This window comes from Aquimarina algiphila (assembly GCF_007489275.1).
Taxonomy (GTDB): Bacteria; Bacteroidota; Bacteroidia; order Flavobacteriales; family Flavobacteriaceae; genus Aquimarina; species Aquimarina algiphila.
The window spans coordinates 57,672-115,342 of sequence record NZ_VLNR01000004.1 but is presented as its reverse complement, the minus strand read 5'-3'; the positions used below and the strand labels follow the sequence as shown (position 1 = coordinate 115,342).

The window sequence follows — 57,671 nt, the reverse complement described above, 5'->3', positions numbered from 1 at the left end:
AGAAGGATTGTATGTGCCAAATAATATGTCGGCAATTCCTAAACCACCCATTGTCCCCGGAAACCATGTCTCTAATATAGCATCAGTTAGTATATGTTCTTCAGAAAGATCTAAAGGTCTTCCATTCATTAGAATTAGAACAATTTGTTTGTTGGGGACTTCTTCAGTAATCTTTTTAATCAATGTTGTTTGTAATCCGGGCAATTTAATATTTGTTCGAGAGGCAGCTTCACCACTCATATGATAATGTTCTCCCATGACCATAACAATAATATCAGCCTTTTTTGCAGCATCTATTGCTTGATTAAATAGATTTTCATCATTCGATAAAATATCACAACCTTGTGCATAAAATATATTCTTTTCATCAACATACTCAAGGAGTCCTTCATAGATACTAACCGCTTTGCCATAGCGATCTCCTGCGGCTGCCCAATTACCAATAATACTTTCCTTATCTTTTGCTAATGGGCCTATAAGGGCGATTGTTTTGTTCTTAGTAATTGGTAGTGTCTTGTTATCATTTTTTAATAATACAGATGAAGCAGCCGCAGCATTTCGTGCGGCATCCAGAAATTCTTTTTTATAAATAACTTCTTTCTCCCGATCTTCATTACTGTATCGATAAGGATCATCAAAAAGTCCAAGTTTGAACTTAGTTTCTAATATTTTTCGACAAGCTTCTTCTACAGTTTCTTTTTTTACTTTATTCTCTTCTATTAATTTTTTTAGATATAATCTATTTACATTTCCCATCATATCCATATCTACACCAGCATTCATAGCTAAGCGAGCCCCATCTTTTTCGTTTTTAGCAAAACCATGGGGTATTAACTCATTAATAGCTGTATAATCAGAAACAACAAAACCCTTAAAATTCCATTGCTCTCGTAATATTTCTCTAAATAAAGATTGATTTCCGGAAGCGGGAATACCATTTAAGTCATTAAAGGCTGTCATAAATGTTTCTACACCAGAATCTACAGTTGCTTTAAACGGAGGTAAATAGGTATTCCATAGTTCTCCATCACTCATATCTACTGTATGATAATCTCTACCTGCTTGAGCAGCACCATATCCTGCAAAATGTTTGGCACAAGCAATAATAGTATTGTTTGCAGCAAGGTCATTTCCTTGAAAGCCTTTTACATAAGCCTTAGCAATCTGACTTCCCAGATAAGTATCCTCTCCAGCACCTTCAGATATGCGACCCCATCTAGGATCTCTTGCTATATCCACCATAGGAGCAAAGGTCCAGTGAATTCCTTCTGCAGAAGCTTCCTCTGCGGCGATTCTGGCACTATTTTCAATTTGTTTAAGATCCCAACTTGCTGCCAGACCTAAATTTATCGGAAAAATAGTTCTATGACCATGAATTACATCATATCCAAAAAGTAAAGGAATGCCTAAACGTGTTTCTTCTATGGCAATTTGTTGTAACTCTCTTGTTCCTTTAGCAGAATAGACATTAAGCATTGCGCCTACATTGCCTTCACGAATATGCTTTATATTATCATCGCTTACTTTAGGTCCTGTCTTATCCCAACCTCCACTGTACATCACTGTCTGGCCTATTTTTTCTTCTAAAGTCATAAGGTTCATTAAAGAATCTATTTGAGAAGTGTAGGGTGATTTTATTGTTTTAGAGTGTTTTTTTTGATCACTACAGGAATGAATTATAAAAGTGAGACCAATAATGAGTATTGTATTTATTTCGTGTCGGAAATTCATTCTTTATTCTTTTTTTTATTTGAAAATAGCCAATACAATAGTTCTGGTTCAGCAAAAGCAGTATCCCAACTGTTGTGATTTGCAAAATCGTATAGGCTGAATTTAGGAAAACCGCCAGCTTTTAGAATAGCTTCTACCATATCTACAGAAAAGGTAGGATCTACTACAGTATCTCTAGCACCATGAAAAATCCAAAGAGCAACTTTATTTACATATTCTGAAACTGAATTTGGATCACCACCTCCGCAAATTGGAAATGCGGCTGCAAACATATTTGGTCTTCTATATAGCATTTCAAATGTTCCCATACCACCCATTGACAATCCTCCAATATATACCTGATCATTCTTGGTGAAATTTTTATTAACCATTTGATCCATCAAATCAATTACTAATGCAAGTGTTGAATTTGGTATTTCTCCATATTTAAAACTGAATTTCTCTCTTCCTTTTTTAGTTCTATCAATACTTATATTGGACCAATAATCGTTTTTGGGGCACTGAGGAAAAATGACAATAGATGGATGTTTTTCCCTGAATTCTGAATCTAGAAATAATCTACTTCCATGTACCAATTGTTTTTGATTATCATTATCGCGTTCACCAGCTCCATGTAAGAATAGAACTACCGGATATTCTTTATCTTCAGTAAAATCAATAGGCCACAGAATACGATAACGAAGAGTATCTTTTCCTTTTATTAGTATTTCTTTTTCATAAGAATTACCACTTTGAGCAATTCCTATACTGACCAGAAATATTGAAAATAAATAACATACTATTTTTTTAGTTTCCATAGCTGAATCCCAATTTTTGAAGACCATTTTTGACATCGTTGTTTTTCATAAAGAGGTTCCATAACAATTGTGTCCTGTGATTCTCTATCATCACAGGTATAGGACCTTGATCAATAGCTAAATATCGTGGGACATACCAATCATGTTGTAAACTGAAAGCATCATAAGGGCCATATTTACCAATAAGGCTATCTTGCTTTTCATACATAAACCTCAAGAATTGCATACTCTCTTTTGGAGTATAAGGAAAAGAGGATAGAGCAGCAGTGGGAGATATCACTCCAAGGTCTCTACCAGGTCGATGACTAGAATATCCTTTCATCGAATAACTTGAAGTAAGTCCCCAGCAATCTTTGCCGTAACCCTCAAAATTATTAGGATTATCTAAAGCATAGTTATAATGGATTTTAGCATGATTTTTATTTAATTTCCAATAATCGGCATATTGATCTGTTAGTCCTTTTGGGTTTAATCCAAGATAAGAATAATGCGCCCAAAAAAGAGGACCAATAGGATCATTATCATGTTCATAATGATCTAACTCTGTATCTAAACCATAAAATACTGTTCCTTTTGCAATATCACCATTACGTGACCATCCTTTTTCATATACTTCTTTATCGATAGAGTGAGTGGGGGAGGAAGCAGCGAGAACATACATTATTAAGCATTCATTATATCCTCCAACAGGAAAATTCATTTCCCATTCATAATCAGGAGACCAGTGCCAATACAGTACTCTTTCTCCATTCTTGGTGTACCAATCCCATTCTACTTCTTTCCAAAGTTTATCTATTTTTTGAACTAATTCTTTTTCATTTTCATTGCCTTCTTTAAAATATTCTGAAACAGTTAACAAGCCTTGTATGAGAAAAGCTGTTTCTACGAGATCCCCACCATTATCTTTCTGACTAAAAGGCTTTACTTTACCGGTTTTTCCATTAATCCAATGTGGCCATGCACCATGAAACCGATCTGCCTTTTCTAAGAATTGAACTACTTTTTTAAAATGTAATACACCTTCATTCCTGGTAATATAATTTCGTTCAATACCTATCAAAATAGCCATTAGTCCAAACCCAGACCCTCCTGTTGTTATAATATCTTCATCATTTTGAGGATAAATATTATCCAAATGGATACGTTCTCTAGCCAATCCAGAATTAGGTTCTGCTCCTTCCCAGAAATAATTAAACGTTTGTTTTTGAATTTTGTCTAGAAGTTCTGTGTCTGTTAGTATCTCAATCGTTTCTTCTTGTTCAGGCGTTGATATTGTATCAGTTTGAGATGTTTTTTGATCATTACACCCAATACATATTATAGTGAAGAAGATCACGGTTATCATGATGATTCGCATAAATAAATTTTAATTAGTATAAATGTTTATAGTTTATTACCATCCCGGGTTTTGCATCATTTTTGGAGTTTGAATTAATTGATCATTTGGAATTGGAAAGAGTTCGTGTTTCCCAGTTTCAAAAGGCTTACCATGTGCAATCATAACCGCTGGTGCTTGACCTGTTCTTAATAAATCAAACCAGCGATCATGTTCCATGGCTAATTCTAATCTGCGTTCGTTCCAAATGATCTGTCTTAATTCAGACTGATTAGTAGTGGTAATATTCTCAAGGTTCACTCTATTGCGAACTCTATTAAGGTTAGTCAAAGCATCAGAAGAGAGGTTGAGCTCGTTTAGTGCTTCTGCGCGAATTAGTAAAACCTCGGCAAAACGAATAATACGAATATTTTTGTCACCATCTCCCTGACCTGCATTAGCACTTGAATACGCTTTTTCATTATATCTTGGATTTTCTACTCCAGCATCGATTACTCTTCCGTCAAACAATGTTTCACCAGCAAATATAATAGTAGCATCTCTTCTTATATCATCACCTTCTACATTGAAGGCATTTAATAAGTCTTCTGATGGCGTATTAAAACCCCATCCCCAACCACTAGGTCCCCTAGCACCTTGTGTAGTAGAATATTGTTGAATCCCATGTGCTACAATTTCGCCTCTTCCTTGTAATTCAAAGACAGACTCTAAACCATTTTCACCAGATACTCTCCATACTTTGGCATAATCAGGTTCTAAATCATACTCACCTGAGGTAATTACTGTATTAGCCATATCTGCAGATTCTTGCCATTTTTTTTGATATAAGTATACTTTTGCCAAAAGGGATTGTGCAGCTCCTTTGGTAACTCTTCCTAAATCTGAGGCTGCATATTCACTTTTAAAAGGTAAGGCAGGTATGGCTTCTAATAAATCTTGTTCTATATAAGCATAGACATCCGAGGTCGGAGCTCTGTTTATGATATCTATGTGTTGTAAAGGAATATCTCCAAAAGAACGAACTAACCAGAAATAATTTAAAGCTCTTAAGAACTTACATTCACCTATAAGGCGTTCTCTTAGTTCTTCGTTTGTCATCTCAAAAGTTTCTGTATATTCTATTGCTTGAGTTGCTCTTCCAATTGTTTTGTACCATTGAGTCCACATTGCTCTAATTGAAGGAGAAGATGTAGTATGCGTAAGACCATCCAGTAAATTTTTATCAGCCCCAGTATCTGTAGGAGCACTTCCTTTATCAGCATTATCCGAAATCATTTCGGTGATGCCAAGAAAAGAAAAGGCATATGCAAAATCGGTATGCCTGCCATACACTCCTGTTACGAATTGAATAGGCTCAAAAACTTCACCACTCTCTTCTGCTGTGGGAGCTACAACTTCTACTTCTTCAACAAAATCATCGCAACCTGTAAAGAAAGCTACAAACAGAAGCGCGAATACTATTAATTTTAGTTTAGCTTTCATAATATTTATTATTTGATTCATTTTAATTATAATTGTAGGTTAACACCAAAAATAAAAGACCGTGTCGTAGGATATGCAGATAATTCAATTCCTGTGGTTTGCGCAGGGTTACCATTTTGATTTAGTTCTGGTGTAAACCCTGAGTAATTGGTAAACATAAAAGGGTTTTGTGCTGTTACATAAAAACGAGCTTTATTTAGAAATCCGATCTTGTTGAACGTATACCCAAGCGTGATGTTATTGATTCTAAAGAAATCCCCATTTTCTAACCAATAAGAAGAGGCAAGTGCATCCCTGTCTGCTCCTGGTGCAGCATTGGTTGAGCCTTCACCTGTCCATCGACTATTAAAAGTCTCTTCTGTAATATTTTCTCCACCTAATCTGGTACTTGCTAAACCATTATATATCTCATTACCTCCAACTCCAAAACCATCTACACTAAAATCAAGTTGTTTGTATTGGATTCCGATTTTTATACCATAATTAAATGTAGGAACATAATTACCAAAAAACTTTTTATCTCTATCATCTATAACGCCATCTGCATTTTGATCTACATAACGTAAGTGTCCCGGAGCAGCATTACCAACAGAGGGATTGTTATCAATTTCATCCTGATTTTGCCATACTCCATCAGCTTCTAGTAACCACCATGCAAACAGTGGTTGACCTTCCTGTAATCTTTTCGTTATTTGTCCATTGTTTAAACTACCTCCAGTTTCTCCATCAAAACCAGGAACTACATTTTCTACTCGATTTTTGTTTGTAGAGAAGTTTACACCAATATTATAAGTCAAATCTTTACCTAAATTATCCTGCCAGTTTATTAAAACTTCGATACCAGTATTAGATACTTCGGCAGCATGAGCTAAAAAGTTACCTTCAGATTCTGAGTTTAAAATATTTTGAACATTGATTATAGCATTTGTATTTGTTCTATCATAATAAGCAACGGTTCCAGATAATTTTCTATTAAGAAATGCAAAATCTAATCCTAATTCCCATTCTTCAGTGATTTCCCATTGTAATGGTTCAACAGGACTACCAAAAGAAGCTCCGAAAATAAGACTTTGTGTAGGTCCGAAGACATAATTTTGATTACCACTATCTGGATCTGTGTCTATTTGTTGTACATTAAAAGGAACATTAGCATTTCCTAATCGTCCCCACCCTCCAAACACTTTTAAGTGATTTATAAAAGTACTCTCTTTTAGGAAGTTCTCATTAGAAATGTTCCATCCTAAACTAAATGCTGGAAAATTATCAAAGAAATTTTCTCCTGTTACAAAATCACTCGTACCATCTCTTCTCCATACTCCTCTTAAAAAATATTTGTCTGCAAAATCGTATTCTACACGTGCAAAGTAAGATTGTAGATTTGTAGACTGATTAAATTGTTGAACGACGGTGTTGTCAAAAAATGAAGAGGTTCTCCTGCTTAAATTACGAAGTCTTTTCTCTTCAAACACATCAAACCCCTGAGCTTCTACAAGTTCTCTTCCACCAAATTTTTCTCTACTTAATCCAACAGTAGTGGATAAGCTATGCTTATTAAAAGATTTGTTAAAGGTTAAAAAGCCTTCTAGATTCCATCTAAAAAATTCAACATCTTGTACATTCAATGAATTATTAGCAAACTCTGTAGAGATAGTACCATCTCCATCCTCATCGACTCTTCCTGCTTCGAATTCTGCAATCGTACGTCTTGGGTCAGCGTTTAACCATCTTTCTCTAATAGGATTGTATTCATTTCTTTTAGAATAAAATTGTGTAGCTCCAAATCTAGCAGTAAATGTAAGATCATTTGTGATATCTGTTTCTGTAGCAATTTGACCTTGTAGTGTGGTGGTGTTAATGTCAATATCTTGAAAAAGTACATCAGATACGGGATTTCCATGTGGCGTTAATCTACCTACTGATTCGCCATCTTCAGATTCAAATGTAACTATTCCAGTAGATTGGTTTACAAATGATTGTCCAAACCTTCCGTTAGAATAAAAAACTGGAACTAAAGGAGATTGACGATAAGCATTATTAAATGATCCGAATGGTTTTGGAGCTTCATTGGTATAGGTAATATTGATATTTTGAGTGATTCTAAATTTATTTTCAAATAAATGATATGTATTATTGTTTCTAATGGTTCCTCTACTATACTCATTATCTTTCAAGATTCCTTCCTCTTGATATAAATTATAACTAAAAAAATAATCTATAGTTTCTCCTCCTCCGGATACCGAAAAGTTATTACTATTTATATTTCCCAATTGTATCAACTCATCGTACCAATCAGTATTAAATTGTTGATTTTGCTGTAACTGAAAACCGTCTACAGCTGCGCTTTCTTCATTAAAATACTGAATGTATTGATCTGCGTTAGCCATCTCAACTTGATTAAGTACATTTCTAATACCATAAAAGGAGTCAAAACTAAAAATCGCCTTTCCCTTTTTTCCTTTTTTGGTAGTAACCAAAATAACTCCATTAGCAGCCCTTATCCCATAAATATTAGCATATGAAGCTCCTTTTAAAAATTCTATAGATTCTATATCAGAAGGATTTATGCTTCTTATATCTTGTGTAGGTTGACCATCTACAACATAAAAAGGCTCTCGTCCTGCCTGAGCTGTCCCCAAACCTCTTACAATAACAGTTGGTGTTGCTCCGGGTGCATCATTTGCAATTATGTTTACTCCGGCAACTTTTCCTTGTATTGATTGTAGAGCTGTTAATGCAGGTTGTTTTACAATATCTTCTGTACTTACCGAGACAACAGCTCCTGTAATAGCCGTCTTTTTTTGAGTACCATATCCAACAACAATAATTTCATTTAAAGAATCAGTATTAGGACTCATGGTTACCTCAAGAGTATTTTGATTTTGGATACTAATTTCTTGTGTTTCTAATCCTATATAGGAAAATATCAGAATATCACCTTTTATGGTTTCAATACTAAAATTTCCTTCAAAATCTGATTGTGTTCCTTTGTTAGTTCCCTTTATTAATATGTTTACACCTGGTAATGGTAACTCATCACTATCATTTACTTTTCCTGTAATGAGAACATTATCTTGTGCATATACTATAGTTTGTGTTAAAAAAACTATAATCAATAATAATGCACTTTTTATTTTCATGATTGTTTAATTATTAAGTTAAATTTTTATAAAATTAATAAAGTGATTACTGTTTAACCGTAAAGAAGAGGTACATAAAAACTACATCAATAGGATTTATAGGCTAGAAGCTACAGTTGATAACGGCTTTGAAGTAATAGGTATCTTAACGCAATGTTAAGTTTTAACATTGTGATGTAGTTATGATGTATTCGAAATTATATGAATTTTAAAAATATACCAGAAAGTATAACCCCATTTATTTACTTAAACGTAATCAAGAAGTTCGAAAGGTTTTTAGAACTATTAATTTTCAATTTTTTTCGAAGACGATATCGATGTATTTCTACTCCTCTTATTGTAATTGCCATTAATGGAGCAATTTCTTTGGAAGATAGATTCATTTTCAAGTATGCACAAAGTTTAAGATCTTTTGGTGTTAGATCAGGATAATTATTTAATAGTGTATCAAAAAAATCTTCATGAAGCTCTTTAAAACTTATTTCAAAACGTTTCCAATCTTCGTTATTATTAATAGCATCATTTGTCTTTCTTAGAATCGCTTTATAGCTTTGCTGACTAGAGAGTTTCCCTTTATTTACCAATAAAACACTTTTTAACTCAAGGATGATCTGATTTTTTTTGGCAATGTTCATAGTAGTACTTGCTAATTCTTTTTGTTTTTGCTTGATTTCTTTTGTGAGTTTATCTTTTTCTAATTGTGCTATTTTTTCTTTTTGCTCTCTTTCAAGATGTTTTCTCAGTTCATTTTGCTTTCTTTTTAATTTTTGCTTGTTATACATTCTAATCAAGAAAATAATCAGAAAAAAGGACAATATATATCCAAGGATACTGAGTTTTGATAAATACCAAGGAGGGGCAATTTTGAATGTGATATTCTTAGGAAGTGATTTTTTATTATTAATACCAACGGTATAGACGTTTAATTCATAATTTCCGTGTGATAAATTCTGAAAATGGATATTTCCATCATTGGTATATGAAGATTGCTGTGTACTTCCAATTAGTTCATAATAATATTTTGATTGTACCATGCTAGGAGTAGATACTTGTATTTTTAGATCTTTTGAATTACTATATGGGATTTCTAGAATATCTATATGTAAAGGATAATTTTTTTTAGTGTCTTTGAAGTAATAAAGATTTGGTTTTGGTATTTTGATCTTTCCTAAGTTACTCTTTAGTTTAGAAAAATTAATCTTGCTAAAACCATTACTCAATGTTAAGAAATTAATAGAATCACTTAATTGTACACTATTTTCTGCATCAGGAATTAGTCGTCTACTTAATTGATTTTCAGATATTGCTAAACTGTCTTTTTTGAGGTCAGTATAAAAGATTTGTTTAGTGTTTTCATTATCAATAAACCAAAAATGTTTTTCATCGTAATGAATAAGTTCTTTATTACTATAATTATTAAATTCTTTAAATAGAACAATCTTATCTAAAATTGGATCATACTTATACCACTTTCCTTTACTTTGAAATATAATTTGATTCTTTATATTATAAAGTTTTACATTATAGTCTTTTGCATTGGCATCTGTCTGAAATTCTTTAATATCAAGAACAGCCCTATAATCATGATTTAACTGTATTCTATAAAACCCTTTATAAGGATGTGCAGCCCATATAGTAGATGGATTTTCAAAGAAGAGTTGTTTTACAGGGAAATTGATTCCTTCTACTCGTGTCACTCGCCATGAATTATCTTCAAGTTTATGATATTTTGCTATACCCGTATATATTCCTTGTAAAAATGTAGTTTTTTGTTCAGGTACCTTTATAAATTGATATCCTCCAGAGAAGGATGAAACTTTTTCTAACGTATTTTTATTAACTATGAATGTGCCGGTATTATGGCCGCAAAATAATTGACCGTCCAGAATTTCCATGTCCCAAACATGTCCTTGAGAACCTTCTATAAATTGTAATTGATCGTGATCTAGATAATAAATTCCTGTATTACTGCCAAGATATACGATATCCTGATAATTGGCAATATCATATACAGTTCCTATTGTACCAGAATTATCGGTATAATATTTTATGGATGAGTCTAATAGAACCCTGTCAATACCTTGATCTAGTCCAATCCATAGTTGATTGCGAAATGTGGATAAAGATAAAACTGTATTATTTTGCAACCCTATCTCTTTATTAAGCTGATCAATAGTTTTGGCGGTAGTGTCATATAAATAAATACCGTTTTTAATTGTACCAAAAGCAATAGAGTTAGGACTAACTTTTTGGATTTTGTTTAATTGATGTTTTTTTAGTTCCTTGTTTATAGCATTATCCCATATTGTAGTTTGTCCATTTAGATAAAAGTAACAACCATTAAGTTTTGTCCCAATAAGAAGTCCATTTTGATAAGACACCATATCTATTATAATCTTATGGTTAAGAAGTTCTTGGTTTTGTATGGCAACTAATTCATTATTAATAAGTTCAAAAAGCCCTTTGTTATCACTGGCTACAATAACTTTATTATTTAATAAAGTTATATCGGTAACAATAAAATCAGGATCGATAACTGTGATTTTATTATCCTTATAGATATATATACCAGAAAAAGATCTAAAAATTATAGTATTTTGATAGGGCAGTATTTGCCAAAATTCTTCGCTAGCGAATTCATGATTTTTAATCAGATTAGTAAGTGAGAAATATTCGTATTGACCAATTTTATTTTTTTTCCAATATCCAAATTCTTCATAAGATCCAGTAAATATTTTATCCTTCATTATACATACGGAGCGTACAATGGTTTTGTTTGGAAGTTTATAAAGAGTCCATTGTTCTCCATTAAAAAGTAAAAGCCCTGCATTGTTAGCAACAAAGAGTTCTCCGTTCTCACTTACATCCATCCCCCAATTTTGACTAGCAGCCTTATACTCAAAAATCTCGTAATTGTAAATAGGAGGTATAAGTTTTTGAGCTATTACTTCTGGGATAACAAAGCATAATAGCGTAATACAGTAAATAAAAATTCTCATTCCAATTACAAATTAAATAAAACATTCAGAGGAAGATAATAAAAATAAGATTTATGAATTTTGAAATATATGCTTTAGGTGTCGTTCATATTTATTTAGCTTTATGGTTTATAGTTTCCTTATCGTGGATATGTAGTACTTCGTTATCCTCTAAAATGTCTTCGTATATTAACAAAGAGAAGAAAGATAAAAAAATGTTCACTATCCTATAAGGAGGTGGGTATTGAAGATAATTATCACATGAAATCATCTTCAATACCCGAATCTTCATAAAACTTCTTATAATTATTTATGTTCAAGATATCTTTAATTGCTTTTTTCTTATCATCCATCAAATCAAAATATGATTTCACTATTTTGTAACCTATCCAATATCCAAGGTTTTGTGGTCGTCCATCAATAGTTTCACTACCTAACCAGGGAGAAAGTTCTTCCTTATTCATTGTTTCTTTAAATTTCTCAAAGAGTTTCTTAAAATTCTGCTCACCATATTCATATACATTTGGTCCATTACAATATTTTACCTTTTCACCAGCAATCATTTCTGCAATAAAATCTGCACTACCTTCTCTAATACAATGCTTTAAGAGTGTTTCATTATTTTGATCATCTTTTTGTAAAAAATGAATGATTTCATGAGCTGTTAAAAACGGAAGTAATTCAATATCCAAACTTGGCCTACCATAGGCGGTCCTTGCTTGATTATCTGAAAATATCTCAACACCAATACTCAAACCAGCATCAGATGCAGTACCTCCAGAAGTAGTTCGACCAATGAGTATGTATGTAGGAGGGAAAACCGCCTCCGGATATAGATATTTTAGTGCATAAAAAGATGCTTTAATTTGATTTTTGAAACCGACTGCTTTATATGAAGAACTTCTGATATTTGAATAATATTTTTTTTCAGAAAGTACAAGTTCTTTAAGCTCATCTGGTCCTACTATGCGTTGATTACTAATGAAGTTTTGTAAACCGGGACTTCCTTCTTTTAAATATCTTTCAAAAGGATTTTGAATAGTATCTCTTAAGAGTTCATCAAATGTCTCCCAAAACAAATCAACATCAGAAGTTATGATTTCTGCATGCATAGGATTCGTTGGAAACGTACTATTTATACTTGAGGATTGATTATTAGTACAACCATACAATATAAAAATGAGGATGATGAGGCGAATATAGTTTTGTGTCATTGCTATCCTGTATTATTTATTCTCGTTCATGGAAAGGTATGATGATTCCTTTTTCTATATAATTTTTCAAACCAGAAAGCAGCATAGCCCAGCAGAATGAAGACTGTCTAAATTCATCATTACATTTTGGCCAACCTTTATGCCAGAATTTAAGTTGCACACCGTCTTTTATTTCTTCTAAATCGAATCCAAATGACGTGCCATTCCAATCGTCATCAGATTTTGTCATCATGATATGAAAACTCTTGTGAGGATCACAAGCGCTAACTCTACCATACCAATCATATTCTGGAGCAAAATAAAAATTGTATTCTTCTCCTTTTTTGGGTATCCCAGAACATTTTAATGGCCACCAGTTAATTAAATGATCAGGAATAGCAACAGCATCAAAAACTTTGTTTACAGAAGCTTTAATGAATACATCGTGGTAGATTGAAAATGTTGACATAATTTTATTATTTTAAAAATTTTGTTTCGTTACCCATTTTTATAGCCCAAATAATACTTTTCTATTACCCTTACATCCTTACAAATACAGAGATAGAATGAATTGCGATCTTTGATGATATTTACTTTATTTATTTTAGTAATTAAATATAAATTAATTCTGCTATTAATTTCTCAGGTATCAATTATTTGTTTCATTTTTAGTTTTAATAATAGTGACTAGAATATTATGTTGAACCAACAAATTGAGACATATCTAGAGCATAATGCACCATAAAAAACCACCAGACATCTTTTGACTTACTAATAACAGTTAATATTAGAATACCAATACATGTATCGATCAATAGACTAGATAACTCAATTAGTGTAGCTCCACCTGCCACAAAACTTGGTATATGTCCGCAAGCAAAAAGAATTGCAACTAAAATAATCGTCCATTTACGATTAATCCAAGCAGAAAGCCTTACGAATAGTAGTGCTATGGTTATATCCTCCATAAAAACCTGCATAAGAAACGCAAGATTTTTTGAATGATAAATACGAAATAACATTTCACCAAAGCTTCCAATATCTTTTCTTGTGATCCAATATGCGAAAAGGCTACATATAGCAATACAAAGACCAATAGTTATGCGAAGTAAGATTTTTGATTTTGGAAGCCATATAGTATCAAAAGATTGTTTTCTTATAAATATTAAAATTAGTGTTGGAGAATAAATCAGAAACTGATTTTTGTATCTATAATTACACTTGCATTATTTGGATTAGGGATTAAAAGATGGTTTATGTATAACTGTCCAATTCCCAATATTGGAATCATTGCTATTAAGGCGTATATAAATTCCAAATATGGTTTGCTGAAATTCAATTCTTTTTTTTCAATATTCCATATTGATTTTATAAAAAAGTTAGTAAGTAACCAAAGTAGTGCAGCTAAGGCATAAGCTATGATTAGTGAGACATAATGGGAATTAAGCATAAAACATATTTTAGTGTTGATCAAGCATGATTTGATTTCCATCGGGGTCAGCTAGAATTATAGATTTGATTGCATCTGATGCTTTAGCTTCCTTTATAAAAGATATTCCTTTCTCTTTTATAACTTCCTGAAGTTTAAGAACATCTTTAGGATTAAAAGTTAGGATGTTAGAATTGAACATTCCTTGAAACAAACCAATCTTAACTGATGAATTTGCTAAAATTCTCCATTTCATAGTTTCAGAATCTTTAAATCCTTCATTTAGGTGACCACCATCCACTACTTTAAATCCTAGATGGGTATAAAAAGAAATACTTTTATCAATGTTTTTTACTGCTAGACTAATAGAAAATGTTCCTAGATTCATATGTTAGTTCTGTATAAAAATTAGTTGTTTTTAAACAATGTTAAAGAATATCGTATAAGCGCTACTCATACTTTAGTACCATTTATACTTTTTTGCAATGTATCTATTGAGTTTTAATTTGAGATTTGAAACCATAATAGAGATACTATATAAATACTATAAGTGTGATTTGGTAGCGTTAAAGATATAGACAATCTGAGGTGCAATTTTATTAGATTTGTCTGAAACCTATAATTTATGAATTGAAAAGTGGGTTAAAAAGGATGTTTATCTAATTTGAAGTACAGTAATTTACTTTTTGTTTTTTTAAGCTAGATGAATCAAATACAAGAAAAAAATATAACTCTATTATATACATTTATTCAGAAAGGAAAAGTGATTGTTCTTGTCACTTGTATAACCATGTTTTTTGTGTTGAGTGTTTTTTACCTGCATCCATCAAATATTAATTGGGTTTCGCAGGATAATTTCAGTATTACAAATCTTTTGCAATTTATTTTTATAGATCAGATCTTAATTGAATTAATTACAACTTACTGTATTGCTTTAGCTATTGGTAACTACGCTGATTTTTTTAAAATGAATCAATTAAAAATATCATTATCAGGTTTGGTTTTATATGGTATAAAGTTTCTTCCACTTTTTTTAATAGCATATTTTTTGTTTTCACCTATTACAACGAGTATCCGTTATTTATATCATTGTTATATTTTGGATAGAAAAACTATTGATTATTTTGATTCCTATTTTTTCTTAAATGGTAAGTTGTATTTAACTTATTTGGTTCCGATAGTTAGTTCAGGAATATTATTATTATCTATCAATATCATAAGCACAATTCGTAAAATAAAACTAGGGAATGCTAAAGGGGGAATAAAAGATCTTTCTTTAAAAGTAAGAACTAAACAGGGAGAACGATTAATTAGCACAAAAAACATTTCCTACATCAAAAAAAATGGTAGAAAGTACATTGTTAAAAGTAGAAATGAAATCTATGAGATAAATAAGAATTTATCAACTCTAGAGAAAGAACTTGATAAAAATTTCATTAAAGTCAATAGATCAACGATAATAAACCTTGTTTTCTTTAGAGAATATTCGTTTTGGGAGAATGAAAAATATATTCTAAGGATGAAAGATGGTGAAGAATTTAGTGTTACTAGAGAACGACTTAAGTCAATTAAAGCCAGAATAGTATTTTACAATGATAATTTTGATATCGGGTAAAAACAGGATTGTTTTTTTCATAAAGACATTAAAATTATACAATCAAAGTGCATATACTAGGTTTTTATCATGAACCATACAACCTGAAAATATTTAGATCTAGAAATCACATGAGGATCTAATTACACGCCAAATTTTGTAATCAAATAAGTCATATGTTATCATATTTTAAACATTAGGCATACCTAATAATGAATAAAAAATCTAATTTTAAGTAGATTAATATAAATTAGAAAATCTCTGTGTTTAATAGAAAAATCAATGATGATTTGTTGAAGTTTTCTAATATTCTACACATAAAAATATTACCCCCAGGTGTGGCCGGCGTGTCATGCTTGGGGTAACTCTTTTTAATTGGTATATGATTAATCGTTTAAAAAAAACATTATTTACGAATTCCATCTTTATTATGAAAAAACTTATTGGTATACTATTCATAAGCTTAACAGCTTTTTGTTTTGGACAACAAACCTCTCAGCATAGCTTCGAGATTAATGACAATTGGCAAAACCTTCTTGATAAAGATTTCTCAAATTGGGAAACATTTGTTGGGGTACCTCATACAAGTGTAGAATTAGAAGGTCATCCCAAAAGTGAGAACGTGCATAACGGAACTCCTATTGGATTGAATAATGATCCTAAAAATGTATTTTCTATTGTAGATGAAGAAGGGGATATGGTTCTTAAAATTACAGGAGAAATTTATGCAGGTTTAACTACGGTTCAGGAGTTTGGTAATTATCATTTAAAAGTTCAGTTTAAATGGGGAGAAAAGAAATGGGAACCGAGATTGGATAAAAAAAGAGACAACGGAATTTTATATCACTGCCATGGAGAACATGGTGCTTTTTGGAATGTTTGGATGTCTGGATTAGAGTGTCAAATACAAGAAGGAGATACAGGAGATTTTGTAACCTTGGTAAATGCTAGGGCAGATGTGGTCTCCACAAAAATAAAAGATAACCTATATAAAGTGACAGGAAAAAAAGATAAATCAATAACTTATGGTGCAGGAAATGGAAATCCGGGATACTGTCATATAAATTCACCTAATGAAAAACCAAATGGAGAGTGGAATACAGTTGAAGTTATATGTGTGGGTAATCAAAGCATTCATGTTGTTAATGGTAAAGTAGTAATGATTGTCAAAAATGCTCGCAAAGTGATTAATGGAGAAGAAATAACACTTACAAAAGGTAAGATACAATTACAGTCAGAAGGAGCTGAAGCGTATTATAAAGATATTCAGATTAAATCAGTTAAAAAATTCCCTAAGGAGTATAAGAAACAAGCAAAATTATAATCCTTTGTTATAAATAATATATTAATTAAAATTAGATAGTGACTATGTTACAATTTATTAAGTTTACTTTTCTTGCAATTTTGATGTTTTGTTTAGTTCCAGAGAATGCAATGGCTCAGAAACTTGAAAAAGATGAGTTACCATCTTTGAAGGGAAAAAAAGTTATCATGGTTTATGGAGGGTGGGATGGACACCAACCTAAAGTGTTTGCAGACAGAGTAAATGCTTGGTTAAAAACAAAAGGAGCAGAAGTGACTGTTTCAAACTCTTTGGATATTTATGCAGATGAGAAAAAAATGTCTGAGACCGATCTTATTATCCAATATTGGACAATGGGAGAGATTACTAAAGAACAAGAAAAAGGGTTACTTCAAGCAGTTAAAAATGGAACTGGTCTTGCAGGATGCCATGGAGGGTTAGGAGATTCTTTTAGAAAAAATACAGAGTATCAGTATATGATTGGTGGCCAATGGGTGGCACATCCAGGAGGAAAAATTGATTACAAAGTTGATATTGTAAATATTGATGACCCTATAACAAAAGGACTTACTGATTTTGATATCAAAGATACAGAACAGTATTATATGCATGTAGATCCAAATTCAAAAGTATTAGCGACGACCACATTTGGAAATAAGCATAACGGTTGGATAGAAGGAGCAGTAATGCCCGTTTCCTGGAAAAAACACTATGCAAAAGGACGTATTTTTTACCTTTCTATAGGGCATGATCCGAAGGATTTTGATACTCCGAGTGCTTGGAAACTTTTAACAAGAGGAATACGATGGGCAAGCGGTAGTAAATACCAACCAAAAGAGAATACCTTTAATCCAATATATTCTCCTAGAACAGGAGTTAATATGAATCAGTGGAAAAATTTGATTGATAAAAAACTTTCTATGTGGGATGTCTTTATGGGAGCACCTCATACGAGTACAGAAATAGAAGGGTATAAAAAGTTTGACGATGTAACAAAAGGCACACCTATTGGGCTCAATAAAGACCCTAAAAAAGTATTTTCTGTTATAGAAGAAAACGGAGAAGAAATTATTAAGATTACGGGAGAAATTTTTGCAGGACTAGTAACCAAAAAAGAATATGAAAACTATCACCTTACCTGGAAGTTTAAATGGGGAGATAAAAGGTGGCAACCTCGTTTAGAGAAAAAGAGGAATAGCGGAATTTTATATCATAGTATTGGTGATTATACCGATTTTTGGAATGTATGGATGACTAGTATAGAATGTGAAGTTCAACAAACAGATTGTGGTGACCTAATTACTTTGGGTAATGTAAAAGCAAAGGCACCTGCAATTAAAAAAGAAAAGAAATATTATTTTACTCCGGGTGCAGATTTAGTAGATTTTTCATGGAATAAAGGTTTTGAGACAGGAAGATGTTTTAAACCTAATGATCCAGAAAAAGGATATGGAGAATGGAATACAATGGAATTGATATGCGTGGGGAATAGATCTATTCATTTACTCAATGGGGAAGTGGTTATGGTTGTTGTTGATCCAAAGGCTAACCTGAACGGCGAATGGAAACCTATGAATAAAGGCAAAATACAAATACAATCTGAAGCTGCCGAAGTATTTTATAAAGACATTCAGATTAGGTCAGTTAAAAAGTTTCCAGAAAAATATATGAAATTTGCTGTTTTGTAACAGTGTACTTTGGGTTATGAGAAATATCTAAAGTATAATTAGAAAGGTATTCTATGTTTTTTTAGTACTATTAATAAGTATAATAAAGAGTGTAGAAAAGAATATTACTCAAAAATAGTTTAATATCTCCTCCAATATAATTGAAACAAAACTCCTTTTAGGATTCAGATTACCCTAACTATATAGCATATGATTGATTTTGTACCACATATGTTCATAAGTACAAATCCTATCGTATAAAAACCTAAAAACCAAATAATTGTTTAATATATTTCGATAGTCAGAAATCAAAAATAATTTGTTTGTAGATAAATCCTCCTATTGCTAATCTGTGTTTTACAGAAGATTTAAAATGATAAAACTAGGTTTGTGGGATTGCATCTAAAACAAATAATTATTTGATAGTATGAAGTCCCATCAGATTTTGATACTATGACATAGACAGGTTTAGAATTTTGACTCGTTTGTCTATTTTTAATTTAATACATTTAAGTAACGTAATGGCTAGACTATGGATATTAGATTACATAAAATTTTAATCATTTGTATTGCTCTTGTTGGTTGTATAATGACCGGGTATACTCAAGATCCAATCCATTTTGATCATATCACAACCGACGATGGTTTATCCCAGAGTGATATCAATAGTATTTATCAGGATACTCGTGGGTTTATGTGGTTTGGTACTCATGATGGATTGAATAAATATGATGGATATGGTTTTTCTGTATATAAACCTGATAATGATCATTTGGGTAATATAAGTAGTAATTTGATTTATGCAATTACAGGAGATCAAAATGGTAATTTGTGGGTAGGAACAACAGGTAGTGGATTGAACTTTTTTGATCGATCTACAGGAAAGTTTACCCAATATAAACACGATGAAAATAATAAAGAGAGTCTTAGTAATGACCATGTCGCATCTATCTATAAAGATAGAAGAAATCGATTATGGGTCGGTACTATCGGTGGGCTTAATATGGTTGATCTTAATAAATCTATGGATACGTTAAAGTTTACACATTTTAGCCCAGAACAAGAATCGCTAATTCCTGGTTGGGAAAGAAATTCGATTAGCACTATTTTTGAAGATAGTAAAGATCAATTATGGGCAGGTGGCCGCAGTGGATTATATAAACTATCTAGAGACACTAATGGAGATTTATACTTTAGGTTAGTCAATGCAACTATTGGTTTGCCAAATATACAAGTGCAATGTATTGGTGAAGATAAATCAGGAAGATTACTTATAGGAACAAGTAATGGGTTGTATTGTCAATCCAAAAATAGTGATTCTGTACTTGTACATAGAGTAGATCAATCTAATATTAATGTGCTTCAGGTTGATAATAATAATAATATTTGGTGTGGCTCAAATAACGGATTGTTATATTTTAATAATTCACCAGGAAATGAATTTCCTCAATTTGTAAATAGATTTACATACGATTTAAGAAGTCCAAGTAGTATTACTAAAAATATTATTAAATCTTTATATCTTGATAAAACAGGTATCATTTGGGTTGGAACCAATGGAGGAGGCGTAAATAAATTTGACCCAGAAAGAAAACAGTTTCGACATATCAGAAAAACATTAGATCCCACAAGTCTTAGTTATGATAAAATTAGATCTATGTATGAAGATAGTAATGGTACTTTATGGATAGGCACAGAAGGAGGAGGACTCAATATGTTGCTCAAAGACAATGATAATGATGAATATACAGGGTTTAAAAATTTTCCAACAATTTTCAAACCATTTGCTCTTACCGAAGTTCAATACAAGAAAAAGAAAACGTTATTTATTGGAGTAGAAGATGTTCCAGGGTTATTATTGTTAGACATTTCAAACCCTAAAAGAGTTGTAGAAAGTGATATAATATCAATGCCAGATGTCAATCAGAGTGTATTTACTTTGCTAGAAGATCATCAGGAAAATATTTGGATAGGAACATATGGGGGAGGAATTCATAGATGGACTTATAAAGGAGATGATAAAGAGTATGATAAAGATGTTTTTCAGGAAAACCCAAGCAATGCTAATTCGTTATCAAGCAATATCATAAGAAATATCCTTGAAGATAAAAATAAAAATATCTGGTTCGCTACAGGAAAAGGCTTATGTAAACTTACAAAAGAAGAAGCAACCAAAAAACACCCAAAATTTGTAATTTATAAAAATGTTCAGGGAGATTCGAGCACAATAAGTCATGATTATATCCTTACGGTCTACGAGAGTAAAGCTGGTGATATCTGGATTGGTACATTTGGAGGAGGACTCAGCAAGTTGATTCCATCTTCAGATGGAAAACCAGAAAGATTCGTATCCTATTCAGAGAAAAACGGATTGCCAAATAATGTTATTAAGGGAATTCTTGAAGATGAGGAAGGTCATCTCTGGTTATCAACGAACAAGGGGCTTTCAAGATTTAATCCAGAACAAGAAACTTTTAAGAATTATGATGTAAATGATGGATTACAAAGTAACGAATTTCAAGAATTAGCTTGTTTAAAACGAAGTAATGGAGAGATGTTGTTTGGCGGAATTAATGGGTTTAATGCGTTTTATCCAAAACGTATAGGAGATAACACGTATGAATCTGAAACCGTTATTACGGATTTTATGATCTCAAATAATTCGGTACAAATAGGTGAGGAAATTAATGGACGTATTCTTTTAGAAGAACCAATAAATGATACAAAAGAAGTTCAATTAAAATATTGGGAAAACAGCTTTTCCTTTGAGTTTGCCGCATTACATTATGCAGCACCACAAAAGAATCAATTTGCATATATGTTAGATGGTTTTGATAATAATTGGGTGTTAACAACTGCCGATAAACGATTTGCTACATATACAAACTTAGAACCAGGTATGTATACCCTGAAAGTGAAAACCTCTAATAATGATGGAGTCTGGGATAAAACACCAGCAGAACTCAGAATCAACGTTATACCACCTTTCTGGAGGACTAAAATAGCTTATGTGATTTACGGTCTTCTTGGATTAGGGTTATTAATTGGTTTTTGGAGGAATATTGTTAATCGCACTACTAGAAAACATCAATCTGCACTAGATGACTTAGAAAAAGATAAACATGAAGAAGTGCAGCGAATGAAACTAGAGTTTTTCACTAATATTTCTCATGAATTTAGAACTCCGTTGACTTTAATTAAAGGGCCTTTAGAATATCTTCAGAAAAGCGGTTCTAGGATAGAAGAATCAGTGTTACAAGAACAATATGGGCTGATGCATAAAAATACAGACTACCTACTTAGACTTGTAAATCAATTGCTTGACTTCAGAAAGATGAATCAAGGAAAAATGCGATTAGTTGTTAGACCAAGTAATATAACAGATTTTATAAAGGAAGTAGGAGAACCTTTTCAGTTTTTAGCACATAAACAACAAATCGATTTTGCTATCAATACATCAAACGATTCTCTTATCACCTGGTTTGATCATGACGCCTTAGAAAAAATTATGAATAACCTTTTATCTAATGCTTTTAAATTTACTCCAGAGAATGGAACTATAACCATAGATATCTCTGAAGATAAAGAATTACAGCATGTTGGTGTTTTAAAAGCAAAGCCAGATACTACAAAAAGATATGTAGTTATACAAGTAAAAGATTCTGGTGCAGGGATTTCAAAGAATAAAGTAGAAAACATATTTGATAGATTCTACATGACAAAAGATAAAGATAAAAGAAATCCAGAAGGAGTGGGTATTGGTCTTTCTTTTGTAAAGAATCTTGTAGAACTTCATCAAGGAGCGATTAATGTAATTAGTGAACGCGGAACAGGAACCAATTTCATAGTGAGATTACCAATGCATAAACAAGCCTACGAAGATATTCAAGGTATAAGCTGTAAAGAAGACACAGAAAATGATTATTTAGTGCGTTCTTCTGAGACAGAATCTTTTGCAATTGGTATTAATGATGAGATTGTAGATGAAAACTTATCGCAATCTAGATCAAAATTACCTGTGTTACTTGTGGTGGATGATAATGCCGATATTAGAACTTTTATTAAACAAGCATTAGGTGAAAATTATACTATTCATGAAGCTGAGAATGGACAACATGGTTTTGAAGTAGCTTCAAAACTAATCCCGAATATTATTCTTACAGATGTTTTGATGCCGGTTATGGATGGAATTAAGTTTTGTAAAAAACTTAAAACTACCAAAGAGACCAGTCATATTCCAGTATTAATGTTAACAGCTAAATCTTCTCAAGAGAGCGAAGTAGAGGGACTTAAGACAGGGGCTGATGACTATATCAGAAAACCTTTTGATATGGATCTGTTACAATTAAAACTGACTAATATTATCAAACATCGAGAAGAATTAAGAAAAGTGTTTAATCGTAAAATTACATTAAAACCCAAAGAAGTTACAGTAACATCAACTGATGAGAGGTTTTTACAAAAAGCAATTGAAATTGTAGAAAAACATATGATGAACACTGATTTTAATGTAGAAATGCTTGTAAAAGAGATGAGTCATAGTCGAAGTAATCTATATTTAAAATTTAAGGAACTTACAGGACTTTCATCTAGTGAGTTTATAAGAAATATCCGATTAAAAAGAGCAGTACAACTTTTGGATCAGAGTGATATGTCTGTAAAAGAAATTATGTATATGACAGGGTTTAATACAGCATCATATTTCTCTAAATGTTTCAAAAAACAGTTTGGGGTAGTCCCTAGTGAGTATGTTCGACAAATAGAAAAGGTAAAAAAATAAAAATATCATTATAATTACTAATACACCTGTGTATGAAATGAGTGTAACAGCTTTTTAATTGCATAATTCGTTATTTATAGAACAGCACTGGTAATAGTGCTGTTTCTTGTATACATACTAATCATTTGTGGTAAAAAATTAGACATTAAGGAAGTGCTAGTATCATCGAATTATAGATATTTATAGCTCATAATTTTCTATTGTGATAAAACGAATAAAATATTTAAAACAAATGAATTTGATTAAAAAATTGTCATTTTTAGTACTAACAATTATATTAATTTCTTGTCAGGAGAAACCAAAAGAAAGTAAAGTTGTAGATAGTGATATTACTTCTTCTAAACCTAATGTTATCCTAATCGTAACAGATGATCAAGGATATGGAGATATAGGAGTTCATGGTAATTCAATTATTAAAACACCAAATCTAGATAAATTTGCAGGAGAATCTTTAGAACTCACTAATTTTCATGTAGGCACAACATGTACCCCAACAAGAGCCGGTATTATGACTGGTAGGAATGCAAACCGAAATAATGCATGGCACACTATTGCAGGATGTTCTATACTACAAGAGGATGAGGAAACAATGGCAGAAGTATTTGTTCGTAATGGATATCAAACTGCAATGTTTGGTAAATGGCACTTGGGAGATAATAAGCCATTTCGACCTCAGGATAGAGGTTTTCAAGAAGCGCTATATAATGGAGGCGGAGGAGTAGGTCAAACTCCGGATTATTGGGGGAACGATTATTTTGATGATACCTACTTTAGAAACGGAACTCCTGAAAAATTTAAAGGATATTGTACAGATGTATGGTTTGATGAAGCAATCCAATATATAGAAGGTCAAAAAGAAAAACCGTTTTTTATGTATTTGGCAACTAATGCAGCTCACGGTCCTTTCAACGTTCCTAAAGAATATATGGATATGTATAAAAAAGATACGTTGAATGAAAGTCAAAAACGCTTCTACGGAATGATCACAAACATTGATGATAACTTTGGAAAACTGACTTCTTATCTTGAAAAATCAGGACTTTCAGAAAATACAATAATCATTTTTACTACAGATAATGGTACTGCTAATGGTATTAATTATAATAAAGTAACAAAACAAACCTTAGGATATAATGCTGGATTAAAGGGCACAAAAGGGAGTCATTATGATGGAGGTCATCGTGTTCCGTTTTTTATTCGCTGGCCAAAAGGAAAAGTGTTGAAGAAGTCTAAAATTAATGAATTAGTAGCTCATGTAGATTTGTTACCTACCCTAACCGAGCTTGTTGGAATTGAATACCAATCTAAGAAAACATTAGATGGTATAAGTGTAGTTTCATTACTCGAAGGCAAAACCAAAACAATTGTAGATAGAATGTTGGTTGTAGACACACAACGTAAACAATGGCCAGAAAAAGGAAGAAACCCTTGTGTGATGTCTACCCGATGGCGTTTGGTAAATGGTAATGAACTATATGATTTTGTAAATGATCCAGGACAAAAGATAGACCTTTCGAGTAAACATCCTGATGAGGTAGTAAAAATGCAAAATTTTTATGATACCTGGTGGGAGAGTATACAGTCAGATATTAAATATGCTCAGATTCCTGTCGGAGGAGAAGATAAAGATCCAGTTCGATTAACCATACATGATTTACATACCGAAGAAAATCTGCCATGGCATGAAGGACAAATCAGAAATGGAGAGTTTCATCCAGAAGGATATTATACTATCCGAGTAGAAGAAAGTGGTAATTATCAATTTAACTTGAGAAGATACCCAGAAGAGTCGGGATTATCAATTGACCAGGATATAGAGTCTATTGCATCAACACCTTATAAGGACGGGCAACCAGTAGGTAAAGGCCTTCAGGTGTCTAAAGCAATAGTTAATATAGGTAACCTTAACCTTAAAACAGATGTAGATATTAATGCAACCTCTGCAATACTTAGTGGACATTTAGAAAAAGGAGAGTACAAGCTAAGTTGTACTTTTGTGAATACTGAAGGGAAGAAATTTTCAGCATATTATACTTCAATCGAGAAATTATAAAATCACATGAATAAGTTAGTTGCATTATTTTTTTTAATTTTTCTAGTGGGATGTTCTAAACCTGAAAAAACACTTAAAAAAAAGCCTAATGTTGTATTTATTTTTGCAGATGATCTAGCATATTCTGCAATACATGCTTTAGGTAATACCGAAATACAGACTCCAAACCTTGATAGATTGGTAGAAGGAGGGACTACATTTACACATGCTTATAATATGGGAGCATGGAACGGAGCGGTTTGCGCAGCATCGAGGGCTATGATCATTTCGGGACGTAGTGTTTGGAATGTAAATCAATTTCGTCAAAACTGGAGTAATGGACGTGAGCTTGATAAAACCTGGGGGAAACTTATGGAATCTCAGGGATATACAACATATATGACAGGTAAGTGGCACGTTGATGCTAAGGCAGATAGTGTTTTTCAAAATGTAACTCATGTAAGACCTGGAATGCCCGGAGATGCCTGGGATCATTTTAAAATGGTTGAACGATTTGAAAATATAAAAGGAACAGATACGCTTCCTAAAGATATTATGCCAATTGGATATAATCGTCCTACTAATGAAAATGATACTATATGGTCTCCATCAGACCCAAAATTTGGTGGATACTGGGAAGGAGGAAAGCATTGGAGTGAAGTGTTAAAAGATGATGCTCTTACTTTTATAGATAAAGCAAAAAAAGAGGATAATCCGTTTTTTATGTATTTGGCCTTTAATGCGCCACATGATCCTCGACAAGCCCCACAAGAATACATTGATAAATATCCATTAGATTCGATTAGTCTACCAAAAAGTTGGTTGGCAGAATATCATTTTAAAGATGGCATGGGTAATGCAGAAGACCTTAGAGATGAGGCGTTAGCACCATTTCCAAGGACAGAATATGCCACCAAAAAACATATACAAGAATATTATGCTTTGATAACCCATATGGATGATCAAATAGGCGAAATTCTAAATACATTAGAAAAAACAGGTGAAATGGATAATACATATATCATTTTTACCGCAGATCATGGTTTGGCAATGGGAAAACACGGGTTAATAGGTAAGCAAAGCCTTTTTGATCATAGTATACGTGCGCCTTTTATGATTATGGGACCTGATATTCCTAAGGGAAAAAAGATAGAAGAAGATATTTATCTTCAGGATGCAATGGCAACGAGTATTGAATTGGCAGGTGTTGATAAACCTGAGTATGTTGAGTTTAATAGTGTTCTGGATATGATACATAAGGAAGGAAAAAGCTCTTATGAAGCTATATACGGAGCATATATTGATTTACAGCGTATGATTAGAAAAGATGGCTATAAATTGATTATATATCCCAAAATGGATAAGGTACTTCTCTATGATATGCAAAAAGATCCTGAAGAAATGAAAGATCTTGCAACTAATCCTAATTACAGAGCAAAGGTAGATGAACTTTTTAAAGCATTAATCACAATACAAAAGCAAAAAAAGGATCCTTTGGATTTAGAAAAACTCTATAAACAAATTACAATATCTAATGTCAAATAATAATGCATTGAGTGATTATTATTATATGGTATGAAATAATCTAAAAACATGATCTCGATGTGTTTTGCTTACAGGTACCTTTTTATCTCCGATAAAAAGCATGTTGCCTTCAAATCCACTAACTAGATCAATATTGACGACATAACTTCTGTGTGTTCGTAAAAATCGATTTATAGGGAGTTGTGCTTCTATGTTTTTTAACACCGTAGAATACACAAATCTATCTGATTTGGTATATACTGTGCAGTAGTTACTATCTGCCTGTAAAAATAGTATTTCGGCTAAAGGCACACGTTCAAAATGGTGATCTTTTTTTAAAAATAAACAATCTTTGATTTGTAAAACTTGATTTTCATTAGCAGTAAAATCTTGAGGTTCAAGCAAATCTTTTCCCGGTGTTTTCTTAGAAAAATTTAGCAAAGCTAATTCTATAGCGACACTAACTTGCCGATCATTAAATGGTTTAAGGATATAGGCATAAGGATGCACACTCTTTGCTCGTTCTACAATGTGGGTATCAGCATGAGAAGTTAGAAAAATAAAAGGAATATGATACTTATCATTTATGATGCGAGCAAGTTCAATTCCATCTCGATCTCCTTTTAAAATAATGTCGATCAATATTATATCAATATCTTGATTTTCTGTAATTAATTGTAAAGCATGATTTACTGTTTGTGCTATTCCGGTGACATGGTAATTAATTTCAGTTAATCTTTGTGAGATATCCTGTGCTAATAATATCTCATCTTCTACAATAAGAATTTTTACTTTTGACGATTGATTAGACATTCTGTATTTAGGTTATAAGAACCACTAAATTAAGCTATTTTTATATCTATTTCCCAATGTGTCCCTTCATTACCTGTTTTTTTTATAGTACCTTCTAATTGTTGAATTAGAGAATTGATAAGTTTAATCCCAAAAGAGTTGTTTTTTTTGGTTTGAATAGTTGTAAAACCTACTCCATTATCTATAACTTGGATATGTAAACGATCTTTTGTGTCATTAGTTAGAGCTACTTTAAGCATTGGATCCGTTGTATTTTCATAAGCGTATTTAAGAGAATTTGTAATGAGTTCGTTAATAATTAATGCCAAAGGGATGGCCATGTCTATATGAATACTAATGTTAGCAATATCAAAATTAGGTTTAAATTTGGCATTATATCCATGAAAAAGCCCTAATACCAACTCTTCAATATACTCTTTTATCATGATTCGAGTATCTACGCCATCTTGATACAATTTTCTGTGTACAAGGGATAAGGCTTCTACTCTGGACTGTCCAGATACAATAGCCTCTTTTGCCGGGTGTCCTGTAAGCTCATGACCTTGTAAATTTAATAAGCTAGAAACCATTTGTAAATTGTTCTTTACTCGATGGTTTAGTTCTTTTAATAATAATGCTTTCTCTTGCTCACGTTTACTAATAATCTCCTTTTGATCTAATAAAATATAATTTGCTTTTTTAATTTTTGTATTACCTCGATAAAGCAGATAAGCAAAGAAAAGTAGTAAGAAAACCCCAGCAGCCAATATAAAAACCAGATTTTTTTGATTGGTATTTATAGTATTAAGCAGGCTTATTTCTGACTCACGTTTATCAATCTCATATCCAGATTTAAGTTGTTCTATTTTTTGAACATTCTCTTTGTTGACTAGACTATCTTGATATACTTGAAACAGTTTTTGATACTCCAGTGCTCTAGGGTATTGTTGTTGAGTTTCATAAAAATTAACCAGCATGATACTAAAATCCCTAATTTGTTCTTTAAGTCCAGCTTGTTTGGCCATAGTCAAAGCTTGCAGGAATTTTTCTTCAGCAAATTTTGATTCATTTTCTTTTTGATGAATCCCCCCTAATTCGGCTAAATATATAGATGTAGAATATGAATCTCCTGATTCACTTAGAATATCAATAGCTTCATGTAGATTGTCTTTTGCTAATTTAAACTTGTTTTGTGTGGCATACACCATTCCTAGATTTCCTAAAGAATAACTTTTTATGATGTCGTTTTTAACAAGATCATTGAGTTGTAATGCCTGTTGAAAACTTGTTGCTGAGCTATCCAGATATCCAGCCAAACGATACGCTTCTCCAAGATTAAGTATTGTAAGTGCATGATTACCTTTTTCATCAGAGTTTATATAAATATCGATAGCTTTTTTAAAATAATCAATTGCTAAATCATAATTTTTATCACTAATGTAATTACTAGCGAGTTGGTTATAAGAAGCAGCTTGTCGTTCTATTAATCCTTTAGATTCATAGATTTGTAATGCTTTTATAGAAGCATCAAATGATCGACTATTATTACCAAGCCTTCGTTCGATATGACTAATTTCTTCTAAAGCTTCTGCCTGTAATAAGGGTTCATTTATTTCTTTAGCAATTTGTAAAGATTGTTTAGCAGAAAGTAATGCTGTGTTGGGATTTGGATGAAAAAAAGCAATATTTATTAATGAGGTTACTTGCTCTTTTTTAGACAAATGCCCAGTTTCCATAATATGAAATATACTATCTGCTTTTTTTTTGTTTTGTGAAAAAGATAGCGTAGTGGATAGTAAAAGAAATAAACACAACCTTTTAGGCATAGGTGAAATCAGTATGTTATTACTTTATTTTTGTGGACGGTTTGAACTAACTTTTGCTAAAGGATCAATTCTAAAATAATAAGATTGCCCTTTAGACTCTATAAACAAAGAAAATATAATACTGTACGAAATATAAGTTAATCCTTCAGGAAGAACGTCTTCAGATTGAGTTGTGATTTCAACCAGGTCACTCATGCGAGGATTGGGACTTACATATAAAGAGCCATCAGGAGTTGTTCTAAACTTTCCTGCCTCTTCATCTTCAGTAGTAAATGAAAATATGATATTCCAGGGATTGAGAGATTTAGTCTGACTTTTTTGTGTTTCAATAGTAAAGACTTTGCCAACATTCTGTATTTTACAATATGTAATCGTAGCTTTAGATTCAGTATTAGACTCAGTATTAGTTTGCAAATATATTTTGATATCCGTATTGGGTTCAATATTGGGTATACCTAAAAAGCTTTTCAGCACTAAACCATCTATAGGAATGGGTTTATACATTGTCCCCATACCAAGTTCAAGGTTTGTAATTACTTCTTCTAAGGTCTCATAATGTACATTGAATGTAATGATAGTATCTGTTAGGTTTTCTGTGGAGGTTTCCATATGGATGAAGTTTAAATTGATTTAAGCCCTGATAATTAAAAGTGATAATTAGGAAGTTCTTTTTCTGTTTTAATAGCCTATAAATTAGTGAAAAGGTTTAATATTTATGGATGTTGTATTATAAAATTTTCTTAATTCCTTGTGTATAATTGTGATACGCTTTGTTTTTTAATGTTAATAAGCTTACTAGGAACATATATATTAAAAAGAATGTTCCTATTACCGCTAGTTATTTTCATGACAAGTTATGATGATTGAAATAGAAAACATAGTGAGATAATGACATTGGCAGTTTTTCGATAAAAGATGTCAGTTATTTGACAGTGTGCAATGAAATAATATGCCATCATACACTTTTGAACCAGATAGATTTCTAATAGGTATTAAGACCTCTTTTATTCTTAAAACCTTTTGCTAAGAAAAGAGTAACATGCTTAAACCTTTTACTTCCTTTTTCTAAACATTTACTCATTATATCTGTTCATTCACTCATTACAATTGCTAATGAATTAAAATATGATCAGTTTTAACTCAAAATAATCATCGATGATAGTCTAAATAAACTGAAAAGGACTTTAAAAAAGAGTAGGTATTCACTAAAATCATAAAAAAAATGTCTATTACAATTAAAAATAAAACCGAAGAAAAAGAGATAGGTAATGTTTCAAAAAGAGAAGATTATAAACCTAAAAGCGCAATAGAAGCTCTGGCTGTAAGGATTGGTAAGGCTAGTGCTGCAATTAAAGGTAACCATAGTTATGATACAAGTTTGATTAATGTTCCTTATAAGAATGAAAAAGGTAAAGAGGGTAAAACCTGGGAAACTATAGTTTTTGAAAAATTGGTAGCTTGGATATCAAAAAATGTAGAATTTCGTGGAACTCTATCTTTGGTAACTAAAGGAAAGCCAGAACCAGATGGAGAAGCAATCGAAAGTACGATGCAATATATAAGTGGTGTTATAGGAACTGCTAAACCGTCTGCAACATATACAGTAGAAGAATCAACTTCTTTACGTGTTACATCTGGAGAAGAATTTGGAGTTACTGCAAATGTATCAATAGAAATTCCGTTTGGTGTGAGTGCTGGGATTGAAACTTCGGCCAGTATGTCTTTAGAAGAGAGTCAGACTACTACTAGTACTCATTCTGCTGTTGTTTCATTTCCATTTGACTTTAAAGTAATTCCTGGTGAGAAAGTTAATTATTTATATACTTATAAATTACAGCTCATCCCCATGCAAATTAAATCTGACTTTAGTATTGAAGTAGAGGCGATATTAAACAAAGAAGTTGATCCTATAATTTTTACTGATTTTTTTCAAAATAAACCTAGTGAATTCAATTGGGATAATCTTAACGAAGATCAAAAAGTATTTAATTATAAAGGAACAGCTAAATCAAAAGCATATAAAGGTAAAACTTATATATTAAAAACTTCATAAACTCTAAGGTGTAAAAGATATAAATATAGAAGGTAGAGATTAATCTCTACCTTCTATAAGATAAACTATATTTATGTTTAAAGGAATATAATTTGTAAATATGCATTTATCAAATAATTAGAGATGTTTACAATTCAAAATTGCTTAGATAACTATAAACTCAATTTGGAGGCATAAATAATGATAAAGAAATAGGTAATGTTCTACAAGGCTTTAAAAAAATCTATTAAAAGCATCAGTTTTAATCTTTTGAGACCTCCTCATAACTCCCTTTTTGTATGTTATACAGTTTATAATAATACCAGGCAGCCAGACCACCAATAAAAGAAAATAAAGCTAACATCCAAAACACATGTTGATGTCCTTTTGGACCAGGTGAATTTTCTAAGAGATATCCTATAGCGGGTCCTGCAAATATATCTGGAGTATATCCTATAAGAGAAATAATACCCACCGCAGTTCCTGTTAGGATCAATGGAATTTTCCCTCGCTGCATTACAGCAAAGTATAAGGAACGGGCTGCATATACTCCAGTAGCAACTACCAAAATTGATATAAAAAATAAAGCTGTAGAAGAATCCGAGATTACTCCTGTAGCAAACAATAACGCTCCAAAGAATGAAACTATAAAACTAATCAATAACCAGAAAGTAGTTTGTGAACGATCGGCCAATATTCCTATTAAAACACCAATAACAGGTCGGATAAATAATAAAAATGTACCTACTTGTGCAGACTTTACTTGGTCATACAACATTACATCTTGAGCATATAATGAAAATACATCTGTAATTTTGTAACCTACATAGGCGCATAGAATAATGATCATAAGTAACCATACAGATGGTAAGTGCAGGACCTCTTTTACCTGGGATATTGTGATTTTTTCTATTATAATTTCTTTTTCTAATTTATGATCCATTTTCATAAAGAACCAAACCAATATTCCAACAAAACTTACAATACCAGAGGATACTAAAATTACATATCTAAAAGCAGCTCTGCTTTCGGAGGCAGTTGCTTCAGAAATTTCTGCAGTAATAAATAGTGAAAATATAAGTACTCCTAAAGCCCCAAAGAGAGCCCCTACTAATCCACGTCCACCATCTAAAAAACCAAATGCTTTACCTTGAGAAGTAGTACCTCCCCAGACACGAGTAGCTTTTATCATGGGAGCCCAAAATAAAAATATAGTAGTAAAGCCCCAATATCCATACAATATTTTTAGTGTCAAATAATCAGGAAAAGTAGCATACACCAATCCCCCCAAAGCAGTCATCCAAAGGGCAACTGCAATCAATTTTCTTGGAGGAAACTTATCTGCTAATGCTCCTCCAAAAAGGTAGGATATCAATGCTACAAAGCCATATATAGAGAAACATATTCCTAACTGTATATTGTCTAAATTAAAAACTTTGAGTACCGTTGGTCTAAAAACTCTTGCAAGAACAAATGGAAGAATAAAAACAGATTCCCCAGCCAAAATAACAAGTAAAAGAAAGTACCATGGAGTTTTTGTTTCATTCATCTAATTTGTAAATTAAAATTTTAAGTCTAAATATATAGATTTCTATACTAAAATAGTTCTAATAATAGATTGAGATTCCCTGGTTAAACAGTTTTCATAGTTTTAAGATAGTTTTTATAATCCAAACTGTCTGGGCAACCATAAACTCAATTCAGGAATATAAATGATAAGTAATAACACCAAAATCATAACCAGGAATAGAGGTAACAATGGTTTTAAAACTTTCTGAATTGAAAGTTCGGCAACACTACATCCTACAAAGAGTACAGAACCTACAGGAGGAGTACATAATCCGATACAAAGATTCAAAATCATAATAATCCCAAAATGTATAGGATCTAAACCAATCTTAGTTGCTATAGGTAAGAAAATAGGTGTAAAAATTAAGATTGCCGGAGTCATATCCATGAATATACCAACGAATAATAAAATCAAATTTATAATAATCAAAATAACAATGGGATTATCGCTTATCCCTAATAAGGTATTGCTGATTTCCTGCGGAATGTTTTCATATGACATTACCCATGACATGGCAATAGATGTAGCGATAAGTAAAAGTACTATTGATGAAGTTTTTACAGTTTCCAGGAAAATAGGAGAGAAGTCCTTCCATGTAATTTCTTTATAAAGGGCTGCCAAAATTAGTGTATATAGTACAGCAATTGCTGAAGCTTCTGTAGCGGTAAAAATACCAATAACAATTCCACCGATAACCACCACAAGAAGAAGTAAACTAGGAAAAGCAGCTATAAAACGTTTTAAGAACTCTGTAAATCCTACTAACTTTTCGGTAGGGTATTTTTTAATGATTGCATAAATTGTTGCGACAATCATAAGTGTTACTCCAATTAAAATCCCGGGAAGATAGCCTGCTATAAATAATGCAGCAATAGAGACTCCACCACTAGCCAGAGAGTAAACAATAAGGACATTACTAGGAGGGATCATTAATCCTGTTGTGGCACTAGTGATATTTATGGCAGCACTATACGCCGGATCATATCCATCTTTTTTCATCATAGGATGCATAAAACCTCCAATAGCAGAAGCAGCTGCAACAGCAGATCCAGAAATAGCTCCAAAAAGCATACATGAAATAATATTTACAAAAGCAAGACCTCCTGGTAGTGGTCCTACTATAGCTTTAGCAAAATTGATGAGCCGCACTGCAATACCACCTCGATTCATAATTTGACCAGCTAATATAAAGAAGGGAATTGCAGAAAGAGTGAAGCTATCCAAAGAAGTTGCCATACGTTGTGCCAAAGTAGTTACCGAAGGTAAAAAAGGCATTGCAGTAATTAATGTGAAAAAAGCCACTAAACCAATAGAGTATGCAATAGGAACCCTTAATGATAAGAACACCAGGAAACTAATTACTAATATCAATACCTCGGTATAATTCATAATGATGTAGTGTTAGTATTGTCTTTTTGAAAGTAAATGTAAATGCAGTAATAACAGATTAAAATTCCAGAAATCGGAATTACGAGATAAATAATCCCTAGTGGGATACTTAGTGCAGCTGAGTTTTGCTCGAATTGAAACGAAAGTATACATAAACGAATTCCTCCTATAATCATTATCGCAAAAGCAAATAGACAGATAGCGCCATAAACAATACCATCATAAAGAGACCTTTTTTGTTGTACAATTGCAGTCGGAATTAAATCAATAGCTAGATGTAATTTTTGACCGGTAGTATATGCCGCTCCAAGCAAGCCGAGCCAGATTAAGGAAAAACTAGAAAGTTCATCAGTAATCGTACTTGGTGATTTTAAAATGTATCTGGAAAAAACTTGCCATACTACACTAACTAGCATAACAAACAGTAAGAAAATTACTGTTTTTTCTAAAATAATATCTATACGATTTTTCATTTAATACGCTGATTTTATAATTTTGACGAGCTTTAAAACCTCTGGTTGATCTTTAAAAGTTGTAATGACTTCTTGGGTTTTTTGTTCAAAAAGAGATTTATCGGGACGTGTAATTTGCACTCCGGCTTCAATCACTGCATCTAATGATTTTTTTTCTGATGCGGCCCAAAGTTTACGTTGTTCTATTTTAGATTCAGTACTGGCTTCTTGTACCCATTTTTTTTCTTCGTCGCTTAATCGTTCCCAGGTATCAAGACCAATTAATAATACATCCGGAATAGTGGTATGTTCATCTAAACTATAATATTTACAAATTTCGTAATGTTTTGAAGTGTAGAAACTAGGAGGGTTGTTTTCTGCGCCATCAACTACGCCTTGTTGCAAAGCAGTATATAACTCTCCCCAAGAAACAAGAGTAGGAGCTCCTCCCAATTGATTAACCATATCTATGGCCATATTACTTTTCATTACACGTATTTTTTTACTCTCTAAATCTTCGGGTGTAGTAATTGGTTTTTTTTTGGTGTAAAAACTTCTACTACCAGCATCATAAAAAGTGAGTCCTCTTAATCTGAATTTTTCTCCCTGAGTTAACATTTCTTCTCCTAGCTTACCATCTAATACAGAAAATGCATGTGACCTATCTCTAAATAAATATGGTATTCCAAAAACACGATATTCCGGAATGAAATTTTCTAACACTGCAGCTGAGACTTTGGTGATATCTAAGCTTCCTATTTGTAGCAGCTCTAAACATTCACGTTCGCCTCCTAATTGACTACTTGGATATATTTTTAATATTAGTTTTCCGTTAGATTTTTTTGCCAGGCGTTCTCCCAAAATTTCCATGGATTTATGCACAGGGTGTTGGGTGTCCAAAATATGAGCTAATCGCAGTACTTTTACCTTTTTTGAACCACTGCATGAGATTAGTACTACTGAGAGTATAATAAAAAAGAGCTTCTGTATTCTATATTGATATAAACTCATCTTATTTTATGATTATGGGATGAGAAAGTTGGTCTAAGGTCTCTGCTATCTTTTGTGTAAAACCTTCTGGTTTTGCGAATTTTTGACTTGAGGCTTCCCAACCTGATAAGAAATAGAAAGGGATAGTAGTATTGTTTTCAGTATTAAAAACTACATAATGAGTATTTGTAATTCCATTTTCTTTTTTAGTAATAGTCTTATGAGTATGGTAAAGATCTTTGTTTAATAGTAACGCCATGCCAAGATGATCTCCGTTTTCAGATTGCTTACCATGAGAATATAGACTGAACAGGCTATTACGTTCTTTGATATATAGTTGATTTGGTTTTAAATTTACGATCCCTGCAACCAGTTTCATTTCTTGAGTTATTCCTGATAAAGAAACTTCACTTTTATAATACCATTGTCCCTTATAAATCGAAATCTTATGGCGTACCTGTATAGGAATTCCATGAATAGTATCATTGATATAATTCATTTCAAAAGAAGCTTTAATAGGACCTTCTTCTATAACTTTATACCTAGCACCATTTTTACCTGTTATTCTATACAATGAATCATTTAATTGTATGGCAATAGATCCTGCCCCTAGAGAATTACCAACTTTAAGGATATCCATTCCCCAAGTTTCTTTAGTATGATAGTCTCCATTAATTCCAACTTGGGATAAAACTAAATCCTCTGTTGTTTTACCAAAAATATCAATCCCATTTCTTGGGTCAAAATACATACGAAACCCAACTTTATCATTTTCCCAGGCTGGCCCTTCCATTTGAAAGAATTTTTTGTCTGCTGCATTTCTGGGATCTCCATTACGTTTATAATTTTTTACTTCTGTAACGTCTCTTGAGTTTGAGCCAACTCCAAAATGTATGTCTGTAGCTTTAGATACTATGGGAGTCTTTTCTCTTTCTATAACATCAAAGTATATTTTTTTTATCTCTTTTGGCTTAAAATCAGTAACAAAAATTAATTGATCCCATTTCTTATCATTATCAATATCTTCTAATTGAAATGGAATAAATTCCTTATTTTGGTTATAAATAGCAAGTATAGATTCATCTTTGATGTCTATAATATGAGTGTCAAACTTCGCTATCGGAATACGCACTAATTCATCTATACGTTCTATGTTTAATGTGTTCTCAATAGTGATCACATTTTTTGAAGAAGGGCTGCATCCAGATATGGTGAATAAGGTGGTCAAAGAAATAAGAATATATAGTTTCATCTACAAAATTTATTTGATCGTGATTGTAAATTAATCTTCATTAGAAGGTTTACCTATGGTTGCTAAGATCCCACCATCAACATATAAAATATGGCCATTTACAAAGTCGCTTGCTTTTGAGGACAGGAAAATAGCTGCTCCTGCAAGGTCACTTGGATCACCCCATTTTGCTGCCGGAGTTCTACCTACTATGAAATCATTGAAAGGATGACCATCTACTCGTATAGGAGCAGTTTGAGAGGTAGCAAAATATCCAGGACCAATACCATTAACCTGGATATTGTATTTGGCCCATTCTGTAGCCATATTTTTGGTTAACATTTTTAGTCCACCTTTTGCTGCAGCATATGCGCCAACTGTATTTCGGCCTAATTCTGTCATCATAGAACAGATATTGATAATTTTTCCTTGTTTTCTTTCTATCATTCCTCTAACTACATGTTTAGAAACAATAAAAGGGCTAACAAGATCAATATTAATGACTTGTTTAAAGTCATCTACTTCCATGTCAATTAATGGAGTTCGTTTTATAATTCCGGCATTATTAATTAAAATATCAATGTAGCCTATTTCGGTTTCAATTTTTTTAATGGAAGAGATAACTTCTTGTTCATTAGAAACATCAAATTTGTATCCAATAGCATGTATCCCCTCATTTTTATACTCAGTTACGGCGTTATCGATTTTTTCCTGGGATGAATTCCCGTTTACTATTATAGTGGCTCCGGCTTGACCTAATCCCTTTGCCATAGCCATTCCTAGTCCGTGTGTGCTTCCTGTGACTAATGCTATTTTTCCTGAAACATCAAATAATGAATTTGTCATGGTAAGAGTGATTATTTTAGCTCTGTAATTTTTGCAGTATCCATATCGCTATAGTCCAGATTTTCACCTGCCATTCCCCAAATAAAGGTATAGTTACTTGTTCCGGATCCAGAATGAATAGACCATGGCGGAGAAATTACAGCCTGATGATTTTGCATCCAGATGTGTCGTGTTTCATTTACAGGTCCCATAAAGTGACAAACAGCCTGTTCTTCGGGGATTTCAAAATAAAAATAGATTTCCATTCTACGATCATGAACATGGGCAGGCATAGTATTCCATACACTACCTGGTTTAAGCTCTGTCATTCCCATTTGTAACTGGCAAGTTTCTACCACTCCGCTAAGGATCATTTGGTATACTGTTCTTGCATTAGCAGTTTCCATCGCTCCAAGTTCTAACTTTTTAGCTTGTTCCTTAGTTACGGATTTGGTAGGGAATGCATGATGTGCAGGAGCTGAGTTTAGATAAAACCTAGCCGGATTATTAGCGTCATCACTATTAAAAACTACATTTTTACTGTCCTTTCCAATATATAATGCGTCTTTATACCCTAGTGAATAGGTAGTTCCATCTACATTTATAGATCCTGGCCCTCCTACATTGATGGCTCCAAGTTCTCTTCGATCCAGAAATTTTTTAGCTTTTAAAGGATCGATTGCTTCCAGTGTTAAGCTTTTCTTTATAGGTACGGCAGAACCAACCATATAGCGATCATAATGAGTGTATACCCAAATAATAGTATCTGATTGCATGAGATTATGTATCAAAAACTCATCGCGTAATGCTTTGGTATCATAATGCTTTACAGATGCAGGTCCGTTGGCGTATCTGGTTTCATATATTGTATTATTCATAATATTTTTTATTCGAATGAAATGATATGTTTAGAATTATCATTTTTCATGATAATTATCTGCTTATTGTTTTTTTCTGATTCTATTTTTTTGATAAAAGATAATTCTTCGATGGTAAAAGGTGTTCCCGACTTTTTCCATAGCATTATGGTGATATAGGTATTATCTTTTTGACTAGGTTTATACTTTGCTCTGGTGTTGATTACTGTGCTTTCTTTTGCTTCTGGATGTAAACCAGAAGTAGTTTTGGTAGTTACAACATCCCATCCTTTTATTGGAATTACAGCGAGTTGATATTGACCGTTATCAATAATCTGAATCTCTTTGTTTTTTATCTTTTGAACTGATTTTTTAATATATCCATTAATATGGGGTAGACTATAATGCCCTAAAATAAAATCCAAAGGTTTTTTGGCATTGATTTTATCTACTCGTAAAATTCCATTTTTCAAGGGAATATCTGCCAGGTTAATCAGAACGTCCTCAATGATTTCAGATTTTAAATCTCGATAGTAAACACCATTTTTAAACTTTTTAAAAGTATATAACCTTCCAGGTTCATATGGGATAGTATCCACTTCGGTCTTAAACATATAATTCATTGATACAATACCGCTAGGATCATCAGCTTGCCATGGAAAAGCACTATTATACGCTAGTTTATTATAATTTTCGCTTCCGCGGAAAGGCTCTTTAACTCCAGTAATGGGAACATTACACCAGGCTCGGATTTCTGTAGCTCCGATATCGGGATAATTGGTTAACATAATTTCTGAAGTTTTGAAAAACTTGTTATATGCCTTTCCTTTGGTTAATTTGTTATCCCATGCACCATCGTTTTCTGTAGCATTCCAAAACTCATTATCCTTAGGTAATAGTAAACTAAGAAAGGCTTTTCCCATCCAGTATACACTTCCTCGACAACTGTAATATTGAGTAGCAGGGTCAAATTCTCCATAAAACCCTAATGTTGGGACACCATCTTTTAAAAACTTGGGATGTTGTAAAAATTGAGATAATACTCCAGAAGAAATACGTCGCATCCATCCCCAATTTATACCTTTAGTTTCTTCTGGATAGAACCCTAAAAATGGAAAAGGACTTATAGATGCGATGCGATAACTTATACTTCGTCCCCACATAATCATTTTACCATCTTTACTAAACATATAAGGATAGCTATCTTTTATATCTAGAAAATTTGTTTTGAATTTTTTAGCAATTTCTGGATAGTATTTATTGCCAAATACTTCAGACCAATAGGCTGCATACATCTGAAACGCCCACATACTATAATAATCATACGCGGGATTATCATTGTACCAGCCATCTCCGCGATAATGATTTAAACTCTTATTGAGATAGTCAACTAATAATTTTTCATTAACATCATAGCCTTGACTTTTAAAAAAACTGAGAACAAAAATGTTAAAAAATTTCCAGTTAGAAGGTACGGTTGCTCCATCCCCGTAACTAATCATTTTACGAGCTAAAATATCTTTTTGCTCTTGTGTGAGTGGCTCCCAAACGACTTCGGGGATAGTGAAAAATGAAATGGCCAATGCACCAAACTCAACTAAGGTTTGTCCTGGCCAATCTTTTTCCTTGTCTTTTATAAATGAGGGGTGGTTTTCATCAATTAGGTTTAATATGTTATGACGATAATAATCTGCAATTTTGATGTTATTAATGGTTAAGTCTGGATTTTCTTTTAATAAAGGAGCAGCAACAAAAAGTGTTCTACATAAACCTTCTAATTTTTCTACCGGTATTTGCCAATCACCTCTTGGATAAGATACATCCCCTAATTTTGGAAACTTAAGAGGATCATCGATATCGTTTACATATGAAAAAGCACCTTCTAAAATATATTGTGCCATATCTAACCAATGTTCTCTAGTCATTCCCGTTTTTGGACTTTTTATATAATCAGGATTTGAAATCTGGTATATTTGTTGTCCACCATACATGGTGTACACCTCAGAACCTGCAGCAAGAAAAGCTCCGGTACCATACACTTCAGTTTGATCTTTAAATGATTTATCGGGACCAGCTCCTATAGGTTGTACATAACCTAGCATACCCTCGGGGGTAATATGACTGTTTAATGCATTCCATGCTTTTTTAATATGCGGTTCGTAGGTTGCCCTATCCAATACACCGTGATTTACACCCCATGCAAGTCCAAATGTAAAAAATGATGTCCCGCTGGTCTCAGGAGTGGGGTAGTATTTTTGATTAAGTAAACTCATGGACCAGTGGCCTTGCGGCGTCTGAATCTGAATGAGCTTTTTTGCCATTTTCAGGTAAATTTCCTTAAAGTATTCATAGGGTTTAGAACCAGGTTCATATTCATCCATTAACAGTGTTAAACCACCAAACACCCATCCGTTGCCTCTTGACCAAAATATCTTGTTATCATGATCAAGTTTATCAATAAAACTATTGTCTCGATAAAATAAATGATCTTCTTTGTCAAAAAGATGTTGTCTGGTAACCTCATACTCTTTAAGCATCCAATCTGTATATTTTTGTTCGCCTGTGATTTTTGTGAGTTTAGCCCAAACAGGAGGTCCCATAAATAGGGCATCACACCAGGTCCATCGCTCTAGATGTTTATAGTTATCTAAAGTAATAGGTTGCTGACTTGGGTTTTGCATGATCCAGTCTAAACGTTCTTTTGTAGGGATTATCATAGTGGAATCTTTAAACTTTTTGAAGGATTCCAAAAACATTTGACCTACAACATGATCATCAGCCATATATTTTCTCCAGTGTAATTGCCATTTTTGTGTTGTGCCAATTTCTTTTAACCATTTCCAATATCGATCATCCTTAGCCATTTTGGCAAATTTGGTCATACCCACATAGAGCGCTCCATTTGTCCAATCAGCAATATGATGAGGTTTATCCCTTCCACTGTATTTCTCACGAAAATGTATGATTTGCCAATCAGCAACCCGTTGCATTTGCTTGTATACTGATGTTGGAGTTATCTCTTGTTGATGATTTGAATCTATTATTTGGGCATTACTAACAAAGCAAAAACAGATAAATAAAATGAAGGTTATTTTGAGAATTATCTTTGTTGTATTTTTTTTCATATTTGTTGTATTTACTTTCATTTCTGAGTAGAACATCATTAATATTTAGTATTAATGAGTTTATAGATTTCGGTAGCTGCAAGGAGAAAAGCTCCACTTCCATAAGATTCTGAATCATCAAAACTCACGTCTGTAGGAGAATCTCCTACTTCTTGTACATATCCAAATGTCCCGTCAGTGTGTATTGCCTCAGTCAAAAAATCCCACCCCTTTTTAATTATAGGCATGAATTGATCTTTTGGTAATAATCCATTATTTACTCCCCAGGCCATTCCATGTATAAAAAATGCAGTACCACTGGATTCTTTCTGTGGATAAAATTTAGTATCTAGAAGGCTTTGACCCCAATATCCTCCTTCGGTTTGTATTGCACTCAGACGGGTACACATTTCGATGAATTGTTGTTCGAATTTTTTACGTTCAGGATGATTTTTTGGCATATAATCCAATACTCTGGTTAATCCTCCGATAACCCATCCATTACCGCGAGACCAATATATTTTAGATCCGTTTTTTGATTTTTTATTAAAAAAACGGTCATCTCTAAAGTATAAATGCTCTTTTTTATCATATAAGTAATCTGATGTGTCCCACCATCTTTCTGTCATAAAGTTCAGGTACTCAGGGTTATTTAAAACTGCTGCAGCTCTTGCATATGCTGGAGGAGCCATAAATAGAGAATCACACCAACTCCACCATTCCCACCAGTATTTATTTCCATCGAATGTGACATCATTTTCAAGTCTTCTTCTTAAAGGCATTTCTAACATAAAATTTGATCGATCAATTATATGTTTATCTTCTTTTATTTCATAAAGTTCGTAGAAGACCTGTGTAATTGCATATACATTCGCATCATATGGTCGTGCTCTTGGAGTCCAATTCACGCTATCTCCCATTTCTACAATCGCATTGAGGTATTTTTCATCTTTGCTTATTGTATATAATTGCATTAATCCAATATAAAATGGAGCATAATCCCAAGTGTTTAATCCTTTACCTGTTGGATTAGCTAGTTGCCAATCTGCTACTTTCTTCATGAGTTGAAGCACTTGGTCTTGATCTATTGAACTTCTTTTTTCTATACAATCTTTGGTGTTTGCAGATAGATGAGTAGTTGTACAAAAACTAAAAAGTAAAAGGCAGATAGTACCTGATAATGTTTTGACTAAATAGTTTTTCATGAAATTTTGATATTCGTTATAGTTTAAAATTATTGGTGTTATATTGATGTATAGAAGGAACAAAAAAGCTTTGATGATTCCTTTCATTTTTGTTGCAATTAGCTTCGGATTATACAACAATCTTATCCTTAATGGATTTCTTAATCTTTTTAGAAAAATGCTATAAGATTCTTAGCCAAATTACTTAAAAGTCATAATAATAGTTATATTTAACCTTCAGTTAACGGTATTTGTAACGGTTAAATCTTATTATTTTTGGATGATAAAATTTTGTAGTGATGAAAGATCTCTTAGATGATGAGAAAAAAAGAATACTCGAATGTATTCTTAGTAGTAAGGGTTTTTCTAAGTCTCCTACAAGTACAAATTTGCTTCGTTTTCTTGTAGAAGCAACATTGTCCAAAAAACAATTGAAAGAAACAACAATCGGAATCGAAATTTTTGGGAAACAATTTCTTGAACAAAATAATTCTTCCAGTATTCGAGTGAATATCTATAACCTGAGAAAAAAATTAGAAAAGTATTATCAGACAGAAGGAAAAGATGAACCATGGAAAATAGTAATAGATAAAGGACAATACTATACTTCATTTATTCAGAACACTACATTTAAATCCGAGGAGAAAAATTACAAGAAGTATTATAAAATACTTGGATTTACTTCTATCTCATTATTTGTAACACTAGTATTTGTTGTATCTAATTTGTTATATAAAAAACCAGTTGCATTATGGAATTCATTTTTAACAAATGGAAAAGAAACCACTTTGGTTGTTGGAGATTTCTTTGGATTTATGGCAAAAACCAAAACAGGAAGAATAGGCTGGAATAGAGATTATGAAATCAATTCATTAGATGATTTTTATGAACTACAAAAAAAGAACTCTGAGTTTAGAGATAATGTATTTCCTGCAAATTACTCATATGTAACGGGTATGGGATCTATTGCTGTATATCATTTAACTAAACTTTTTGAAAGTAATGGTAGAGATTTTTCTATTCGATTTTCTACCAAATCAACCTATGATGATATTAAGGAGCATAATTCTGTATATATAGGTCCTACAAAGAATAATAATAAGTTTATTCAATATTTTAACGAACAAAATGCGCATTTCTCTATTCAAGGTAGAAAACTTAAGTATAAAAATCGTATTAAAAACAGAGATACCATATTTAATCTTGACATTGAAGGATTAGCTTCTGAATATGCTATTGTCTCTCGGTTAAAAGGAGTGGATGGTACAGAACAGTTTTTATTTTTCTCTGATCATGATATAGGGGTAATTGCAACAGTAGAACTTTTTTGTGATCCCCAAAAGGTAGAACAATTTAAAAAAGAGTATATGAAGGATTTAGATACTTTTACCGCACTTTTTAATGTAACAGGTAAAGAAAGAACAAATCTCAATTTGGAACTAATAGCTATAGATGATACTAGTTTTAATACAGAAAATTAATACCTAGTAAATGCATGCTTTTGGTTTGTTTTTTACAAAATAGCTTTTATAATTTTTTGCTTTAATATCCATGCAACCACACAAATCCAGTAATTTAATGTTTTTAAAATCTATGGGGTGACTTTCTGCTTGCAATGCGATGTAACCTTCTGTTAATATGGTACCTGCTTTTGACATCCAGTAGTCTAGATCTCTTTGGATTCCGAAATTTCCTAAATTCGTTTCAGAACTATTAGCACTGTATTTTCCACCTGTTATTTGTGGTTTTGTGAATTTTAGGACAGAATCACCATTTACCATAAATTCCATATACTCGCCACCCATAATTATTGCATCGATGTGTACCCATTGATCACCATGATAGGTTTTAGAGGTAGAGTTTATACAATGAGTATAATCAACAGTGCTGTTAATTTCTACTGCGGTTCCCGGAGTACAAACATTAGCTGTCGTGCGCTCTCCTTTATTTAACCCTCCTAAGGTTTGTAGTTCTATCGAAATAGGAAAATCTTGTTGGAGTTCATTACTTTCTGCAGATTGCGAATGTAGCATCACACCACTGTTCCTTATATTCCAATGTACACCACCTTTTAATTGTTCTCCTGTAAACCGATAATCAAAGCTTAATTTATAATAAGAAAAAGGTGTTTTGTAATATAAATGTCCAAAAGCATCATCAAATGTTTCATAATTGTCATATCGAATTCGAATCATACTATCCTGAACTATAAAAGTTTCTTTATAATTGTCATTTAATTCGTAACCAGAAATTTTTATATCCCATCCAGAAAGATCTTTACCGTTAAAAAGAGAAATCCATTCCTCTGTATTGATATCTTTTTCTGATTTGGCAGATGTACATGAATTTAAAACAGATAGTATTAATATCGAAAGGAGTATATATTTGAACATTTTGAATGAATTATTTACATATTGGTGTTTATATATTTTTATTGATTTTGCATCTATACATTCAATTCTTCCTTGCGAAAATTTCCAGGAGTTTTTCCTGTAAAACTTTTAAAAACCCTGGAGAAATATGATAGATTTTCTAAACCAACTTTTTCTGCAATTTGCTTTAAAGAATTATCTGTAGTAAGCAATAGCAATTGAGCTCTTTCGACTCTTTTTGATTGGATATATTTATTTGGTCTCATACCAAACTTTTGTTTGAATATTCGGGAAAAATAATCTGTACTTAAATGACAGTATGAAGCTAGTTCGTTTATGGTAAGTTCTTTGTCTAGATTTTCACTGATATGACTTAATACTTGACTTAAATTATTACGAGTAGTATTTTTTATAACCAGACGATTATGATCTTTAATAAATTTTGATAGAAGAATACGCAGCAATCCATTAGTTTCAAGGTAAAAAGCAGATGATAGTTTTTCGTTTTTCTTTTTAAAGGTTTGTAAAGTAGGTCTGTTATCATAAACCTCGGGATCATCATTGACTAATGCACGATTAGGATTAATTTCTAGTAAACGTTTAAAATAGGCAATATCAGTGTCTTTAGCTTTGAGTTCATAGACGAAGGATTTTAAATTAAAAATGGATAATCCATTTTTTATCTCCTCAAAGAAACTTATATAATATTGTTCATGATATTCATCACACTTATATCTACTATAAGTAAAACTAGGTATTAAATACATATACCCCGGTTTTAAATCAAAAGTCTGATCATTGTGATATACCTTGGCAGAACCTTTAGAAATATAGTACATTCTGGTAAATGGACTTACTACATTATCATAATTCCAATGTTTGTCCAGATGTGCATAACCAACATTGAGTAAAGAAAGTTGTAAAGATTGTAAGACTTTATGCATTAAATAAATTTCATCAACCGTAATATACAGGGAAAAATAAAGAATTTTCTGATAAAAGTCGTTTTTGTTGTAAAAAAATATAGCTTTTTATATAATTATGTCGGAAATGTACATTGTATAGTCTTTTTTGAGCAAAGATTTGTTGAACTTAACTTTTAAATTTGGAAGTATATAAAAAATTATAATTTTAATGTCGTTTTTTAAAAGTATACCCCTATTCTTATTTACTGTTGTTATTATTTCTTGTGGAGGTCCTGATTTGCCAGAATTGGTTGAGATCGAATATCAGCAACTTCCAGAAAAATTAGATTTTAATCAACATGTAAAACCTGTATTATCGGATAAGTGTTTTTTGTGTCATGGTCCGGATAAAGCAAAAATATCTGCTGGTCTGCAACTTCATAGTTCAGAAACGGCATATGCAGAACTACCAGAGACTCCAGGTAAGTTTGCTATTGATCCAGGTAATCTTAAGAACTCTGAAATGTTTAGAAGAATCATGACAGAAGATCCAAAAGAAATAATGCCAACACCAGAGTCGCATTTGAGTCTTACAGAACGAGAAAAAGCGATTTTGATTAAATGGATTGAAGATGGAGCAGAATATAAAGATCATTGGGCATTTATTCCAATTCAAAAAACGACACCTCCCAAAGTAAAAAAGAAAGGATTAATCCAAAATCCTATTGATAATTATATTCTTTCGGTTTTAGAAGATCAGAAATTAACATTTGCTCCCGAAGCAGATAAAGAAATTATATTACGTCGTTTATCATTTGACCTTACAGGAATGCCGCCAACAGTAAAAGAGATAGATGATTTTTTAGTTGATAAAAGCGAAGATGCTTATGAAAAACAAGTCGATCGTTTGCTTGCCTCAAAACGATATGGAGAACAAATGGCTCTAGAATGGATGGATGTAGCTCGTTTTGCTGATACTCATGGATATAGTGTAGATCGGTATAGAGATATGTCTCCCTGGCGTGATTGGGTCATTGATGCATTTAATAAAAATCAACCTTATGATGAATTCGTAACATGGCAGCTTGCAGGAGATTTAATGGAGAATCCTACACGTGAGATGAAGTTAGCAACAGCTTTTAATCGTATTCATCCTCAAAATATGGAAGGAGGTATTGTAAATGAAGAGTTTCTTATCGAATATGCTGGGGATAGAGCAACTACAACAGGACAGGCCTTAATGGGGCTTACTGTAGCTTGTGCAAAATGTCACGATCATAAATATGATCCTGTTTCCCAAAAAAACTATTATGAAATGACCACTTTTTTTAATAATGTAAATGAATCTGGTCAAATTTCATGGAATGATGCAATGCCAACTCCAACCATGCTATGGACTAATGAAGAAGAGGAGAAAATGTTGACTTATATGGAGAATCTGGTTAAAGAAACAGAAGTTGATATAGAAAATACAATACAAGAAATCTCGCCAGAAATTGATACGTGGATTGCCAATAAAAAATATGCTTCGGTAAAGCTTTCTAAAAAAGGCTTAATAGGCTCATATAACTTAAATAATAATTCCTTGACTAATAGTATAAATCCATCACAAAAAGCTACAATGAAACGTGAGTATACTGAAGGTCAACCGGTGGATTTGGTCGCTGCTAGAAAAGGAAAAGGAGTGCAGTTTAATGGAGATACCTGGTTGGACCTGAGAGAAGTAGGTGTTTTTGGTCGTCATCAACCATTCACTGTTGGAGTTTGGGCAAAAATTCCTAAAGAAGTGACAGACGGAAATATTTTTCATAAAAGCGACGGAGCAATTCTACATGCCTGGAGAGGATATCATTTAAAAATTGTGAATAATAAGCTAGAATTATTAATGGCACATACCGGACCTGATAATGCAATTAAGGAACATACTAAAATTGATATTCCTAAAGAAGTATGGACACATTTTGCAGTAACATATGATGGATCAAGTAAAGCTGAGGGATATAAAGTTTATGTAAACGGAAAAGAACTTGAAACAGAAATTATTGATGATAACCTCTATAAAGATATTCTTTTTGGTAGAAAAAAAGAACCTGCACTTCAGTTTGGAGCACGATTACGAGGAAAAGGTATTGCCGGTGGAATCATAGATGATATCAATGTATATAACAGAGAACTATCTGGTATAGAAATGCTTCAGTTAGCAGAGAATGCAGGAGTGAATACATTATTAGCAAAAGCTCCGGAAGCATTAGATGCACCTGAAAAAAAACTTTTGCAGCAGCATTATATCATGCATGCTCGTCCAATAAAAGAACAATATACAAAGCTTGTTAAAGTAAGAAAAGCCTATGTTGATAGTATAGAGCCTATAAAAGAGGTTATGATTATGAAAGAATCAGAACCAGTACAGGCATATGTATTAGAAAGAGGAGTTTATGATGCACGAGCAGAAGAAGTGTATCCTAATACTCCAGAATTTTTGCCTCCAATGGTAGAGGGTGCTCCAAAAAACCGTCTTGGATTTGCACAATGGTTATTTAAAAAGGAGCACCCTTTAACTTCTCGAGTGACAGTAAATCGTATGTGGCAACATTTCTTTGGTATGGGGTTAGTGAAAACTTCAGAAGATTTTGGAAATCAAGGAGAAATGCCAAGTCATCCAGAGTTATTAGACTATTTAGCATCACATTTTATGGAAAAAGATTGGGATATGAAAGCATTTAACAAGATGATTGTTATGTCTCGCACATATCGTCAGGATTCAAGAGTTTCTGAAGAGTTAAGAATGATGGATCCAGAAAATAGACTATTAGCACGAGGACCAGCAAAACGCATGACAGGTGAAATGTTAAGAGATAATGCATTAGCAGCAAGTGGTCTGTTGAATAATGAAATAGGAGGTGAAAGTGTAAAACCATATCAACCAGAAGGTTTATGGAAAGTGAACAATGCGACATATGAAGAAGATACAGGAGAAAAATTATATCGCAGAAGCATGTATACCGTTTGGAAACGTTCTGTACCACATCCTACACTAGCCACTTTTGATGCTCCCGCAAGAGATGTATGTACAGTTAGAAGACAAGAAACAAATACTCCACTACAGGCGCTAGTGCTTTTAAACGACCCTACGTACATAGAATCGGCCAGGGTTCTGGGAAAGAAAATGACTGATTCTGCTGATGCAAAAAAAGGGATTATGAATGTTTTTAGAAGTTTGACTGGTAGGAAACCCACAAAACAAGAATTGGACCTACTACTCGAACTAAAAAATAATGAATATAAGAAGTTTGCTTCCAACGAAGCTAAAATGAAGGGGTGGTTAAACTCCGGAGAATTCCGAATAGAAGAAAATGACGATAAAGCACTAATAGCAGCTAATGCTGTGGTTGCAAGTACGATTATGAATTCGGATGCTACAATAACAAAAAGATAAGCTATGTGTGATCACCATGACAAATTAAGGTCAAATAATAAGGACCTCCAGGAAGTAGAAAAAATGTTTGATCGTAGAGAGTTTTTAACAAAAACCTCTTTAGGATTAGGGGCTATTGCTTTTGGATCATTACTCAATGCCGATAAAGCATGGAGTAATGTTAAAAATAATAGGAAACCAGACCTCGAGATGTTTAGTAGAAACAGTCTTGGTTTACCCCATCATATGCCAAAGGCTAAGCGTGCAATTTATTTGTTTCAAAGTGGAGGACCATCACAATTAGAATTGTTTGATTATAAGCCCAAATTAAAGGATATGTTTGGTAAAGATTTACCTGCTTCAATCAGAAAAGGACAACGACTTACGGGTATGAGCGCTGATCAGACGTCATTTCCGATCGCTGCTTCAACATTAGAATTCAAACAATATGGAGAATCACGTGCCTGGGTAAGTGAAGCAATGCCGTATTTATCAGAGGTAGTTGATGATATTTGTTTTATTAAATCAATGCAAACAGATGCGATCAATCATGATCCGGCAATTACCTTTTTTCAAACAGGTAGTCAGCAACCAGGTAGGCCTTCAATAGGTTCCTGGTTAAGTTATGGTTTAGGTTCTGACAATGAGAATCTACCTACTTTTATTTCGTTGGTCTCAAAAAATGGAGGAGGACAGCCATTATATTCTCGTTTATGGGGTAATGGTTTTTTACCAACAGAGCATCAAGGTGTACAATTCAGAAGTGGAAAAGATCCAGTATTATACTTATCAGATCCAGAAAATTATGATGGGCATGATCGTCGTCATATGCTGGATTATTTGGGTAAGCTAAATAATATTCAGAATGATTCTTATGGTGATCCAGAGATTAATGCAAGAATGTCGCAATATGAAATGGCATTTCGTATGCAAACATCAGTACCAGAGGTTACAGATATGAGCGACGAACCAGAGTATATTTTTGAAATGTATGGCGAAGATAGTCGTGATCCTGGGACCTATGCAGCAAATTGTTTGTTGGGAAGAAAATTGCTAGAAAAAGATGTAAAGTTTGTACAGTTATATCATCAGGGATGGGATCAGCATTTAGGATGTCCAGGAGGGGTAATGATGAATTCGAGAAAAACAGATCAGGCAAATGCGGCTTTGATAAAAGACTTAAAACAGCGCGGAATGTTTGAAGATACTCTGATCATTTGGGGAGGAGAATTTGGGAGAACAGTATATTCTCAAGGAAAATTAACCGCAACTGATTATGGTCGAGATCACCATCCAAAAGCCTTTACTATGTTTATGGCTGGAGCGGGTATAAAACCTGGATTTACATATGGAGAAACCGATGATTTTAGTTATAATGTTGTAAAAGACCCTGTGCATACACATGATTTTCAAGCAACATTAATGCACTTGTTTGGTATTGATCATGAACGTCTAATCTACAAACATCAGGGGCGTCGTTTTAGATTAACAGATGTACATGGACATGTAGTAAAAGATATTCTTTCTTAGATGAATAGAAATCTATAAAAGAACATACCATTTAAATGCTAATGATTAGCTATAAATAGTAGAATAAACAAACAATATACATGAGCTCAAGAAGAAGTTTTTTAAAGAATACGATTTTAGCAGGAACAGCAATTTCTACTGTACCTTCTTTTGGATTTAATATTATAAAAGGAATTGCTCCAGGCGATAGCCAGATTATTGGGCATGGTGATTATAAATATAAAATACATCGAGATTGGGCAAAGATGAGCGTTAGTCAGAATCCTATTTTCAATTGCCACGAAATGCAAATGGATTCAAAAGGCCGTCTATTAATGCTTGGAGATCATACGGCAAATAATATGTTTGTTTTTGATAAATCAGGAAAATTACTAGATGCTTGGGGAACAAGATATCCGGGTGGACACGGACTTACTTTGCATGATGAGGGAGGAGAAGATGTGCTCTATATATGTGATTCTGGTTGGGGACAAGATAAAGGCGGCGTATGGTTCGAACAAGCAGGAACTGTACATAAAACTAAGATTGATGGAAAGTTGATATTTACTTTTCCAGATCCAAGAACAATAGGTGTATATACTCATGATATGAAATATATGCCAACAGAAACATGTGTTGGACCCAATGGAGATGTATATATAGCTGATGGGTATGGATCAAATTATGTATTACAGTTTAGCCATAAAGGTGAATTCATTCGCAAATTCGGAGGAATGAAGAATGAAAATAAGGAGCATAATCTAAATCAGACACATGGTGTAGCGATTGATTATCGAGATAAAAACAATCCAGTTTTGGTATGTACTTCTCGCAATGAACATTCATTTAAGTGGTATACGTTAGATGGAAAATATATAAAAACAGTTCATATGCCTGGTGCTTTTGTATGTCGACCGGTATTAGATGATGACAATATCTATGCAGGAGTATGTTGGTCAACAACGCGCGAAGGAAAAAATTGGGTTCGAGATACAGGATTTGTGACCATTTTGGATGGAAATAATAAAGTAGTTTCTAACCCGGGAGGAGAAGCACCTGTATATAAAGATGGGGTTTTACAACAAATGTATCAAGCGCCAAAGCCAACTTTTAATCATGGGCATGACGTATTTGTTGATGAAGATAAAAATTTATATATCTGCCAGTGGAATGCGCATAGAACACCACCAATAAAATTAGAAAGAGTATAATAATTTAGATGTATAGGTCTTTAAAGATCTAATATGACCCAAAATATAAATTACGAAATGAACGAAGTATCAGATATCATATTATTTTTCGGTAGATTTCACCCACTAGTTGTACACTTGCCCATTGGATTCCTTTTTTTTGCTTTTATCCTGGAGGTTTTTGCTCGTTGGAAGAAAAATGATACTATTACGGCTGCTGTGCCATTAGCATTATTGTTGGGAGCACTTAGCGCTTTGGTAGCCTGTATTTTGGGATATATGTTATCACTTAGTGGTGATTATGAAGAAGGAGCATTAGATACCCATTTTTGGTTTGGTGTAATCACAACTATAATCGCCTTTTTAGCTTGGTTAATTAGTGCTGGAAAACTGAAGATAAAAGCTTTAAAACAAGGAAAACCATATATGGCTACCCTTACATTGATTGTGATTTTATTAAGTGTTACCGGACATTACGGAGGTAATTTGACACATGGATCTGATTATTTAACGGCATACATGCCTTTTGGTAAAGAAAAGAAAGAAGATCTGGTAGCAGTAACTTCACTCGAAGAAGCTGTTGTTTTTGATCATTTGGTAAATCCAATTTTGCAGAATAAATGCGCTAGTTGTCATAATGAATCAAAGAAAAAAGGGCAATTATCATTTGCTAGTAAAGAAGCTATATTAAAAGGGGGAAAGACTGGAGCGACATTTGTTGCAGGAGATGCTTCAAAGTCTGAAATGATCCGTAGAGTACTGCTAGATACTCATGATAAAGAATTTATGCCTCCGGAGGGTAAAACTCCTTTGACAAAAGAAGAAATTGCTATTGTTGAGCATTGGATTGAAGTAGCCCAAGGTGATTTTGAAACTAAATTTGGAGCTATAGAATCTAATGAAGAGATAAAAGAAAACGCAGCTATAATGTTAGGGTTGGATGCTAATTCTAAAGCTAGTGCGGCTTTGGCTAATGTCCCTGCACCGGCAGAAAAGGATGTCAAAGCTTTAATTGACGCAGGTTTTAAAGTGAGAGAACTGGTTGCAGAATCAAATTTGTTTGATGTGATTCTACCAACAGGTAAAATCAAAAAAGAAAATTCAGAAGAACTATCATCTAAATTAGCTTTGCTTCAACCTTTAAAAAATAACATTGTATGGCTTTCTGTCGGAGGGAATCATATCACAGATAATGAGTTAAAAGTATTTAATGGATTTGAGAATTTACAATTATTAAAATTAGAACGAAACCCTATCACAGATAAGGGAATATCATCTTTTCCAGAATTGAAAAATTTGACATCCCTTAATCTATTTGGTACAGAAATCACTAAGTCTTCATTAACACAATTAGATAAATTTCCAAAATTAAAAAAAGTGTATGTTTGGAACACAGGCATAACAAAAGAAGATGTAATGGCATATGAAGCAGCAAATGATACCGATATAACAGTGAACTTATAATAGAAAAATTGAAAGCCCGATTTTGATCTTTATATTCAATCGCTATATCACATATTTACGAAAACCTTTTTATGATTTTAAGTAAAAAAAGCTCACAATATTTTAAGTTTACAAGATATAGCCTGTTTCTTAGTATTTAATTCTTAGAAATGAAGTTTTCATAAATACATCAAAATATCGCTAAACAATTAAAATAGGGCTTATGAATTTTTATATAAAGATGCTGAGTTACTGCTCGGTGATTTGGCTTTTTATAGGGTGTCAGGATACACAGTTTACTATAGCTAAAACTATAAAAATTAATGACAACTGGAAATTTGTTCAAGAAGATATTCCAAAAGCAAAAGAAATTGATTTTGATGATTCTAGGTGGGAGACAGTAGACTTACCACATGATTGGAGTATATCAAAACCTTTTTCTCAAGAAAACCCTTCATTTTCTCGTGGTGCTTGGCTTCCTGCGGGAATTTCATATTACAGAAAGAATATAGATTTATCTGAAATCGGGGAAAATCAAAAGGTATTTATTCATTTTGAAGGTGCTTATCGTAATGCAGAAGTATGGATTAACAATCATTTTTTAGGAAAACGTCCTTCTGGATATGCAGCATTTGAGTATGGATTAACACCGTTTATTTCTAGTGAAAATGAAAATATAATCACGGTTAAATTGGATAATTCAGAGCAACCAGGGTCACGTTGGTATTCTGGTAATGGAATTTATCGTGACGTATATCTAATTAGAATATTAAAAGAGATGGGAGCTAACGCTGTTCGTACGGCTCATAATCCTTTTGATACAGAATTTTTAGAGACTTGTGATGAAATGGGAATGCTGGTGATGAACGAAGCATTTGATGAATGGGAAATAGCAAAAGAACCACAAACATTTAGAGAAAAAGGAAACAAAATAAGGATTCCTGTCTCTTATTATGCCCATTTATTTAAAGAATATAGTGACAAGGATTTGATTGATTTTGTGATACGTGATCGTAATCACCCTAGTATTTTTATGTGGAGTATTGGTAATGAAATTGATCAGATGCACGATGAATCCGGGGTTGCAATAGCCAAACGATTATCAAATATTATTCATAAATATGATTACCGCCCAGCTACTTGTGGTGTAAATGGATATGGATGGGATAAATGGCCTCATGAGCCTGCTGTTGCTCAAATAGATGTACCAGGATATAATTATGCAAAAGGCAAAAATTATGATAAAGAACACGATGATTTTCCAAACCGAAAAATGATTGTAACAGAACATACTTCTGCACAAATGATAGCGAATAGAGGAGAGTACTATCCTTTTAAAAATAAAGATCAGGCATTACAATTGGATTTGCCGATAGAGCATCCAGATACTGAGAAATTCCTAAAGAGTAGAAACTTTTATGCAGGAGGTATGCAAGCTTGCCAGGATGTAAAAAATAGATCATTTGTTATGGGGGCTTTTATCTGGACAGGTTGGGATTATTTAGGAGAAACAATTCCTTATGCCTGGCCTGCACGTTCCTCTAGTTTTGGAGTGATTGATTTAGCGGGTTTCCCAAAAGATGGCTACTATTATTATCAATCAGAATGGTCAGATAAACCGATGATACATACTTTTCCACATTGGAATTGGAAAGGTCATGAAGGAGAAAAAATAAATCTAAATGTATTTTCTAATACTAAAGAAGTAGAGCTTTTTGTAAATGGTGTTTCCCAAGGGAAAAAGATTAATAATTCGGATAATGCGGATATGCTTAGTTGGGAAGTACTTTATCAGCCTGGTACAGTAAAGGCAATTGGATATACCGATGGTAGAAAGATAATTGAAGAGGAAATTAAAACTGCTGGTACTACCAATAGCTTACAACTAGAAGTAACAGATAGTAGTGAGGTTACCTATATAGAGGTAACTGCTCTTGATGTAAACGGTATTTTTGTAGCAACCGCAGAGAATTTGATCAATTTTGAGGTTGAAAAACGCAAAAATTATTGGAGTAGGTAATGGAAATAATAGAAGTTTGGAGCCTTTTGTAGCAAATTATAGAAAATTATATAATGGAAAATGTGTTGTCATACTTCAAAAGCAGGATAATCATTCCAAAGCATTTTTAAAAGCTACACTTTCTGAAACCAAAATAACACAAAGCATAACTTTTTGATAATGAGTAATAATACTGTAAAAGCAATTATAATAGGACTAGGAATCCTAATAACTAGTTGTGGAAAAAAAGAAGATCCAATAGTAAAAAATAATACAATAATTGCTTGTATTGGAGATAGATGTAATACTAATTACACCACCACCATTGGCCCTGGATGCGGCAAATGCACATGGAAGAATTGCTTCATCAGAAGAAGATGTGTATAGTTGGAAAAACCCTTATGAACGATATGATGAGGAAGTAATTCAGAAGTTTAAAGATATTATTCTAGAAACCAATCATCCCGCTGTGATTAAAAAAATAGATATTCATACTCCATTACTACAGCAGGCAGATAAAGCCTATGATAAAGACCCAATTCATCCTAATGCTAATGGTTATCGTATTATAGCGGATACAATATTCAAGTTTTTATTATAGATTGAAATGTAATTTCTGATCATTTGTGATACAGTATAAATCAACATTTTTAGACGATTATCATTGAATTTATAATCTTTGACATAGATATTTATAGCTCTACATTATGCAAAAAACCACTTATTTTTATATAGTCATATCATTTTTGATAATAACTTTAGCTTCTTGTAAACAAGAAACTAAAACAACTTCTAAAGCCAAGAAACCGAATATAATTTATATTATGGCAGATGATCATACTTCTCAGGCTTTTGGGATTTATGGAAGTCGACTAGCTAGCCTTAATCCAACTCCTACACTGGATAAATTAGCTAATCAAGGGATGATTTTTGATAACTGTTTTGTCAATAACGCCATCTGTGTTCCTAGTCGAGCTGCTATTATAACAGGACAACGAGCACAAACTAGTGGAGTAATAGATCTTGAGGGAATATTACCTCCAGAAAAACAGTATTTACCTAAGGAAATGAAAAAATTAGGATATCAAACTGCAATTGTTGGTAAGTGGCATTTACATGAAGAACCAGCAGCATTTGATTATTATAAAGTATTACCATCTCAAGGAAAGTATTTTGATCCAGATTTTAGAATACGTGGAGATCAACCTTGGCCACAGAATGTAGTGAAAACCAATGGACATTCTTCTGATGTGATTACAGATATTACATTAGATTGGTTGAAAAATAAAAGAGATCCTAATACCCCGTTTTTCTTAATGCACCATTTTAAAGCACCACATGATGATTTTGAAAATGCCCCTAGGTATGATGAATATCTTAAAGATACTTTTATTCCAGAACCAGCAAGTTTATATGATAATGGTAATAACGGATCAATAGCGACTAGAGGTAAGAATGATTCCCTAACACGTATTATTGCTTCTTCAGTTTCACATCGAAATGTAGTTAGAAATCAGGCAATGAATATCTATCCAGGAACCGATGTCTATAAGAAATATAAAACGGCACAAGAAATCCCGGTTAGTGAACATCAAAAATTTGA

The 57,671-nt window shown here is 32.7% G+C and carries 41 protein-coding genes (2 of these 41 cut by a window edge); 16 read left to right on the top strand and 25 right to left on the bottom strand.

Annotation, left to right across the window (positions count from 1 at the left end):
• The 11 genes from bglX to FOF46_RS03010 form a co-directional block, all read right to left on the bottom strand.
• On the bottom strand, positions 1-1,731 hold the 5' portion of the coding sequence (gene bglX / locus FOF46_RS03060) for a beta-glucosidase BglX (protein WP_143915426.1). 534 nt of this gene lie to the left of the window's left edge; 1,731 of the gene's 2,265 nt are visible here — the first part of the coding sequence; it begins with the start codon at positions 1,729-1,731; its stop codon lies beyond the left edge, outside the window.
• Positions 1,728-2,528 (bottom strand): carboxylesterase family protein, encoded by an 801-nt coding sequence (locus FOF46_RS03055; RefSeq protein ID WP_143915425.1) that lies wholly within the window; start codon positions 2,526-2,528, stop codon positions 1,728-1,730. The genes bglX and FOF46_RS03055 overlap by 4 nt, the downstream gene beginning before the upstream one ends.
• Positions 2,518-3,885 (bottom strand): glucoamylase family protein, encoded by a 1,368-nt coding sequence (locus tag FOF46_RS03050; RefSeq protein ID WP_143915424.1) that lies wholly within the window; start codon positions 3,883-3,885, stop codon positions 2,518-2,520. Before FOF46_RS03050 ends, FOF46_RS03055 begins: the two co-directional genes overlap by 11 nt.
• Positions 3,886-3,921: 36 nt before the next feature.
• Complete coding sequence (locus FOF46_RS03045) at positions 3,922-5,346, bottom strand: RagB/SusD family nutrient uptake outer membrane protein (RefSeq protein ID WP_143915423.1); 1,425 nt, start codon at positions 5,344-5,346, stop codon at positions 3,922-3,924.
• Between the two features lie 26 nt (positions 5,347-5,372).
• Complete coding sequence (locus FOF46_RS03040) at positions 5,373-8,483, bottom strand: SusC/RagA family TonB-linked outer membrane protein (protein WP_143915422.1); 3,111 nt, start codon at positions 8,481-8,483, stop codon at positions 5,373-5,375.
• 242 nt (positions 8,484-8,725) lie between these two features.
• Complete coding sequence (locus FOF46_RS03035; protein ID WP_143915421.1) at positions 8,726-11,482, bottom strand: helix-turn-helix and ligand-binding sensor domain-containing protein; 2,757 nt, start codon at positions 11,480-11,482, stop codon at positions 8,726-8,728.
• A gap of 236 nt (positions 11,483-11,718) precedes the next feature.
• Positions 11,719-12,675: a gliding motility protein GldB-related protein gene (locus FOF46_RS03030; protein ID WP_143915420.1), complete on the bottom strand. Its 957-nt coding sequence runs from the start codon at positions 12,673-12,675 to the stop codon at positions 11,719-11,721.
• A 16-nt stretch (positions 12,676-12,691) separates the two neighbouring features.
• Positions 12,692-13,123, bottom strand: a complete 432-nt coding sequence (locus tag FOF46_RS03025; RefSeq protein ID WP_143915419.1) for an SRPBCC family protein — start codon at positions 13,121-13,123, stop codon at positions 12,692-12,694.
• Positions 13,124-13,349: 226 nt separating this feature from the next.
• Positions 13,350-13,634 carry a CPBP family glutamic-type intramembrane protease gene (locus tag FOF46_RS03020; protein ID WP_271728575.1) on the bottom strand — a complete coding sequence of 95 codons (285 nt, stop codon included), beginning with the start codon at positions 13,632-13,634 and terminating at the stop codon, positions 13,350-13,352.
• Between the two features lie 209 nt (positions 13,635-13,843).
• Positions 13,844-14,104 (bottom strand): hypothetical protein, encoded by a 261-nt coding sequence (locus FOF46_RS03015; RefSeq protein ID WP_143915417.1) that lies wholly within the window; start codon positions 14,102-14,104, stop codon positions 13,844-13,846.
• A gap of 10 nt (positions 14,105-14,114) precedes the next feature.
• The gene (locus tag FOF46_RS03010) at positions 14,115-14,471 is read right to left on the bottom strand and encodes a VOC family protein (RefSeq protein ID WP_143915416.1); all 357 of its coding nucleotides are present in this window, start codon (positions 14,469-14,471) and stop codon (positions 14,115-14,117) included.
• Positions 14,472-14,786: 315 nt separating this feature from the next.
• Here FOF46_RS03010 and FOF46_RS03005 point away from each other — a divergent pair, with 315 nt between their 5' ends.
• The 6 genes from FOF46_RS03005 (at position 14,787) to FOF46_RS02980 (ending at position 27,004) form a co-directional block, all read left to right on the top strand.
• The gene (locus FOF46_RS03005; RefSeq protein ID WP_143915415.1) at positions 14,787-15,698 is read left to right on the top strand and encodes a LytTR family DNA-binding domain-containing protein; all 912 of its coding nucleotides are present in this window, start codon (positions 14,787-14,789) and stop codon (positions 15,696-15,698) included.
• A 409-nt stretch (positions 15,699-16,107) separates the two neighbouring features.
• The gene (locus FOF46_RS03000; RefSeq protein ID WP_167571730.1) at positions 16,108-17,001 is read left to right on the top strand and encodes a 3-keto-disaccharide hydrolase; all 894 of its coding nucleotides are present in this window, start codon (positions 16,108-16,110) and stop codon (positions 16,999-17,001) included.
• Between the two features lie 44 nt (positions 17,002-17,045).
• Positions 17,046-18,668, top strand: a complete 1,623-nt coding sequence (locus FOF46_RS02995) for a ThuA domain-containing protein (protein WP_143915413.1) — start codon at positions 17,046-17,048, stop codon at positions 18,666-18,668.
• Between the two features lie 511 nt (positions 18,669-19,179).
• Positions 19,180-23,427 (top strand): hybrid sensor histidine kinase/response regulator transcription factor, encoded by a 4,248-nt coding sequence (locus tag FOF46_RS02990; RefSeq protein ID WP_143915412.1) that lies wholly within the window; start codon positions 19,180-19,182, stop codon positions 23,425-23,427.
• A gap of 232 nt (positions 23,428-23,659) precedes the next feature.
• Positions 23,660-25,480 (top strand): arylsulfatase, encoded by a 1,821-nt coding sequence (locus FOF46_RS02985; RefSeq protein ID WP_143915411.1) that lies wholly within the window; start codon positions 23,660-23,662, stop codon positions 25,478-25,480.
• 6 nt (positions 25,481-25,486) lie between these two features.
• On the top strand, positions 25,487-27,004 hold the full coding sequence (locus FOF46_RS02980) for a sulfatase family protein (RefSeq protein WP_143915410.1): 1,518 nt from the start codon (positions 25,487-25,489) through the stop codon (positions 27,002-27,004).
• Positions 27,005-27,025: 21 nt separating this feature from the next.
• Here the strand turns inward: FOF46_RS02980 and FOF46_RS02975 are convergent, their stop codons facing one another.
• The 3 genes from FOF46_RS02975 to FOF46_RS02965 form a co-directional block, all read right to left on the bottom strand.
• Positions 27,026-27,796, bottom strand: coding sequence for a LytR/AlgR family response regulator transcription factor (locus tag FOF46_RS02975; protein WP_109436823.1), 771 nt, complete (start codon positions 27,794-27,796; stop codon positions 27,026-27,028).
• A 29-nt stretch (positions 27,797-27,825) separates the two neighbouring features.
• Positions 27,826-29,511 (bottom strand): histidine kinase dimerization/phosphoacceptor domain -containing protein, encoded by a 1,686-nt coding sequence (locus FOF46_RS02970; protein ID WP_244299557.1) that lies wholly within the window; start codon positions 29,509-29,511, stop codon positions 27,826-27,828.
• Between the two features lie 114 nt (positions 29,512-29,625).
• Positions 29,626-30,210: a hypothetical protein gene (locus FOF46_RS02965; protein ID WP_109436821.1), complete on the bottom strand. Its 585-nt coding sequence runs from the start codon at positions 30,208-30,210 to the stop codon at positions 29,626-29,628.
• Between the two features lie 613 nt (positions 30,211-30,823).
• On the opposite strand from FOF46_RS02965, the gene FOF46_RS02960 reads away from it, so the two are divergent.
• On the top strand, positions 30,824-31,654 hold the full coding sequence (locus FOF46_RS02960) for an ETX/MTX2 family pore-forming toxin (RefSeq protein WP_143915408.1): 831 nt from the start codon (positions 30,824-30,826) through the stop codon (positions 31,652-31,654).
• Positions 31,655-31,895: 241 nt separating this feature from the next.
• On the opposite strand, the gene FOF46_RS02955 is transcribed toward FOF46_RS02960, so the two are convergent.
• The 9 genes from FOF46_RS02955 to FOF46_RS02915 form a co-directional block, all read right to left on the bottom strand.
• Positions 31,896-33,182, bottom strand: a complete 1,287-nt coding sequence (locus FOF46_RS02955; protein WP_143915407.1) for an MFS transporter — start codon at positions 33,180-33,182, stop codon at positions 31,896-31,898.
• Between the two features lie 114 nt (positions 33,183-33,296).
• Complete coding sequence (locus tag FOF46_RS02950; RefSeq protein WP_143915406.1) at positions 33,297-34,592, bottom strand: TRAP transporter large permease; 1,296 nt, start codon at positions 34,590-34,592, stop codon at positions 33,297-33,299.
• Complete coding sequence (locus tag FOF46_RS02945; RefSeq protein ID WP_235010972.1) at positions 34,589-35,065, bottom strand: TRAP transporter small permease; 477 nt, start codon at positions 35,063-35,065, stop codon at positions 34,589-34,591. Before FOF46_RS02945 ends, FOF46_RS02950 begins: the two co-directional genes overlap by 4 nt.
• Positions 35,066-36,055 (bottom strand): TRAP transporter substrate-binding protein, encoded by a 990-nt coding sequence (locus FOF46_RS02940; RefSeq protein WP_143915405.1) that lies wholly within the window; start codon positions 36,053-36,055, stop codon positions 35,066-35,068. It abuts the gene before it with no gap.
• 1 nt (position 36,056) lies between these two features.
• Positions 36,057-37,286 (bottom strand): DUF4861 domain-containing protein, encoded by a 1,230-nt coding sequence (locus tag FOF46_RS02935; RefSeq protein ID WP_143915404.1) that lies wholly within the window; start codon positions 37,284-37,286, stop codon positions 36,057-36,059.
• A 30-nt stretch (positions 37,287-37,316) separates the two neighbouring features.
• Positions 37,317-38,111 carry a gluconate 5-dehydrogenase gene (locus FOF46_RS02930; protein ID WP_143915403.1) on the bottom strand — a complete coding sequence of 265 codons (795 nt, stop codon included), beginning with the start codon at positions 38,109-38,111 and terminating at the stop codon, positions 37,317-37,319.
• Between the two features lie 11 nt (positions 38,112-38,122).
• Positions 38,123-38,968: a 5-dehydro-4-deoxy-D-glucuronate isomerase gene (gene kduI, locus FOF46_RS02925; protein ID WP_143915402.1), complete on the bottom strand. Its 846-nt coding sequence runs from the start codon at positions 38,966-38,968 to the stop codon at positions 38,123-38,125.
• 8 nt (positions 38,969-38,976) lie between these two features.
• Positions 38,977-42,072 (bottom strand): DUF2264 domain-containing protein, encoded by a 3,096-nt coding sequence (locus FOF46_RS02920; RefSeq protein WP_208746743.1) that lies wholly within the window; start codon positions 42,070-42,072, stop codon positions 38,977-38,979.
• A gap of 38 nt (positions 42,073-42,110) precedes the next feature.
• Entirely contained in the window at positions 42,111-43,256 is a 1,146-nt protein-coding gene (locus tag FOF46_RS02915; RefSeq protein ID WP_167571729.1) for a glycoside hydrolase family 88/105 protein, read from the bottom strand.
• A 278-nt stretch (positions 43,257-43,534) separates the two neighbouring features.
• Here FOF46_RS02915 and FOF46_RS02910 point away from each other — a divergent pair, with 278 nt between their 5' ends.
• Complete coding sequence (locus FOF46_RS02910; protein ID WP_109436811.1) at positions 43,535-44,716, top strand: helix-turn-helix domain-containing protein; 1,182 nt, start codon at positions 43,535-43,537, stop codon at positions 44,714-44,716.
• Positions 44,717-44,719: 3 nt separating this feature from the next.
• On the opposite strand, the gene FOF46_RS02905 is transcribed toward FOF46_RS02910, so the two are convergent.
• Together FOF46_RS02905 and FOF46_RS02900 are read right to left on the bottom strand one after the other, a co-directional pair.
• Positions 44,720-45,628 carry a 3-keto-disaccharide hydrolase gene (locus FOF46_RS02905; RefSeq protein WP_143915399.1) on the bottom strand — a complete coding sequence of 303 codons (909 nt, stop codon included), beginning with the start codon at positions 45,626-45,628 and terminating at the stop codon, positions 44,720-44,722.
• A gap of 53 nt (positions 45,629-45,681) precedes the next feature.
• Positions 45,682-46,551: a helix-turn-helix domain-containing protein gene (locus tag FOF46_RS02900; protein ID WP_109436809.1), complete on the bottom strand. Its 870-nt coding sequence runs from the start codon at positions 46,549-46,551 to the stop codon at positions 45,682-45,684.
• A 190-nt stretch (positions 46,552-46,741) separates the two neighbouring features.
• On the opposite strand from FOF46_RS02900, the gene FOF46_RS02895 reads away from it, so the two are divergent.
• From FOF46_RS02895 to FOF46_RS02865, 8 genes are all read left to right on the top strand, one after another.
• Positions 46,742-49,948 carry a DUF1553 domain-containing protein gene (locus FOF46_RS02895; protein WP_143915398.1) on the top strand — a complete coding sequence of 1,069 codons (3,207 nt, stop codon included), beginning with the start codon at positions 46,742-46,744 and terminating at the stop codon, positions 49,946-49,948.
• Positions 49,949-49,951: 3 nt separating this feature from the next.
• A complete protein-coding gene (locus tag FOF46_RS02890) occupies positions 49,952-51,457 on the top strand; it encodes a DUF1501 domain-containing protein (protein WP_109436807.1) in 1,506 nt (501 codons plus the stop codon).
• Between the two features lie 80 nt (positions 51,458-51,537).
• The gene (locus FOF46_RS02885; RefSeq protein ID WP_143915397.1) at positions 51,538-52,647 is read left to right on the top strand and encodes an NHL repeat-containing protein; all 1,110 of its coding nucleotides are present in this window, start codon (positions 51,538-51,540) and stop codon (positions 52,645-52,647) included.
• A 57-nt stretch (positions 52,648-52,704) separates the two neighbouring features.
• Entirely contained in the window at positions 52,705-54,090 is a 1,386-nt protein-coding gene (locus FOF46_RS02880) for a c-type cytochrome domain-containing protein (protein ID WP_143915396.1), read from the top strand.
• 202 nt (positions 54,091-54,292) lie between these two features.
• A complete protein-coding gene (locus tag FOF46_RS02875) occupies positions 54,293-56,089 on the top strand; it encodes a DUF4982 domain-containing protein (RefSeq protein WP_244299556.1) in 1,797 nt (598 codons plus the stop codon).
• Positions 56,058-56,246, top strand: coding sequence for a hypothetical protein (locus tag FOF46_RS32445; protein ID WP_244299555.1), 189 nt, complete (start codon positions 56,058-56,060; stop codon positions 56,244-56,246). Before FOF46_RS02875 ends, FOF46_RS32445 begins: the two co-directional genes overlap by 32 nt.
• 111 nt (positions 56,247-56,357) lie before the next feature.
• Complete coding sequence (locus FOF46_RS02870) at positions 56,358-56,669, top strand: SGNH/GDSL hydrolase family protein (protein WP_143915395.1); 312 nt, start codon at positions 56,358-56,360, stop codon at positions 56,667-56,669.
• 106 nt (positions 56,670-56,775) lie between these two features.
• Positions 56,776-57,671 carry the 5' portion of a sulfatase family protein gene (locus FOF46_RS02865; protein ID WP_143915394.1) on the top strand. The gene runs 787 nt beyond the window's last position, so 896 of the gene's 1,683 nt are visible here — the first part of the coding sequence; the start codon lies at positions 56,776-56,778; its stop codon lies beyond the right edge, outside the window.

What these genes read in the sequence shown, in the direction of transcription:
- FOF46_RS03055 (WP_143915425.1), bottom strand. Translation starts at nt 2,528, where the DNA reads ATGGAAACTAAAAAAATAGTATGTTATTTATTTTCAATATTTCTGGTC.
- FOF46_RS03050 (WP_143915424.1), bottom strand. Translation starts at nt 3,885, where the DNA reads ATGCGAATCATCATGATAACCGTGATCTTCTTCACTATAATATGTATT.
- FOF46_RS03045 (WP_143915423.1), bottom strand. Translation starts at nt 5,346, where the DNA reads ATGAAAGCTAAACTAAAATTAATAGTATTCGCGCTTCTGTTTGTAGCT.
- FOF46_RS03040 (WP_143915422.1), bottom strand. Translation starts at nt 8,483, where the DNA reads ATGAAAATAAAAAGTGCATTATTATTGATTATAGTTTTTTTAACACAA.
- FOF46_RS03035 (WP_143915421.1), bottom strand. Translation starts at nt 11,482, where the DNA reads ATGAGAATTTTTATTTACTGTATTACGCTATTATGCTTTGTTATCCCA.
- FOF46_RS03030 (WP_143915420.1), bottom strand. Translation starts at nt 12,675, where the DNA reads ATGACACAAAACTATATTCGCCTCATCATCCTCATTTTTATATTGTAT.
- FOF46_RS03025 (WP_143915419.1), bottom strand. Translation starts at nt 13,123, where the DNA reads ATGTCAACATTTTCAATCTACCACGATGTATTCATTAAAGCTTCTGTA.
- FOF46_RS03020 (WP_271728575.1), bottom strand. Translation starts at nt 13,634, where the DNA reads ATGCAGGTTTTTATGGAGGATATAACCATAGCACTACTATTCGTAAGG.
- FOF46_RS03015 (WP_143915417.1), bottom strand. Translation starts at nt 14,104, where the DNA reads ATGCTTAATTCCCATTATGTCTCACTAATCATAGCTTATGCCTTAGCT.
- FOF46_RS03010 (WP_143915416.1), bottom strand. Translation starts at nt 14,471, where the DNA reads ATGAATCTAGGAACATTTTCTATTAGTCTAGCAGTAAAAAACATTGAT.
- FOF46_RS03005 (WP_143915415.1), top strand. Translation starts at nt 14,787, where the DNA reads ATGAATCAAATACAAGAAAAAAATATAACTCTATTATATACATTTATT.
- FOF46_RS03000 (WP_167571730.1), top strand. Translation starts at nt 16,108, where the DNA reads ATGAAAAAACTTATTGGTATACTATTCATAAGCTTAACAGCTTTTTGT.
- FOF46_RS02995 (WP_143915413.1), top strand. Translation starts at nt 17,046, where the DNA reads ATGTTACAATTTATTAAGTTTACTTTTCTTGCAATTTTGATGTTTTGT.
- FOF46_RS02990 (WP_143915412.1), top strand. Translation starts at nt 19,180, where the DNA reads ATGGATATTAGATTACATAAAATTTTAATCATTTGTATTGCTCTTGTT.
- FOF46_RS02985 (WP_143915411.1), top strand. Translation starts at nt 23,660, where the DNA reads ATGAATTTGATTAAAAAATTGTCATTTTTAGTACTAACAATTATATTA.
- FOF46_RS02980 (WP_143915410.1), top strand. Translation starts at nt 25,487, where the DNA reads ATGAATAAGTTAGTTGCATTATTTTTTTTAATTTTTCTAGTGGGATGT.
- FOF46_RS02975 (WP_109436823.1), bottom strand. Translation starts at nt 27,796, where the DNA reads ATGTCTAATCAATCGTCAAAAGTAAAAATTCTTATTGTAGAAGATGAG.
- FOF46_RS02970 (WP_244299557.1), bottom strand. Translation starts at nt 29,511, where the DNA reads ATGGAAACTGGGCATTTGTCTAAAAAAGAGCAAGTAACCTCATTAATA.
- FOF46_RS02965 (WP_109436821.1), bottom strand. Translation starts at nt 30,210, where the DNA reads ATGGAAACCTCCACAGAAAACCTAACAGATACTATCATTACATTCAAT.
- FOF46_RS02960 (WP_143915408.1), top strand. Translation starts at nt 30,824, where the DNA reads ATGTCTATTACAATTAAAAATAAAACCGAAGAAAAAGAGATAGGTAAT.
- FOF46_RS02955 (WP_143915407.1), bottom strand. Translation starts at nt 33,182, where the DNA reads ATGAATGAAACAAAAACTCCATGGTACTTTCTTTTACTTGTTATTTTG.
- FOF46_RS02950 (WP_143915406.1), bottom strand. Translation starts at nt 34,592, where the DNA reads ATGAATTATACCGAGGTATTGATATTAGTAATTAGTTTCCTGGTGTTC.
- FOF46_RS02945 (WP_235010972.1), bottom strand. Translation starts at nt 35,065, where the DNA reads ATGAAAAATCGTATAGATATTATTTTAGAAAAAACAGTAATTTTCTTA.
- FOF46_RS02940 (WP_143915405.1), bottom strand. Translation starts at nt 36,055, where the DNA reads ATGAGTTTATATCAATATAGAATACAGAAGCTCTTTTTTATTATACTC.
- FOF46_RS02935 (WP_143915404.1), bottom strand. Translation starts at nt 37,286, where the DNA reads ATGAAACTATATATTCTTATTTCTTTGACCACCTTATTCACCATATCT.
- FOF46_RS02930 (WP_143915403.1), bottom strand. Translation starts at nt 38,111, where the DNA reads ATGACAAATTCATTATTTGATGTTTCAGGAAAAATAGCATTAGTCACA.
- kduI (WP_143915402.1), bottom strand. Translation starts at nt 38,968, where the DNA reads ATGAATAATACAATATATGAAACCAGATACGCCAACGGACCTGCATCT.
- FOF46_RS02920 (WP_208746743.1), bottom strand. Translation starts at nt 42,072, where the DNA reads ATGAAAAAAAATACAACAAAGATAATTCTCAAAATAACCTTCATTTTA.
- FOF46_RS02915 (WP_167571729.1), bottom strand. Translation starts at nt 43,256, where the DNA reads ATGAAAAACTATTTAGTCAAAACATTATCAGGTACTATCTGCCTTTTA.
- FOF46_RS02910 (WP_109436811.1), top strand. Translation starts at nt 43,535, where the DNA reads ATGAAAGATCTCTTAGATGATGAGAAAAAAAGAATACTCGAATGTATT.
- FOF46_RS02905 (WP_143915399.1), bottom strand. Translation starts at nt 45,628, where the DNA reads ATGTTCAAATATATACTCCTTTCGATATTAATACTATCTGTTTTAAAT.
- FOF46_RS02900 (WP_109436809.1), bottom strand. Translation starts at nt 46,551, where the DNA reads ATGCATAAAGTCTTACAATCTTTACAACTTTCTTTACTCAATGTTGGT.
- FOF46_RS02895 (WP_143915398.1), top strand. Translation starts at nt 46,742, where the DNA reads ATGTCGTTTTTTAAAAGTATACCCCTATTCTTATTTACTGTTGTTATT.
- FOF46_RS02890 (WP_109436807.1), top strand. Translation starts at nt 49,952, where the DNA reads ATGTGTGATCACCATGACAAATTAAGGTCAAATAATAAGGACCTCCAG.
- FOF46_RS02885 (WP_143915397.1), top strand. Translation starts at nt 51,538, where the DNA reads ATGAGCTCAAGAAGAAGTTTTTTAAAGAATACGATTTTAGCAGGAACA.
- FOF46_RS02880 (WP_143915396.1), top strand. Translation starts at nt 52,705, where the DNA reads ATGAACGAAGTATCAGATATCATATTATTTTTCGGTAGATTTCACCCA.
- FOF46_RS02875 (WP_244299556.1), top strand. Translation starts at nt 54,293, where the DNA reads ATGAATTTTTATATAAAGATGCTGAGTTACTGCTCGGTGATTTGGCTT.